This is a genomic window from Corynebacterium sp. HMSC059E07 (assembly GCF_001814395.1).
GTDB lineage: Bacteria > Actinomycetota > Actinomycetes > Mycobacteriales > Mycobacteriaceae > Corynebacterium > Corynebacterium hesseae.
The window spans coordinates 1-56,314 of sequence record NZ_KV816333.1; the positions used below are offsets into that span (position 1 = coordinate 1).

49 protein-coding genes, 1 tRNA gene and 4 pseudogenes (1 of these 54 cut by a window edge) are annotated in these 56,314 nt (G+C 60.5%); 23 read left to right on the top strand and 31 right to left on the bottom strand.

All coding sequences use genetic code 11. The features are described from left to right. Positions 1-203: pseudogene (locus tag HMPREF2967_RS10190) on the top strand (anion permease); the annotation flags it as partial. Between the two features lie 108 nt (positions 204-311). Here HMPREF2967_RS10190 and HMPREF2967_RS13470 read toward each other — a convergent pair. Next, entirely contained in the window at positions 312-635 is a 324-nt protein-coding gene (locus tag HMPREF2967_RS13470) for a GAP family protein (RefSeq protein WP_232770820.1), read from the bottom strand. Positions 636-646: 11 nt separating this feature from the next. Beyond that, positions 647-1,021: a GAP family protein gene (locus HMPREF2967_RS13565; protein WP_369816038.1), complete on the bottom strand. Its 375-nt coding sequence runs from the start codon at positions 1,019-1,021 to the stop codon at positions 647-649. A gap of 182 nt (positions 1,022-1,203) precedes the next feature. Between HMPREF2967_RS13565 and HMPREF2967_RS10200 the strand changes: the two genes are divergently transcribed. Next, positions 1,204-1,827: a TetR/AcrR family transcriptional regulator gene (locus HMPREF2967_RS10200; protein ID WP_070686335.1), complete on the top strand. Its 624-nt coding sequence runs from the start codon at positions 1,204-1,206 to the stop codon at positions 1,825-1,827. A gap of 66 nt (positions 1,828-1,893) precedes the next feature. Here HMPREF2967_RS10200 and HMPREF2967_RS10205 read toward each other — a convergent pair whose 3' ends face one another. Genes HMPREF2967_RS10205 through HMPREF2967_RS10220 form a run of 4 tightly spaced genes read right to left on the bottom strand, consistent with a single transcriptional unit; the run spans position 1,894 to position 7,445 of the window. Continuing rightward, positions 1,894-3,024 (bottom strand): pyridoxal phosphate-dependent aminotransferase, encoded by a 1,131-nt coding sequence (locus tag HMPREF2967_RS10205; RefSeq protein ID WP_070686336.1) that lies wholly within the window; start codon positions 3,022-3,024, stop codon positions 1,894-1,896. After that, positions 3,025-3,663, bottom strand: coding sequence for a DUF3239 domain-containing protein (locus HMPREF2967_RS10210; protein WP_070686338.1), 639 nt, complete (start codon positions 3,661-3,663; stop codon positions 3,025-3,027). A 4-nt stretch (positions 3,664-3,667) separates the two neighbouring features. Continuing rightward, a complete protein-coding gene (locus tag HMPREF2967_RS10215) occupies positions 3,668-5,305 on the bottom strand; it encodes a DNA repair helicase XPB (protein WP_070686340.1) in 1,638 nt (545 codons plus the stop codon). Positions 5,306-5,342: 37 nt separating this feature from the next. Next, the gene (locus HMPREF2967_RS10220; RefSeq protein ID WP_070686430.1) at positions 5,343-7,445 is read right to left on the bottom strand and encodes a helicase-associated domain-containing protein; all 2,103 of its coding nucleotides are present in this window, start codon (positions 7,443-7,445) and stop codon (positions 5,343-5,345) included. A 93-nt stretch (positions 7,446-7,538) separates the two neighbouring features. Here HMPREF2967_RS10220 and HMPREF2967_RS10225 point away from each other — a divergent pair, with 93 nt between their 5' ends. Then, on the top strand, positions 7,539-7,724 hold the full coding sequence (locus HMPREF2967_RS10225; RefSeq protein ID WP_070523044.1) for a hypothetical protein: 186 nt from the start codon (positions 7,539-7,541) through the stop codon (positions 7,722-7,724). A gap of 141 nt (positions 7,725-7,865) precedes the next feature. Here the strand turns inward: HMPREF2967_RS10225 and HMPREF2967_RS10230 are convergent, their stop codons facing one another. Then, positions 7,866-8,468: a TetR/AcrR family transcriptional regulator gene (locus HMPREF2967_RS10230; protein ID WP_232770821.1), complete on the bottom strand. Its 603-nt coding sequence runs from the start codon at positions 8,466-8,468 to the stop codon at positions 7,866-7,868. Positions 8,469-8,580: 112 nt separating this feature from the next. Between HMPREF2967_RS10230 and HMPREF2967_RS10235 the strand changes: the two genes are divergently transcribed. Next, a complete protein-coding gene (locus HMPREF2967_RS10235) occupies positions 8,581-9,537 on the top strand; it encodes an ABC transporter permease (RefSeq protein ID WP_232748464.1) in 957 nt (318 codons plus the stop codon). Between the two features lie 101 nt (positions 9,538-9,638). Here HMPREF2967_RS10235 and HMPREF2967_RS10240 read toward each other — a convergent pair whose 3' ends face one another. Next, positions 9,639-10,289 carry a resuscitation-promoting factor Rpf1 domain-containing protein gene (locus tag HMPREF2967_RS10240; RefSeq protein ID WP_070523053.1) on the bottom strand — a complete coding sequence of 217 codons (651 nt, stop codon included), beginning with the start codon at positions 10,287-10,289 and terminating at the stop codon, positions 9,639-9,641. 524 nt (positions 10,290-10,813) lie between these two features. On the opposite strand from HMPREF2967_RS10240, the gene HMPREF2967_RS10245 reads away from it, so the two are divergent. After that, positions 10,814-11,194, top strand: a complete 381-nt coding sequence (locus HMPREF2967_RS10245) for a cold-shock protein (protein ID WP_070686343.1) — start codon at positions 10,814-10,816, stop codon at positions 11,192-11,194. Between the two features lie 129 nt (positions 11,195-11,323). Here HMPREF2967_RS10245 and HMPREF2967_RS10250 read toward each other — a convergent pair whose 3' ends face one another. Further along, a complete protein-coding gene (locus HMPREF2967_RS10250; RefSeq protein WP_070686345.1) occupies positions 11,324-11,905 on the bottom strand; it encodes a DUF2771 domain-containing protein in 582 nt (193 codons plus the stop codon). Positions 11,906-11,916: 11 nt separating this feature from the next. Beyond that, a complete protein-coding gene (locus HMPREF2967_RS10255; protein ID WP_101736171.1) occupies positions 11,917-12,822 on the bottom strand; it encodes a glutaminyl-peptide cyclotransferase in 906 nt (301 codons plus the stop codon). A gap of 56 nt (positions 12,823-12,878) precedes the next feature. Between HMPREF2967_RS10255 and HMPREF2967_RS10260 the strand changes: the two genes are divergently transcribed. From HMPREF2967_RS10260 to HMPREF2967_RS10270, 3 genes are all read left to right on the top strand, one after another. Then, on the top strand, positions 12,879-13,508 hold the full coding sequence (locus tag HMPREF2967_RS10260) for a DUF3027 domain-containing protein (protein ID WP_319803319.1): 630 nt from the start codon (positions 12,879-12,881) through the stop codon (positions 13,506-13,508). A 126-nt stretch (positions 13,509-13,634) separates the two neighbouring features. Beyond that, positions 13,635-15,038: an NCS2 family permease gene (locus HMPREF2967_RS10265; RefSeq protein WP_070523067.1), complete on the top strand. Its 1,404-nt coding sequence runs from the start codon at positions 13,635-13,637 to the stop codon at positions 15,036-15,038. Positions 15,039-15,082: 44 nt separating this feature from the next. Next, the gene (locus HMPREF2967_RS10270; RefSeq protein WP_070523069.1) at positions 15,083-15,904 is read left to right on the top strand and encodes a TrmH family RNA methyltransferase; all 822 of its coding nucleotides are present in this window, start codon (positions 15,083-15,085) and stop codon (positions 15,902-15,904) included. Here the strand turns inward: HMPREF2967_RS10270 and HMPREF2967_RS10275 are convergent. The 3 genes from HMPREF2967_RS10275 to serC all read right to left on the bottom strand — a co-directional run bounded on the left by HMPREF2967_RS10275 (position 15,856) and on the right by serC (position 19,160). Next, a complete protein-coding gene (locus HMPREF2967_RS10275) occupies positions 15,856-16,686 on the bottom strand; it encodes a DUF6928 family protein (protein ID WP_070686347.1) in 831 nt (276 codons plus the stop codon). The two genes, HMPREF2967_RS10270 and HMPREF2967_RS10275, sit on opposite strands and share 49 nt — an antisense overlap. 13 nt (positions 16,687-16,699) lie before the next feature. After that, entirely contained in the window at positions 16,700-17,875 is a 1,176-nt protein-coding gene (sepH, locus tag HMPREF2967_RS10280) for a septation protein SepH (protein ID WP_070683890.1), read from the bottom strand. Positions 17,876-18,029: 154 nt separating this feature from the next. Continuing rightward, positions 18,030-19,160, bottom strand: coding sequence for a phosphoserine transaminase (serC, locus tag HMPREF2967_RS10285; protein ID WP_070565690.1), 1,131 nt, complete (start codon positions 19,158-19,160; stop codon positions 18,030-18,032). Positions 19,161-19,311: 151 nt separating this feature from the next. Between serC and HMPREF2967_RS10290 the strand changes: the two genes are divergently transcribed. The 6 genes from HMPREF2967_RS10290 (at position 19,312) to HMPREF2967_RS10315 (ending at position 25,656) form a co-directional block, all read left to right on the top strand. Then, positions 19,312-20,604, top strand: a complete 1,293-nt coding sequence (locus HMPREF2967_RS10290; protein WP_083299257.1) for a citrate synthase — start codon at positions 19,312-19,314, stop codon at positions 20,602-20,604. Positions 20,605-20,776: 172 nt separating this feature from the next. After that, positions 20,777-21,133: an FKBP-type peptidyl-prolyl cis-trans isomerase gene (locus tag HMPREF2967_RS10295; protein WP_010187736.1), complete on the top strand. Its 357-nt coding sequence runs from the start codon at positions 20,777-20,779 to the stop codon at positions 21,131-21,133. A 164-nt stretch (positions 21,134-21,297) separates the two neighbouring features. Then, positions 21,298-22,155, top strand: a complete 858-nt coding sequence (locus HMPREF2967_RS10300; protein ID WP_070523088.1) for an aldo/keto reductase — start codon at positions 21,298-21,300, stop codon at positions 22,153-22,155. 434 nt (positions 22,156-22,589) lie between these two features. Beyond that, a complete protein-coding gene (locus tag HMPREF2967_RS10305; RefSeq protein ID WP_070523091.1) occupies positions 22,590-22,934 on the top strand; it encodes a DUF485 domain-containing protein in 345 nt (114 codons plus the stop codon). A 3-nt stretch (positions 22,935-22,937) separates the two neighbouring features. Next, positions 22,938-24,584, top strand: coding sequence for a solute symporter family protein (locus HMPREF2967_RS10310; RefSeq protein WP_070531594.1), 1,647 nt, complete (start codon positions 22,938-22,940; stop codon positions 24,582-24,584). Positions 24,585-24,633: 49 nt separating this feature from the next. Then, positions 24,634-25,656 carry a hypothetical protein gene (locus HMPREF2967_RS10315; protein ID WP_070686349.1) on the top strand — a complete coding sequence of 341 codons (1,023 nt, stop codon included), beginning with the start codon at positions 24,634-24,636 and terminating at the stop codon, positions 25,654-25,656. Between the two features lie 23 nt (positions 25,657-25,679). Here HMPREF2967_RS10315 and HMPREF2967_RS10320 read toward each other — a convergent pair whose 3' ends face one another. Beyond that, on the bottom strand, positions 25,680-26,606 hold the full coding sequence (locus HMPREF2967_RS10320; RefSeq protein WP_070563298.1) for a DUF1906 domain-containing protein: 927 nt from the start codon (positions 26,604-26,606) through the stop codon (positions 25,680-25,682). Between the two features lie 196 nt (positions 26,607-26,802). On the opposite strand from HMPREF2967_RS10320, the gene HMPREF2967_RS10325 reads away from it, so the two are divergent. Further along, a complete protein-coding gene (locus HMPREF2967_RS10325) occupies positions 26,803-27,786 on the top strand; it encodes a hypothetical protein (protein WP_232748466.1) in 984 nt (327 codons plus the stop codon). A gap of 32 nt (positions 27,787-27,818) precedes the next feature. On the opposite strand, the gene HMPREF2967_RS10330 is transcribed toward HMPREF2967_RS10325, so the two are convergent. Beyond that, positions 27,819-28,247, bottom strand: coding sequence for an OsmC family protein (locus tag HMPREF2967_RS10330; RefSeq protein ID WP_070531604.1), 429 nt, complete (start codon positions 28,245-28,247; stop codon positions 27,819-27,821). Positions 28,248-28,373: 126 nt separating this feature from the next. Between HMPREF2967_RS10330 and HMPREF2967_RS10335 the strand changes: the two genes are divergently transcribed. Next, positions 28,374-30,596: a LamG-like jellyroll fold domain-containing protein gene (locus HMPREF2967_RS10335; RefSeq protein WP_070686351.1), complete on the top strand. Its 2,223-nt coding sequence runs from the start codon at positions 28,374-28,376 to the stop codon at positions 30,594-30,596. A 123-nt stretch (positions 30,597-30,719) separates the two neighbouring features. On the opposite strand, the pseudogene HMPREF2967_RS10340 reads toward HMPREF2967_RS10335, so the two are convergent. The 7 genes and pseudogenes from HMPREF2967_RS10340 to HMPREF2967_RS10370 all read right to left on the bottom strand — a co-directional run. After that, a pseudogene (locus HMPREF2967_RS10340) lies at positions 30,720-31,259 on the bottom strand (IS256 family transposase); the annotation flags it as partial. A gap of 2 nt (positions 31,260-31,261) precedes the next feature. Further along, a pseudogene (locus tag HMPREF2967_RS10345) lies at positions 31,262-31,384 on the bottom strand (transposase); the annotation flags it as partial. Positions 31,385-31,759: 375 nt separating this feature from the next. After that, positions 31,760-33,532, bottom strand: coding sequence for an ABC transporter ATP-binding protein (locus HMPREF2967_RS10350; protein WP_029158873.1), 1,773 nt, complete (start codon positions 33,530-33,532; stop codon positions 31,760-31,762). After that, positions 33,525-35,273: an ABC transporter ATP-binding protein gene (locus tag HMPREF2967_RS10355; protein WP_070529421.1), complete on the bottom strand. Its 1,749-nt coding sequence runs from the start codon at positions 35,271-35,273 to the stop codon at positions 33,525-33,527. The genes HMPREF2967_RS10350 and HMPREF2967_RS10355 overlap by 8 nt, the downstream gene beginning before the upstream one ends. 7 nt (positions 35,274-35,280) lie before the next feature. Then, complete coding sequence (locus tag HMPREF2967_RS10360) at positions 35,281-36,750, bottom strand: ABC transporter ATP-binding protein (RefSeq protein WP_012714930.1); 1,470 nt, start codon at positions 36,748-36,750, stop codon at positions 35,281-35,283. Beyond that, complete coding sequence (locus HMPREF2967_RS10365; RefSeq protein ID WP_070529419.1) at positions 36,747-37,472, bottom strand: energy-coupling factor transporter transmembrane component T family protein; 726 nt, start codon at positions 37,470-37,472, stop codon at positions 36,747-36,749. The genes HMPREF2967_RS10360 and HMPREF2967_RS10365 overlap by 4 nt, the downstream gene beginning before the upstream one ends. Beyond that, positions 37,469-38,104 carry an MptD family putative ECF transporter S component gene (locus tag HMPREF2967_RS10370; RefSeq protein WP_012714931.1) on the bottom strand — a complete coding sequence of 212 codons (636 nt, stop codon included), beginning with the start codon at positions 38,102-38,104 and terminating at the stop codon, positions 37,469-37,471. The genes HMPREF2967_RS10365 and HMPREF2967_RS10370 overlap by 4 nt, the downstream gene beginning before the upstream one ends. Positions 38,105-38,244: 140 nt before the next feature. Here HMPREF2967_RS10370 and HMPREF2967_RS12885 point away from each other — a divergent pair. Further along, positions 38,245-38,522, top strand: a pseudogene (locus HMPREF2967_RS12885) (IS481 family transposase); the annotation flags it as partial. A gap of 21 nt (positions 38,523-38,543) precedes the next feature. Here HMPREF2967_RS12885 and HMPREF2967_RS10380 read toward each other — a convergent pair. The 5 genes from HMPREF2967_RS10380 to HMPREF2967_RS10400 form a co-directional block, all read right to left on the bottom strand. Continuing rightward, positions 38,544-38,616: transfer RNA gene (locus tag HMPREF2967_RS10380), tRNA-Arg, on the bottom strand. A gap of 71 nt (positions 38,617-38,687) precedes the next feature. Then, positions 38,688-38,981 carry a mycoredoxin gene (locus HMPREF2967_RS10385; protein WP_010187687.1) on the bottom strand — a complete coding sequence of 98 codons (294 nt, stop codon included), beginning with the start codon at positions 38,979-38,981 and terminating at the stop codon, positions 38,688-38,690. Continuing rightward, positions 38,981-39,526 (bottom strand): dihydrofolate reductase, encoded by a 546-nt coding sequence (locus tag HMPREF2967_RS10390; RefSeq protein ID WP_070520619.1) that lies wholly within the window; start codon positions 39,524-39,526, stop codon positions 38,981-38,983. Before HMPREF2967_RS10390 ends, HMPREF2967_RS10385 begins: the two co-directional genes overlap by 1 nt. Beyond that, positions 39,526-40,332 (bottom strand): thymidylate synthase, encoded by an 807-nt coding sequence (locus HMPREF2967_RS10395; RefSeq protein ID WP_070597462.1) that lies wholly within the window; start codon positions 40,330-40,332, stop codon positions 39,526-39,528. Before HMPREF2967_RS10395 ends, HMPREF2967_RS10390 begins: the two co-directional genes overlap by 1 nt. A gap of 35 nt (positions 40,333-40,367) precedes the next feature. Beyond that, positions 40,368-41,126 carry a 3'(2'),5'-bisphosphate nucleotidase CysQ gene (locus HMPREF2967_RS10400; protein ID WP_198530301.1) on the bottom strand — a complete coding sequence of 253 codons (759 nt, stop codon included), beginning with the start codon at positions 41,124-41,126 and terminating at the stop codon, positions 40,368-40,370. Positions 41,127-41,160: 34 nt separating this feature from the next. Between HMPREF2967_RS10400 and HMPREF2967_RS10405 the strand changes: the two genes are divergently transcribed. The 5 genes from HMPREF2967_RS10405 to HMPREF2967_RS10425 all read left to right on the top strand — a co-directional run bounded on the left by HMPREF2967_RS10405 (position 41,161) and on the right by HMPREF2967_RS10425 (position 49,853). Then, entirely contained in the window at positions 41,161-46,104 is a 4,944-nt protein-coding gene (locus HMPREF2967_RS10405; protein WP_070597463.1) for an Lhr family ATP-dependent helicase, read from the top strand. A gap of 87 nt (positions 46,105-46,191) precedes the next feature. After that, positions 46,192-47,460 carry an alpha-hydroxy acid oxidase gene (locus HMPREF2967_RS10410; protein ID WP_070597464.1) on the top strand — a complete coding sequence of 423 codons (1,269 nt, stop codon included), beginning with the start codon at positions 46,192-46,194 and terminating at the stop codon, positions 47,458-47,460. A 27-nt stretch (positions 47,461-47,487) separates the two neighbouring features. After that, positions 47,488-48,309 (top strand): DNA-formamidopyrimidine glycosylase family protein, encoded by an 822-nt coding sequence (locus HMPREF2967_RS10415; protein WP_070686353.1) that lies wholly within the window; start codon positions 47,488-47,490, stop codon positions 48,307-48,309. Between the two features lie 10 nt (positions 48,310-48,319). Next, positions 48,320-48,733 (top strand): YccF domain-containing protein, encoded by a 414-nt coding sequence (locus tag HMPREF2967_RS10420; RefSeq protein ID WP_070686355.1) that lies wholly within the window; start codon positions 48,320-48,322, stop codon positions 48,731-48,733. Positions 48,734-48,785: 52 nt separating this feature from the next. Further along, positions 48,786-49,853 (top strand): HNH endonuclease signature motif containing protein, encoded by a 1,068-nt coding sequence (locus tag HMPREF2967_RS10425; RefSeq protein WP_070686357.1) that lies wholly within the window; start codon positions 48,786-48,788, stop codon positions 49,851-49,853. A 135-nt stretch (positions 49,854-49,988) separates the two neighbouring features. Here the strand turns inward: HMPREF2967_RS10425 and pgi are convergent, their stop codons facing one another. The 3 genes from pgi to HMPREF2967_RS10440 all read right to left on the bottom strand — a co-directional run bounded on the left by pgi (position 49,989) and on the right by HMPREF2967_RS10440 (position 53,058). Next, entirely contained in the window at positions 49,989-51,623 is a 1,635-nt protein-coding gene (pgi, locus tag HMPREF2967_RS10430; RefSeq protein WP_070686359.1) for a glucose-6-phosphate isomerase, read from the bottom strand. A gap of 101 nt (positions 51,624-51,724) precedes the next feature. Then, positions 51,725-52,627, bottom strand: a complete 903-nt coding sequence (locus tag HMPREF2967_RS10435) for a chymotrypsin family serine protease (protein WP_070686361.1) — start codon at positions 52,625-52,627, stop codon at positions 51,725-51,727. Between the two features lie 68 nt (positions 52,628-52,695). Then, complete coding sequence (locus tag HMPREF2967_RS10440) at positions 52,696-53,058, bottom strand: chorismate mutase (protein WP_070686363.1); 363 nt, start codon at positions 53,056-53,058, stop codon at positions 52,696-52,698. 121 nt (positions 53,059-53,179) lie between these two features. Here HMPREF2967_RS10440 and pcrA point away from each other — a divergent pair, with 121 nt between their 5' ends. Continuing rightward, positions 53,180-55,705, top strand: a complete 2,526-nt coding sequence (pcrA, locus tag HMPREF2967_RS10445; protein ID WP_070686365.1) for a DNA helicase PcrA — start codon at positions 53,180-53,182, stop codon at positions 55,703-55,705. Positions 55,706-55,709: 4 nt separating this feature from the next. Here pcrA and HMPREF2967_RS10450 read toward each other — a convergent pair whose 3' ends face one another. Further along, positions 55,710-56,314, bottom strand: the 3' portion of a protein-coding gene (locus HMPREF2967_RS10450; RefSeq protein ID WP_070520656.1) for a M23 family metallopeptidase. Its footprint extends 151 nt past the window's final position; 605 of the gene's 756 nt are visible here — the last part of the coding sequence; its start codon lies off the right edge, out of view; it ends in the stop codon at positions 55,710-55,712.

The following is a 56,314-nucleotide window of genomic DNA, read 5'->3' on the forward strand; positions in this document are numbered from 1 at the left end:
CACCCCGCTACGCACCCCGAAACCGGAAGAGCCCCTTTGGCTTTATGCTTCCAATTTCCACGCGGCAAAATGCCATCGTTTACGGCTCCGGCTGCGTTTCCATCGCGCGTATGATCCGCACAGGCGTCAGCTTCGACATAATCGGCGGCGCGCTGATTTTCTTCTTTCTCCCAACTGTTGCCGCCTTGGTAGGCATCGGATAGGGGATGAAGAAGACGTAGCTCTCGGCCGCCGTTATGACGGGCCGGGGGGCTAGCTCTGCAGGAAGGGGCTCTTCAATCGGCGCTATCGCTCAACGTTCAGCCCGGCACTCAACCGATCAATCCGAGCCCTTGTGCACTCGATGCCGCCATGTAGACTCCCACAATTGCCGCGATCCACAGCAACGTCACTTTCGCTTCATACTCCAGCCGACGGATGGCGCGCTCCAGACGAGGAAAGATAGCCGGCCCCGCTGCGCCTGCAATGGCAGCCATAAGAGTTGCCGGTAGGACCATGATGATGCAGTACCCCGCAATAAGCGCGACCTTGCCGCTAAACCCGAAAGACATAGACTGGATAATTCCCATTGCGCCCAGGTAAGGCAACATCGTCGCAGCCTCGACGACGGCAGCACCTAGCGCAAGCCCCACCATGCCGGTCGCACTCAGTGACGCGCCCCGTGCAAGGCGAGAAGCCCGACTCTTTGGTACTTCTGGGCCGGCGGTCTGCGCGGCTGCGGGCTTTTTGGGTTTGGTGAGAACGCACCGAAGATGAAAAGCCCCGCGCCCAGTACAAGAGTCACCCACCGGAACCAATCAGTCTCGCTTACGCCAGAAAGTCTCGATACTGCTGCATCGAACCCTAATAGAAGCGCAATACCAAGGCCGCAGTAGGCCGTGGCGATCGTAGCGAGATAGGTGCCCAATAGGCCTAAACGTACTCGTCGCCAGATAACAATCAGTGCAATAGGAATGACAAGGGTTCCTGCACTCAAACTATCTACGAGTGCAAGGCCAGCAAGGGGAAGGAAGTCTGACATGGAATTCTCCAGTAGTCGGGTGTTTGCGGGGAGTTTGACCTTAGATTCGCAAGAGGCCTCAATCCAGCGTCGTACGTTCGTATTAATCGCGGGCTTGGTACGATTGTATGAGGCGCAATGCGCGAGTGCAACTACACTTATGAATGGCTCATCGCATCTGAGCTACGCAAGATTGGAGCTCCATGTCCGTTGATCGCAACACACCCATCACCGGCACCGCCGCAATGATCGCTGATGCTGCTATTCGAGTGATGGTCAGCCAGGGCCTCGATGCCCTGAGCGTGCGCAATGTCGCCACTGAAGCTGGCGTCGCGCCTGGGACTGTCCAGTACCAGATGGGTAAACGGGACGACATCATCGCGAAAGCTTTTGTCAGGTCGTTGCAGCGCCAGGAGTCGCGGGCTCTTACTCAATCCGATGCGACGGATTTTCATGCGGCCTTCCACGGTCGCCTTGCTGAACTTTTGCCAATTGGACCTGTCCAGCGCGAGGATTCCGCTGTGTGGGTCATAGTGGGAGCTGCTGCCTCGACGCGCGAATGGCTGGCTGACTTATACGACGCCGAGGTGACGAAGTTTCGAGCGCGAGTGTCTGAAGGTCTCGAATCAGCGCAACGTTTCGGAAAATTGGCCCGAGGGCTGTCGCCTGAGCAAGGTGCTCGTCTTGTCACTGCACTGGTCAACGGGCTGACGATCGACTACCTCAATGCTCCTGTGGACTCGTCGAAGCAGTTGCTGGCAGACCTTGCTTCGGGACTCGCGCTGATTGTAGAACCCGGTTCTCCTAAAGGCCAGAACGGAATGTAGGGGGCTGAAAGCCGTTAAAGACAAGAATGCGCAGGACAGAAGGGGCAAGCTTAGGAGCCTGAATTCTTAGGACTCTGCAGTTAGACGCCGCACGGCTTCGCGAATGACCTCGGGACGCTTGCAGAAGGCAAAGCGAACCTTATGCTGCCACGGTTCCGGGTTGTCCGTGAAGGCGGCCAGTGGGATGGCGGCTACGCCCTTTGTTTCGGGCAGCTGCATGCAGAAATCGATGCCGTTTAAACCGGTAGAGGAGATATCGGCAACCACGTAGTAGGTGCCGCCGGTGTCGTGGACGTGGAAGCCAAGCTGCTTGAGGCCTTCCACTAGGATGCTGCGGCACTCTGCAAGCTCAGACACCATGCCGTCCAGCCATTCTTGTTCATAGCGCAGGGCATGCGCCACGGCCGGCTGGAAGGGCGTGGTGGAGACGAAGGTGGTGAATTGCTTGGCTTTGATGACGCCGTCGAGAAGCTTAGGCTCCGCAATGGCCCAGCCGGTCTTCCAGCCGGTGCAGCTGAAGGACTTGGCGGCAGAAGACACCGTGACGGTGCGCTCGGCCATCCCCGGCAGGGAGGCGATGCTGACGTGCTCGGCGGTGCCGAAGGTGAGGTTTTCGTAGACTTCATCGGCCAACACGCGGAGGTCCTTCTCCACGCAGAGCTCGGCAAGCTCGGTGAGTGCCTCGCGGGAGAAGACCGAGCCGGTCGGGTTGTGCGGGGTATTGATGATGACCATGGCGGTCTTATCGGTCACGGCCGCACGTACCGCAGCAACGTCGATATCCCAGCTGTTGCCGGATTCCTTCAAGGGGACGGGGATGCGGGTGGCGTCGGCAAGCGCGATGGCCGCGGCATAGGCGTCGTAATAAGGCTCAAGGACGATGACCTCCTGGCCTGGTTCTACTAGGCCGAGCACCGTGGCGGTGATGGCTTCGGTAGCACCGGCGGTGACCACGACGTGATCCTGCGGCACAGAGTAGGTCTCGGCGATGGCGTCGACCAGTTCTGGGACCCCGCGCAGGGGAGCGTACTGGTTATTGCCGCCGGCGATATTCTCCTGGGCAATCTCCAGCATGCGCTGCGGGCCGTCGCTGTCGGGGAAACCCTGGCCCAGGTTCACCGCATCATTCTTCACGGCAAGCGCGGTCATGGTGGCGAAGATGGTTTCGCCAAACTCTCGTAGTCTCTCAACAGTCATTTAGAGCACCAACAAATCGTATTTCGTAGCCTTCACATCGGTCAGACGCTTGCGGGCGCGCTCGAGGCGCTGCCACTGATCCTCCGGAATGGATTTGCGCGCAATCGTCACGGTCTCCGCATCCGGGGTTCCCCAAGCAATCGGCATGGGGGTGATCTGCTGCCAATGCTCTTTGTCACCGCTGCTGCGCTGGCCGGAGACCGCGGCCACCGGAACCTTGGTTCCTACGGTGCGCTTAATACCCGGGATACTGGTGACGGTGCGCAGGCACGCGCCCCACCGCGGCGGCGCCTTCGGGTCAACGTTGGTATTTACCAGCGCCATGAGGACCATGTCGCGCTCGTTGACCTCCGCGACGACGGCGGGGGCTAGCGGATAAGAGTCGTAGAGCTCCTGTGCCGAGCCAACCTTGCTTGAGGCCATAACACCGATAATTGCGCAAAAGATGCCAAAGAGCGCCATGCCGACTGCCAGCGTGATGCGCCAGACGGCATCCATACCGAAGTAAACCGCAACGGCACCGAGGATAAGAACCAGGCCCATGATAAGACCGGAATTGCGCAGGCGCGAGGAATCCCGCAGGAGCTCGTTGTTCTTCTTGGCAAAGTCTTCGTTGACGTCAAACTTGAAAATCTTCATCAGCTCACAAGTCTACTTCGTCCACCAGCCGGTAGGCGTAACCTTGCTCGGCCAAAAACCGCTGTCGGTGCATAGCATATTCCGCGTCGATCGATTCGCGCGCCACCAACGTGTAGAAGGTTGCTTCCTGACCATCCTTCTTAGGACGCAGCAGGCGGCCCAAACGCTGGGCCTCCTCCTGACGGGAGCCGAAGGTGCCGGAAACCTGGATGGCCAGGGCGGCTTCGGGGAGATCGATGGAGAAGTTCGCGACTTTGGAGACCACCAGGGTAGGAAGCTCGCCTTCGCGGAATTGCTGGAAGAGCTTTTCGCGTTTGGCGGTGGAGGTCTTGCCGTCGATGACGGGCGCGCCTAGGTGCTCACCGAGCTCCTCCAGCTGGTCCACGTAGGCGCCGATGATGAGTGCTTGCTGACCTTCGTGCTTCTTTAGCAGCTTGTCGACGGCCCGCAGCTTAGCGCTTGCCGACGCCGCAATCCTATACCTCTCCCGCGCCTGTGCCGTGGCATAGAGCAGGCGCTCCTCCTGCGTCATATCCACGCGCACCTCGATGCAGTCCGCGGTGGCGATGTAGCCGGCGGATTCCAGTTCCTTCCACGGCGCGTCATAGCGCTTGGGACCGATGAGCGAAAAGACATCGCCTTCGCGGCCGTCCTCGCGGATGAGTGTGGCGGTCAGTCCTAAGCGGCGGCGCGATTGCAGGTCGGAGGTCATTCGGAAAACTGGGGCCGGCAGGAGGTGCACTTCGTCGTAGATGATGAGGCCCCAGTCATGGGAATCGAAGAGCTCGAGCGCCCGGTATTCACCTTTGGTCTTGCGGGTAACCACTTGGTAAGTGGCGATGGTAATCGGCTTGATTTCCTTCTTCTCGCCAGAGTATTCACCAATTTCCTCCGGCGTGAGGCTGGTGCGGCGCAGTAGTTCATCGCGCCATTGGCGCCCGGCCACGGTGTTGGTCACCAGGATGAGCGTGGTGGCCTGGGCTTTGGCCATGGCGGCAGCACCCACGATGGTCTTGCCTGCGCCACAGGGCAGGACCACGATGCCGGAGCCACCGGACCAGAAGGAATCGGCGGCATACTGCTGATAATCGCGAAGCTGCCAGTCCACTTCCTCGGTGCTCAGCGCGATGGGATGGGATTCGCCGTCGACATAGCCGGCGCGGTCATCGGCGGGCCAGCTGGCTTTGAGCAGCTCTTGTTTGAGCCGCCCGCGCGCGGAGGGTGGGACGGCGATGGTGTTGTCATCGATGCGCGGGCCCAGAAGTTCGCTGACTTTCTTGGTGCGCGTGAGCTCTTCTAGGATGACGGGCTCGTCCGATTCGAGGATGAGACCGTGGGCTGGGTGGGCCAACAGGCGCACGCGGCCGTAGCGCGACATGGTCTCGGCGACGTCGATCAGCAGCGCCTGCGGCACCGGGAAGCGGGAGTAGTTCTCTAAGACGTCGACGACTTGCTCAGCATCGTGCCCGGCGGCGCGTGCATTCCATAGGGCCAGTGGGGTGATGCGATAGGTGTGGATGTGCTCGGGCGCGCGCTCTAGCTCGGCAAAAGGAGCGAGCGCCGCGCGGGCTGCGTCGGCCTGCGGGTGATCCACCTCGAGGAGGACGGTCTTGTCCGATTGGACGATGAGCGGTCCGGGCATGTCTGGGGCCTTTCTACTCTGTGGGGCAGGGAAGGGCTTAATCCCTGTCGGCGAAGCGGACGGAGGAAATGCGGTGAACCGGGAAACGCACGGGCTTTCCCGCGGCGCCTAGGGCATCAATGTAGCCGCCTTCGACCGAAAGTGGCTTCACGGTCACGGCGCGGAGATCTCCGCTTTTATCGGCATAGGAAATCACGATATCGGCGTGGAAGCGCGCGGCGGCGCGGGCCAGGGTGAGCGGATCTGGCTCCTCCTCCTGGTGTTGGCTCGGGTCCTGCGCTGACTTCTGCAAAGCCTGAAGCGCCTGCTCCACCGAGGCGGGCTCGCGCTTGCGCGGCTTCGTGCGGGGCGTGGGCAAAAGGTAGGGCTCGGGGGCGACGGTAAGGGAAGCGCCGGATTCATCCTCCGGGGTGGGGGATAGGCCCTTCGCTCGCAGCTTCTCCAGCAACTCGCCCACGCGCAGTTGCGATACCGCGACGGTGGGCGCGAGCAGGCGCAGATCGGGAACGGATGCGACGGCGAGCTCCAAGAGCGCGGGGTCCTCGCTGCGCAGGTATGAGAGCGCCGGCCCGCTGCGGAGGGTGCCATGGCGCTTGGCGACGTCCCCGATGACAAACCCCAACGCCTGCGGCACGCCCGTCGGGCAATGCTTTTCCAAAAAGTCGGTCATTTCTTGGGCGGTCAGACCCTGGTCCATGCCACGGCGAATGGTGGACTCGCTGATGCGGTACACGCTGGCCAAGCCTGGGGATTCGAGGTCCGCCAGGGAGGCGAGGGTACGGTGCGTGTCTGGTTCAAGGGGGCCGGGCACGAGGACAGTGAGGTCTTGTTGGATGATGAATTCGCTGACGGTATCGGGGACGAGGCTGGCGGCCGCGGCGGAATCAGCCAGCACGCGGGTGGCTTTGCCCAGTGCAATGGCACCGATCCATTCGGCTTCGGCGCGCAGATTCTCAATGGTCAGCGTGCGCGTGTGGCTGGCAAAGAGTGGGGAGCGAAAGCGCAGATCCTCCCAGAACTCTTCGGTGTTCAGCGCGACTGCGGAGTGAGCGTAGACACCCAGGACGAAGCTACGGAAGCGGGGCAGACGGCGCACTGCGCTGTCGTCTGCGAGCACCCGAGTATCGCTCCATGTGGCCCAGGGGGAGGTACGCCAGGCGTCGAGAAGAATGCGCCACTTCTCCCCGAGATCGGCCTCGAGCCATTCCTGGGAGCCGGTAGTGGGGGCGAGGAAGTGGCCCTCTAAGCCATCCGGCTCGCCGCGGTGGAGAAGCCGGGCGTGGTGTCCTAGAGCAATAAGCCGCCCGACTTCTTCTTTATCCAAGGCGAGGTCCTTCGCCAACTGGTTGAGCGGGCGAACGCCCACCGAAGAATCCTTGAGCAGCGCGATCGGGTGGCTACCGAGCAACTCGATGAGCCTCTCCATGCCACGCACGGCCTCGAGGCCCGCCGCGGCACCGGCGTCGTCTGCTTTTGAATCCGGTTCCGGGGTGCCGGCGCGGCCCGAAGGAGCGGTGGGGATGGGCGGGGTGGCGTCCCCAACCAGTGCACGGGCAAGTGCGCGCGGCAGGCGTACCGAGTGGGCATTGATGCGCTCCAGGAAACCTTTGGCCAGCAGGCGCTTGGCGGGGTCGTCAGAGTTGATATCCGGCTCGGTGTCAGTGGTGTATCCCACGCCATCGCCCTTGGCCAATGCGTCGAGGATATGGCGCTCTTCTGGAGTGAGCGCTTCGATGTCTTGTGCGTCAAACTCGACTTGATTGCGCAGCGACCAGCCGGTGGGAAGCGAGCCCATGACGGCGGTGACGATGCGCACCTGCGAGGCGTTGCCGAAGACGAGGCCGCGCTCCTTGAGCTGTTTCGTGATTGTGGGGTTGGGGTCTTCCACCATGTCGACTTCACCGCCGCGTTGTGCGATGTCCTCCAAGGCAGCGAGCTGCTCGGCGTTGCTTGCCGCCAAGGCATCCGCGACATGCATCGGAAGTGTCAGGCGCGAGGCCAGCGCGTCGAAGTCCTTCGGTGCGGGGGAGAGAACATCGCTGCGGTTGCTCAACAGGGCGCGTAAGTCTTCAGCGGGTAGTTGGCTGAGCCATTCGCGGTAGCTCTCGGTGACGTGGGCGCGGTTTGAGGGGGAGGTCATGATGGCCATCAAGTTTAGTAGGCGGGGGAGGGATGGGGCCCTCGTTGGGTGATTAAGTTACTTTTCGGCGCAGGGTTTGGAATAATAAGGAGCATGTCGAATGAGAACAAAGGCTTCGTATCCCCGGCTTGGCCGAAGAACAGCCCCCGCGAGCACGTCATTACTGAGATCACTGCACCGTTTGCTGGCGCATCCAGCCCGTATGGTGACGATCTGATTCTGCCGATGCCGGCAGAGAAGCTGAACTACGTACACCCGTACACCCGCATCAACCGCTAAGTTGGCGCGCAGAAATCTGCGCTTCACTTAGCGAATGTGCTGAGCCTGACTGGCCTGCTTTCAGCCCCTCCGAGAATGTTCTCCTCGGTGGGGCTATACGTGTTTGTAATGTACTTGCGCCTCAACTAGTCGGCACGGGAACTAGTCGGCACGGGCTTGGGCTTTAAAGCCGTCGAGCAGCGTATCGATGAGCTGGGCTTGTATACCTGATAGATAGTCGGTGCTCACTGGCGTTCTGGGCAGCGGGCGGGTGATGAGACCGATGCCGATGTGAAGTTCGAGTGGGGTGAGGGACTCGGGGCAGAGGCCTGCTTGCCGCGCGAGTTCGATCATCGGTTGGTAGATCGATTTCAGTTCTGCTGTGCGATGGGCAGCGATCTTCTGCGCGTCATCGTCTGAGAACGCAGCAGTGTTCATTTCGGCTGCCGCAGCTTGAACAACGGCGGCGAAGTTAAGGCCGGCGATGCGATGAATGATATCGCGCCAGGTGCCTTCGGGGTCCTCGTCGAAGCCTTGCAGGTGGCTGTCCACCTCTTCCTTGATGTTCGCTACCTCCGCGCTGGTGATGGCAACGATGAGGGAGAGCCGCTCGGGGAAGTGGCGTGAGACCGTGGCGACGCTCACGCCAGCTTTCTTGGCGATTGAGCGCATGGATACGCCCGGTCCCTCGGTGATGAGCAGCTGCCTGGCTGCTGCGACGATGGCTTGCTTGTTTTCTGCTGCATCTTGTCTCACGGCTTGCATCATATCAAACGGAACACTATGCTCCACTTTGTAAGTGAAACATCCTGTTCCGTTTGGAGGCTATGTAATGTCAGCGGTGAAAAGTCGGGAAAGAAAGCAGCCATCGGTTGCTGTGAAATCGATAGCTGCCATCGTGGGGATCCCCATCGTTATCGGTCTCATGCTGTGGGCATTCTTGGCGCCCACCTTTGCATCCGGGCCAGCCGGAGTGCCGATTGCGGTCTCTGTACCGGAGCCCATGCTCGATGGCATCTCGCAGAAGATTGAGAGCGCGGCTGGGGATGAGGCCCCGGAGATCGTCGTGAAGCACGGCGAGGCGGAGGTGCGAGACGCGGTGCTACAGCGTGAGGCTGTTGGCGGCCTCGCTATCTCTCCTCAGGGCGCGAATGCTTTCACGGCCGCGGGAAATGGTGCTCCCTACGTTGCGATGGTTGACGGTCTTGCGAGCCAGCTCGAGGCTCAGGGGATGACCGTGGAGAAGCGGGAGCTGGCACCGACGACGAAGGAGGACCCGCAGGCAAGCGGCATTGCATTGCTTGGCCTTCCGCTAGCTTTTGGTGGCATTATTTCCGCTGTCATTGCCACCTTTGCATTCCGTGGTAAGAAGTGGATCAAGATGGGAGTGCTCGTTGGTATCGCGCTGGTGGGTGCGCTTATTGCTACGTGGATGCTGCACTCGGTTTATGGAACCCTCGGTGGCAGCTTCGCTGCCGAGTGGATGGCCATCGCAGCGGGTATCCTTGCGACTTCTGCGGTAACCGCCGGCCTCGCGGGAGTGATGGGGGCCGCGGGCATCGGAATCGGTGCTGTGGCGACCATCTTCCTGGCGAACCCGCTGTCGGGTCTGGCGACGGGACCATGGCTGCTTCCTGCCGGGTGGTCGACGCTGGGGCAGTGGATGCCCATCGGCGCGACGGGCCACTTGGTCCGTTCACTGTCCTTCTTTGATGGCAATGGTGCCGTCCATGCGTGGTGGGCACTGGGGCTGTGGATCGTTGTCGGTCTAGTGTTGCTGGCCTTCGATAGGTCGCGCGCTAAGGAAGACGTTGCCGTTGAGGAAAAGGTTTAAGCAAAACCAAAAGAGACTGGATGGAGGACACCATCCAGTCTCTTTTTATGTAGTTAGAGTTTTGCCTCGATGTGCCGTGCTTGCACGGCGCTGCGCGCTGCTTAGCGTGCAGCCAGAACCTGTGCCAGCGGGTCGATGACGTGGCGGTTGGCGGAGTAGAAGGCGTTGAAGTCGTGGCGGTTTGCCTTGTACTGCTCGGTGAAGGATGCCGGGATCGTCAGGCCGTACTGGGTGGCGGTGTCCTGGATGAGGGAGTAGAGGGCGTCGGAAGCCAGCTCATCGGTGGGCTCCTCAGCGGCCTCCTGAACGGCCTGCGGGGCGTCAGCCGGAGCCTCCGGAGCGGTCTTCTCCTCGGCCGGGGCTGCGGCTGCGCTTGCATCACGCGGGGTCGGGGCGGAGTTCAGGCCCAGGCTTGCGGAGCAAGCCGGCCATGCGCCCCAACCCTGCTGTGCCAGGGTGCGCTCAGCAACAACGATCTGCTGCTCGCGGGTTGCCAGGTTAGCGGTCGGAGCGAACTCGCCGCCGCCGTAGGCCTGCCAGGTCTGAGCGTTGAACTGCAGGCCGCCGTGGTAACCGTTGCCGGTGTTGATGGCCCAGTTGCCGCCGGACTCGCACTGCGCGAGGCGGTCCCAATCGGAATCCGGTGCAGCGGCAGCGTTCGGTGCCATGATGGCTGCGGCGGCGCCCACGGCAACGGTGGAGGCGGCAAACTTGGTGGCGATGGACTTGTTCTTAGCGGAGTGGCGTCCCATTAAAGTATTCCTTCTCTAGGTTGTTCTTGCTTTCTCGCGCCCAGATGATGCCCAGTCCGGCATAGTGTCTTGCAGTTGATGTTCATAGTCATGCACATCATGTGCGGCCGCCTAGTGGAAGCCCGGACTGTGTCTGGGGCGAGACTTCCACGGCCGGTGGCCGAAGTGCCTGTGGGAAAGAGTAGCGGTTTATAACGAAACAGTCACGTTAAATGCTCCAAAACGGTAACAATCATGGCAATTTATCTATGTTTCCCCTGTTCGCGGCGGCAATGTTAGCTACATCACGCATGTTATGGGTGTGGTTGATGGGGTGAACCCTGGGGCAAGTTTCTCTGGCGGAGCGTGGGGAGGTTAAGATGTATCTCTTTATAAGTTCCACGGATAGTTCCTCCGCGCGGCCGCTTCAGTATTAATTACGCCGCGCCTCCTCGTCCCGGAATGCTTGCGGCCTATAGGCCTGGCGCATGGCAGCGCCTAAGCTTTCATAAGAGGAGAGACGGAAAGAAAGTGAGTGAAGAACCATGCCTATCGGCAAAGTGAAGTGGTATGACGCGGACAAGGGCTTCGGCTTTGTCAGCAACCCCGGCGATGAAGACGTCTACGTTGGCCGCAACGTGCTGCCCAAGGGTGTTGATGAGCTGTATCAAGGCCAGCGAATCGAGTTCGACTTCGCTGCTGGCCGTCGCGGCCCGCAGGCGCTGCGCGTGAAGGTCCTTGATTCCCCGCGCCGCCGTACCCCGGCCCGCAAGCCGGAGGAGCTGTCGAGCATGCTTTCCGACGTCATGACGTTGCTCGAAACCCAAGTACAGCCCGTGTTGAGCCAGGGCCGCTACCCAGAGCGCAAGACCGGCCGTCAGGTGGCTGAGATTCTGCGCGCTATTGCCAGGGACTTGGATAGCTAAGGGGCGGCCTACATTCGTAGGCCGATGACTGAAAAGTGCCCGAGTTGCCAAAAGCTAGGCTGATTTTTCAATGATCAGCCCTAAGTTTGGCAGCTAGGGCACTTTGTCGATCGGTGGGGGCAGGGGGCGCTACTTCTCAGCTGGTGCTTCGCCCGTGGCCTTGGACTCCTTGAGTTCTTTATCTGTCATGGTGGACAGGGACCACACCGTCTGCATCGGGGTCTCCTCGCCATTGGCATCGTGGCCAATCATGAGCGTAGAAATCTCCACCACCATCAGCTTGGGGCGCTCACCGGTGGAGGCCTCAATCGGCGGCACAGAGCCGGGGATGTCCAGCGAGGTGGTCTCGTTGGCGCCGTGAGAGGTGCTGTCATTGGCGGCCGGGTCATCATAGATGGACAGCACGGACCACTCGTGGTTGGAGATGGCCTCGGGGATCTCCAACTTCAGGGTGTCATCGGGGCCCACCGTGAGGTTGGGAACCTCGCCCTCCTTGCAGTCGGTGCCAGGCTCGCAGACGCTATAGGGTGCAACGTCAAGGGTGTCGGAGTCCACCGTGGCCGTGATGGTGACGTCCTGTGGCTCGGGGCCCGGGCGGTCATTCCTCCACTTTTGGAACAGCACCACCGCCACGACGATGACCGCCACGGCGATGATGAGTGCCAGAAACTGCAGCAGCGACTTCTTCCTTGCTTGCTTCACGGTAGCCATGGCTGAGAATCCTACTCGAAGCGCACCCGGTACAGCTCATCCCAGAGCTTGCCGGTGATCCAAAACTCGTCGGTGCCCGGGATTCGGGCAATGCCGTTGAGGACGGCGTTGGGATCCGTAGAAGGGGAATGGTTGAGGTTTGCGGTATCGATCACGGCGGTGACAGCGCCGGATTCCGGGTCAATGCGCAGGATATCCTCGCTCATCCAGACGTTGGCATAGACCGCACCATCGACGCACTCAAGCTCGTTGAGGTTATCCACGGGGGAGCCGTCGAGGGTGACTTCGGTGCGCGGGCCGAGCTCTGCGAAGGTCTTCGGATCCAGGTGACGCAGCTTGGCGGAGCCGTCGGACAGGATGAGTTCGGATCCCGCGTTGCACAGGCCCCAGCCCTCGCCGTCATAGCTAGCGCGGTCCAGTTCCTCGAAGGTGGCGGAATCCCGCAGGAAAGCTGTCCCGGATTTCCAGGTCAGCTGCCAGATGCCGGCGTCGGTCTGCGTGATTCCCTCGCCGAAGAATGAGCTTTCAAGCGAGGTTTCCTCTTGCGGGGCCTCTGCACCCGGGCTGAGGCGCAGCAGGCGGGACTTGCCGTTGAGCCCGGTGCCGATCAGCAGGTTGCCATCGGGGTCAACCTCCAGGCCCTGGGTAAAGGTATCGGGCGGCAGGGGTACGGTGTCCAGGACGGTAACGCCCAAGCGCTCTGGGGAGCGTGCGCTTGGCGACGTCCCACCGTCCCCCTTCGACGAGGAAGACGACGTCGAAGAGGCAGACGACACCGAAGAGGCAGGCGACACCGCGCGATCGCCTGCGGGTTGGGAGGAACACGACGTGAGCGGTGCGAGGAGAGCGCCGGCGGAGAGAGCTGCAGCGAGTGCGCGAGATGCGAGAGTGAGGTGCGGGAGGGCCATGACTGTCATTGTGCACTATGCCTTGGTGCGTGATTAATAATGGGAGGGTGACTCGCAAGAAAAAGATGCATTCCCCGCTTCTCGACTCGACCGCCGTCGACTTGGCGCGCCGGGCTGTGGAAGAGGTAGGTGAGGGGGACGTCGGCAAGCACCGCGGCGTTGCCGGAGTAGGCCGCAACGTGGCCACTCACCGTTTCGACGCCCACGTGCCGGGCTATCCGGGGTGGGAGTGGCATGCTGTCGTCGCCTGCGCGGAGGGCTCGCGCACACCGACCGTTAACGAGGTCGCGCTCGTTCCCGGCGGCCAGGCCCTCCAAGCACCCGAGTGGGTGCCCTATTCCGAGCGCCTGCGCCCAGGGGACCTTGGCCCGGGCGACCTCATGCCGCCCGCGCCCGATGACGAAAGGCTTGATGAAGGGAAGCTTTCCGAGGCAGGCCTCAAGGAAGCCAAAGAGCGCTGGCGCAAGAAGTATGGGCCTAATTCGGAGATGGCGGCGCAGGCGCAGCTGCAGTGCAAAACCTGTGCTTTCTATCTCGAGCTGATGCCTAATTATGGTGTCTGTGCCAATGAATACTCGGCGGATGGGAAAGTGGTGCACGCCACCTATGGCTGTGGTGCGCATTCCGGCACGACCATCCGTGAGGAGGGATCGGAGCAGGAGCGTCCCTTTGATGATGAGAAGCCGATCTTTTAAGAGGCTCGCCTTGCTCCCCGCACGCAGCAACGACGCAGCGTGCGGGGTTTGCGTTTTAGTACCTGGATGGAGCACCCTTAGCAGGTAAAACTTCATTTCTCTAGATAGAAGGGGCGCTCTCTCACGATGAACGCAGCTATCGATCGCTATTTCAAGATTTCCGAACGCGGATCCACCGTGGGAACCGAGGTCCGCGCCGGCGTGGTCTCGTTCTTCGCGATGGCCTACATCATCCTCCTCAACCCTCTCATCCTGGGCACGTCCGCTGACGCTGCCGGTACCACCCTGGGCATCCCGCAGGTCGCCGCCGCCACAGCACTGGTGGCCGGCGTCATGACCATCGCCTTCGGCATGATCGCCCGTTACCCATTCGCCATGGCTGCGGGCCTGGGTATGAACACCTTCGTCGCCGTGACGATGGTTTCCCTCAACGGCCTGGAATGGCGCGAGGCGATGGGCCTCGTCGTCATCGAAGGCATCATCATCGTCCTGCTGGCCATCTCTGGCTTCCGCCAGGCCGTTTTCGATGCCATCCCGGCCTCCATGAAGGCGGCGATGGGCGTGGGTATTGGTATGTTCATCGCGCTCATCGGTTTCGTGGATGGTCACTTTGTCACCCGCGTCCCGGATGCCGCGATGACCACAGTTCCGGTGAGCCTGGGCGTTAACGGTTCGATCGCTACGTGGCCGGCCTTCGTCTTCGTCGTGGGCCTGATTCTCTCCGCCTTCTTCGTCATCCGTCAGGTCCGCGGCGGACTGTTCATCGGCATCGTCATTACCACCATCATCGCCATGATCATTCAGGCGCTGACCGGTTCCGAGGACTGGGGCATGGCCACTCCGGAGGTGCCCAGTTCCTTGGGTGGTCTGCCGGATCTCTCGATTGTGGGCCAGGTCGATCCGATCAGCGCCTTTACCAAACTCGGCGTGGTCTCCACGGTCTTGCTGATCTTCACCCTGCTGCTCACCAACTTCTTCGACGCCATGGGCACCATGAACGGCCTGGGCAAGCAAGCCAACCTCGTGGACGAGAAAGGCAACCTTCCGGAGATGAAGACCGCCCTGGTGGTTGAGGGCTTTGGCGCCGTTGCCGGTGGCGCCGGTTCGGTCTCCTCCAACACGGTGTTTGCGGATTCGGCGGCCGGCATCGGTGACGGTGCCCGCACCGGCCTGGCCAACGTAGTGACCGGTGTGATCTTCCTGCTGGCCATGTTCCTCACCCCGCTCTACGAGATCGTGCCCATTGAGGCAGCGGCCCCCGTCCTCGTCGTCGTGGGCGTGATGATGGCGGCACAGCTCAAGGACATCGAGTGGAACCGCATGGAGGAGGCCATCCCGGCCTTCCTGACCATCGTGGTCATGCCCTTTACCTACTCCATTGCTAACGGTATTGGTGTGGGCTTCATCGCTTATGCCCTGATGGCTACCTTTGCCGGCAAAGCCAAGAAGGTGCACTGGATCATGTGGCTCGTGGCCGCCCTCTTCGTGGTCTACTTCGCCATGGAGCCCATCAGCTCGCTGCTGGCTTAGCCCGCCTGGGGTGAGCACGCGGCCCTGTGCCTAAACTAGGGGCCATGCGTTTTGTCATCGATGACCCCACAGACCCTCGCCTGGACGATATCCGCGATCTCAAGCACGCGGACAAGTCCGGCGAGGGTTTCGTCTTTGGTGAGGGCCCACTGTGCGTGGAGCGCCTGCTCGCCTCACGATTCCCGGTGCGCTGCATCATCGGCTTTGAAGGAAAGCTCGACACTTTCCTAGCGAACCACGATGTTGGCGATATTCCCGTCTATCAGGTCACTCGAGCAACGTTGGGGGAGGTCACAGGTTTCGACATGCACCGCGGGCTGGTTGCCGCAGCCGACCGCGCAGAGGCCTGGACCGTGGATGAAGTCATTGAGGGCGCTCGCACCCTGGCCATCATGGAAGGTGTGGGTGATCATGAGAACATCGGCTCGCTCTTCCGCAACGCCGCGGGCATGGATGTTGATGGCATCCTCTTAGGCTCGGGAGCTGCGGATCCGCTCTACCGGCGCTCGGTGCGTGTTTCCATGGGGCACGTGCTGCGTTTGCCCTGGGCTCGGTTCGATGGCGGCTTTACCACCTGGCAGCGCGGGCTGGAGAAGCTGCGCGACCAAGGCTTCAGGCTGGTGTCGCTGACCCCGCATCCGGAGGCCGTGCATATCGCCGACGCCCTGGAGGGGGCGGAGAAGGTGGCGCTGCTGGTTGGCGCGGAGGGCCCAGGCCTGACCGAGCATGCCATGCGCGCCACCGATGTGAGGGCGCGTATCCCCATGGCGGAGGGCACGGATTCCCTCAACGTGGCGACGTCGGCGGCAATTGCCTTCTACGAGCGCCAGCGTTCCCAGAGGCTCCGTGACGTCGACACTGCATAGCGGCGCACGAGCCCGCCGAGGTGCTTGGCGGTGCGGACGATCTCTTCGCCGGTGGATTCCGGCTCGAGGTCGTGCTCTTCGTAGTCGTCATAATCATTGAGCCCCAGCTTCGCCACTGAGGTTGTGGCCACCTCAGCCACGGTGCGGCGCGGTGGGGGAGTATCGACCTTGGGCTCGGGGCGGCCGTCGGTGGCATAGCCCACGACGTCCACGTCTGGGCCGTCCTCGCCCACTTCGATGCCCAGCCAGAATTCCTGGGCCGCCTGGGTGATAGTGAGCGGCTCAAAGGGCAGGGCAATCCCACCTGCGGGCTCGTCCATCTCCCCGGCCCAGTAGGGGGCCTCAAAGGTTTCGGGCAGCCCATGATCCTCGTAGAGGTTAAAGCGCGTTCCACACAGGGAGCGGCGCAGGCGGCTGCGCGTCCAGTGCGCAAAGCCGGCATAGCCAGTCTCGGGGTTAGAGGTGAAGGCGTAAATCTCCTCTGCCGGCACGGCCTCGCGCAGGGTGCGGGAGAGCTGCGAGAGGATCAGCTGGTCATCATGAATGATGGTCTGCACGACGGCCACACCGGGGTAGCCGCCGATGTAGAACTCGCTCGCGCCGGGTTCGGCGGAACGGTTAAGGGGGAACTGCCCGATAGGCGTTACCGGTAGGGAGGGGTTGAGTTGAGCGAGAAACTTGCGGCCGAAACCGCGGTCAGCCTTGGGCTCGCCGCGGAGAACCTCGGAGGGATCGGCGGCGGTGACGTACCAGAGAGTGAGAACAGCGCTTTGGGTATCCACGGCAGGCTACTCGTTAATCGCGGGGGCGCTTGGTAGAGGAACGAACGCCGAGCAGCACATCTTCCCAGTGCGGGGTGACGGCCTTACGGCGGCGCTTGGCAGGCTTGGGTTCCGGATCTGGGTTCTGGAGGAAGTCCTCGTCTACGCCCGTTTCCTTCTCCTCCGGCTGTGCCGCCGCGCCCTCGTCGCGGGCATCTGCGTTTTCATCGGCGCCGGTTTCGGCGGGGTGCTCCCCACCGCGCGGGGAGGGAAGCACGGAAGGCTCGGCAGTGACGTCGGCCTCCGCCTCAGTGTTCTCATTTGCGTTGCCGGTGTAGGAAGACAGTTCCGTTACGCCGGGGGCTCCAGCGCGCGCGTCCTCGTTGACCTCTCGGCCCTCGGCGTAGTCACGCCCATCGATGGCTTCGTCATAGCGCTCGCCACGGCCCACGGAGGTCAGCGAACGCACCGGCTGCACGAAGTCCGGGTCCGTCAGGTCTGCGGCCACGGAATTGCGTGCCTCCACCGTGGCCGGGGAGGACATCGTCTGCTTGAAGGTCCACTCCGCTTCGTTGGCGGAAAGCCCCGTCTTCCACGTGATGCGCAGGATCCACGGTTCACCTTGATGGCGGTAGGCGTCCCATGTTGCCTCCGACAGCGAGTGCCCACGTGCGGCGAATGCGGTGGCCAGGATCTCCCACAGGGTGAGCTTGGCCGGGCCATCCTCGCGGATGGGGTGCGCCTGCTTGGCGACGTCCGCAATGCGCGCCCGCTCCAAAAGCACCGGGTGCGCAAAAGGCTCGATGCGGGATTCCGGAACGTCGAGCTCCTCGGCGATCTCAGCGGCGCTGGCACCGGCGCGGATGCGGGCTTGAATCTCATTGGGGCGCAGGCGGATTTCTTGCGCCTGCTGCGTGTGCTGAGTCTGCGGAGAGGAAGGGGAGCCACCAGAAGATGGCATCACGGTGTGCAAACCAGCAGAGCGCGAAGCCTGTGCAGAAGTGGGGGAGGAATCGTCGGTGGCGTTCCCGGCCTCGTGCGTGGTGTGGTCGGATGCCTCTTTCGCGGAGTCGGAGTCGGCGGAGTCGGCGGGAGCGAAAAGCTCGCGAAGCTCGTCGGTGACCTCGAGGAAGAACTCCTCACCATCCTCGGCCCGGAGGACGAGCGAGGTGTCAGTTGAGTCGCTGGGTGCGAGGAAAATCTCGCGCATGATGGCGCTCCTTAGCCTGGTAGCGGACATGTGATGAAATCCACTTTACCCAGAACATGCCCCGAACTCTGGCAAGAGCGCGGGGCATGTTGTATGACTCAACAAATAGGTGCAAACAAAGTTGTTGCGTGGTGCAAGGAGTGGCGGGCGAAGGCTATCGGTTGTCCAAAACGTAATCGATAGCCTTGGTGAGCTTGGTGACGTCCGCGGAGTCGATCGCCGGGAACAAGCCCACTCGCAGCTGGTTGCGGCCCAGCTTGCGGTAAGGCTCGACGTCGAGAATGCCGTTGGCGCGCAGCGTCGCGGCAACCGCAGCTGCGTCGACGGAGTCCTCGAAGTCGATGGTGCCCACCACGAGGGAACGTGCGGCAGGCTCGGCCACGAAGGGGGTGGTCTCCGGGCGGGACTCTGCCCAGTTGTACAGGATGGAGGAGTTCTCCGTGGTGCGCTTGACCATGCCGTCGAGGCCGCCGTTGGCGTTCATCCACTGCACCTGATTCTCCAGCATGAGCAGCGTGGCCACAGCTGGGGTGTTGTAGGTCTGGTTCTTGCGGGAGTTGTCCACGGCGGTCTGCAGGTTGAGGAAGGGTGGGATGAAGCGATCGGAGGAGTTAATCTTCTCGATGCGCTCGAGGGCTGCCGGGGACATGGCCGCCAGCCACAGGCCGCCGTCGGAAGCGAAGCACTTCTGCGGGGAGAAGTAGTAGACGTCGGCATCCGACATATTCACGGGCAGGCCGCCGGCGCCGGACGTGGCGTCGACGACGACGAGCTGCTCCGCGTTTTCGGGGTTGGGGCGGGTCACCGGAACCATGGCTCCAGTCGAAGTTTCGTTGTGGGCCCACGCGATGATGTCGGCGCCTTCGGCATCAGCTGCCTTCGGATCAGGTGCGGTGCCGACCTCGGCTTCGGTGACGAGCGGGGCGTCGAGCCAGGGGGCGGCGGCTGCGGCTTTAGCAAACTTAGAGGAGAATTCGCCGAAGCTGAGGTGGGCGGATTTCTTCTCAATCAGGCCGAAGGTCGCCGCGTCCCAAAACGCGGTGGCACCGCCAAGGGAGAGGACAATTTCATAGCCTTCTGGCAGGGAAAACAACTCGGAAAGCCCTTCGCGGATGGAACCGACGAGGTTCTTGACGGCTGGCTTGCGGTGCGAGGTGCCAATGATGGTGCTGGCACCCGCGGTGATTGCCTCAATTTGGGAGGGGCGGACCTTCGAGGGCCCGCAGCCAAAGCGGCCGTCGGTGGGGAGGAGATCTGCTGGCAGGACGAGTTCTGAGTTGCTCATGTGGGCAGTGTAGCCTAATTTCGTTCGCGCATTAGATACTTTGCCAGGATTGCCAATGTTGGCAGAGTCACAGGTTTTGCTAGAGTGTGAAGAGGTTTAGATCTGTCGCGCCGGCTGCGGTCGGCGTTGAACATTGAGGAAAGGAATATACGTGGCTTCTGAAAAGAACAAGGTTGTACTGCAGTACCCCGGCGGCGAGTACGAGATGGACATTAAGCAGTCCACGGAGGGTGACTCCGGCTTCGATATTGGCAAGCTCCGTAACGAGACCGGCCTAGTCACCTTTGACCCGGGCTATGCGTCTACCGGCTCTACCGAATCCAAGATCACCTTTATTAATGGTGAGGAAGGCATCCTCCGCCACCGCGGCTACGACATCGCGGACTTGGCTGAGAACGCCACCTTCAACGAGGTGTCTTACCTGTTGATCAAGGGCCACCTGCCCACCGAGGATGAGCTGTCCAAGTTCAACAACGAGATCCGTCACCACACCCTGTTGGATGAGGACTTCAAGGCAGCCTTCAACATCTTCCCGCGCAACGCGCACCCGATGGCTGTTCTAGCCTCCTCCCTCAACATTCTTTCCGCCTACTACCAGGACCAGCTCAACCCGCTGGATGAGGAGCAGCTGGATAAGGCAACCGTCCGCCTGCTGGCTAAGGTGCCGATGTTGGCCGCTTATGCTTACCGCGCATCGCAGGGTAAGCCCTACATGTACCCGGATAACAAGCTCAACGCGCGCGAGAACTTCCTGCGCATGATGTTTGGTTACCCGACTGAAGATTATGAGGTCGACCCGATCGTGGCCAAGGCTCTGGATAAGCTCCTTATCCTGCACGCTGACCACGAGCAGAACTGCTCCACCTCCACCGTCCGCATGATCGGCTCCGCTCAGGCCAACCTGTTCGTTGCTATCGCCGGTGGTATCAACGCCCTGTCCGGCCCGCTGCACGGTGGTGCTAACCAGGCTGTTCTGGAGATGCTCGAGGATATCCAGAACAACCACGGTGGTGACGCAACCGACTTCATGAACCGCGTGAAGAACAAGGAAAAGGGCGTTCGCCTCATGGGCTTCGGCCACCGCGTGTACAAGAACTACGACCCGCGCGCGGCCATCGTCAAGGACACCGCTCACGAGATCATCGATCACCTCGGTGGCGATCCGATGCTGGACCTGGCTATGAAGCTTGAGGAGATTGCGCTGAACGACGACTACTTCGTCTCCCGCAAGCTCTACCCGAACGTCGACTTCTACACCGGCCTGATCTACCGCGCCATGGGCTTCCCGACGGACTTCTTCACCGTCCTCTTTGCCATCGGCCGCCTGCCGGGCTGGATTGCTCAGTACCGCGAGCAGCTTGAGCTCAACACCAAGATCAACCGTCCGCGCCAGATCTACACCGGCGAGACCCTGCGTAAGGTCACCCCGCGTAGCGAGCGCTAAACGGTAGCCTGAACGGTGGTCTTTAACAGGCCGCCGTGGCTTGACGTATAGCCCATACGCTGGGTTTCTAGGGCCGAGCCTCTCATCTCCGCTTATACTGGGGAACGTTGTGGCTCGGCCCACGCGTATGCGGCCAGCAAAGAAGAAAGTAATCCAAGGAGGATAATCCCCAATGGAAAAGCCCGTAATTGAGCCGGCAACGGAGCCTGCTCCCCAGGACCTTGTCATCGAAGACATCGTGGTGGGTGACGGTGCCGAAGCCCAGCCGGGCGGCTTCGTTGAGGTCCACTACGTTGGTGTTGACTACGAGACGAACCAGGAGTTCGACTCTTCATGGGGTCGTGGCCAGTCCATCGAGTTCCCGCTGACTGGCCTCATCGCCGGCTGGCAGGAAGGAATCCCGGGTATGAAGGTGGGCGGCCGCCGCAAGCTGGTCATCCCGCCGGAGAAGGCCTACGGCCCGGCCGGTGGCGCACACCCGCTGTCGGGTCGCACGCTGACCTTCGTCATCGATCTCATTCGCGCCTAAAGGAAAGGGCAAGGAAAGGGCTTAGCCCTTTCTGTTTCCCTCAGTGACGCCCTGCCCGGCCGTGCGCTACTGCACGGCCGAGCAGGGCGTTTCGCGTGCGTAGGTTCGGATTAAAGCGCTGAGGAGCTATGCTTCGCCCCCACAGGGAGTTAAAGTGCGGCACAATGGGGGACATGAGTGTCCCACAAACCACGTTCAATGATGACCGCGAGATGCCGCTGATGGGTCTCGGAACCTACAAGCTGCGCGGAGAGGATCTCATCCGCTCCGTGCGTGAAGCCATCGATCTGGGCTACCGCCACTTCGATACTGCGACTCTGTACGAGAATGAAGAAGAACTTGGGCAGGCACTGAATGAGGCCATGAAGGCCGGTGACGTAACCCGGGATGAGCTGTTTATCACCAGCAAGGTCTGGCACGACCATCACGGTAAGGACAAGGTAGGCCAAGCCTTCCGTGAATCCTTGGACAAACTGCAGCTGGACTACCTTGACCTCTACCTCATCCACTGGCCGTGGCCGCAGGGTGGGCTCTATGTGGAGACGTTCGAGGAGATTGCCCGCATGCAGGGCATGGGTCAGATTGCGTCGATTGGCGTGGCCAACTTCTATGAGGAAACCTTGCAAACCCTGATTGATGAGACCGGTATCGTCCCGGTTCTCAACCAGGTGGAGCTGCACCCGGGCTTCACTCAGCCGGAGCTGCGCGAATTCCATGCCAAGCACGGCATCGTGACGGAGGCTTGGTCGCCGTTGGCGCGCGGCGTTGTGCTCAACAACCCGGTGGTTGAGTCCGTCGCCGAAAAGCATGGCATCACTGCCGGACAGGCGGTGTTGGCGTACCTGCTGAGCAAGGGGATTTCTGTTATCCCGAAGTCCAGCCGCCGGGAGCGCCTTGCAGAAAACTTCGCTGCCGCAGAGGTTGAGCTTACTTCCGAAGACGTAGCGGCTCTTGATGCGCTTGATGGCCAGGAAGGCTTTGGCCGTATGTTCAAGGACCCGCGAGAGTTCCCTGGCGCCTAAGCCGAAACACGTGGGGCGTAACCAAACGCCCGCGAGCGGTGGAGCCCGCCTTCAGCGCCTTGCTCTTTCTTTCTACATCGTTAGGGGAGAGGGGAGGACGCTGAAGGCGGGCTTTGTTGCGTACCCAGGGAAGTGGGAATCGTGAGGGGTGGGGGAGTGAAGATCTGTGAAAGACTCTGTGAAGTTTCGGTTTGCTAAATTAGATTCTTCCTTTGGAATCTCCTGTGGGGGTGCTAGCAGCGAGATAGAAATCCCTTGTAGTTGCAAGGGTAGGGGGTAGCGAAAGTGTATGTTATTAACTTTTCTTGGCAGGATTTACAACCTTGCAAGAGCGGTTAGGTAACTTACTGTGCAAGGCAAAACGTGATTGAAGACACTACCTCTTGTCTCTCACCGCGGTTTGTGGAGAAAAGACCCCTTGTAAGGAGAGCGACATGACTGACGCACCTGCTTCGATTAACTCGCGCCGCGAACCTACGCCGCAAGAGTTCATCGAGATGCGTGACAGCCCGCAGTTTGCCAAGCTGCGCAGCGCGTACCGCAAATTCACCTTCCCCATGACTGTGGCGTTCTTTGTGTGGTACGTCCTCTATGTGCTGGCTGCGGTCTTTGCGCCCAGCTTCATGGCGATAGAACTTGGTGGCGGTTGGAACATTGGCCTTGTCTTCGGCCTAGCCCAGTTCCTGACAACCTTCATCATCACGTACATCTACGTCAACTACGCCAACAAGAACATCGAGCCGCAGGCAGCGGCCATTCGCCAGGAACTGGAGGGCTAAACAATGCAGACCATAACCTTGGCCGCAGCGGAATCCTCCGCCGGCAACCCGATTCTGAATATCTCAGTCTTCGCGGCCTTCCTCGTTGTCACCATGTACGTGGTGCTTCGCGCCGGCAAGTCCACGAAGGAAGCCTCTGACTTTTACACCGGTGGCGGTAGTTTCTCCGGCCGGCAAAACGGCCTTGCTATCTCTGGTGACTACCTGTCCGCCGCGTCCTTCCTGGGCATCGTCGGCGCCGTTGCGCTCAACGGCTATGACGGCTTCCTCTACTCGGTCGGCTTTTTCGTCGCCTGGCTCGTTGCACTGATGCTCGTCGCGGAGCCGATGCGCAACGTTGGCCGCTTCACCATGGCGGACGTGTTGTCCTTCCGCCTTAAGCAGCGCCCGGTGCGCGTGGCAGCGGCTATCTCGACCCTGTTCGTGTCGCTGTTCTACCTCATCGCGCAGATGGCCGGCGCAGGTTCCCTTGTGGCCGTGCTCTTGAATATTCACGACTTCAAGTGGCAGGCCGTCGTCGTTGGCATCGTGGGCATCCTCATGATCGTTTACGTTCTTGTTGGCGGCATGAAGGGCACGACCTACGTGCAGATGATCAAGGCCGTGCTCTTGGTGACCGGCGTGGTCATCATGTGCATCCTCACCTTTGTCTTGTTGAAAGGTGGCTTCAGCGCACTCTTTACCCAGGCGATTGATATGCACGCTAATTCCGAAGCCATCAAGGAGGGCGGCTACGAAGCCTCCCAGATCATGGAGCCGGGCCTGAAGTACGGCAAGAACCTCACCACCAAGCTTGATTTCATCTCCCTGGGTATTGCCCTCGTTCTCGGCGTTGGCGGCCTGCCGCACGTTCTCATGCGTTTCTACACGGTGCCGACCGCGACCGAGGCTCGCCGCTCCGTTACCTGGGCCATCGTCATCATCGGTGCCTTCTACCTCATGACCCTGGTCCTGGGCTACGGCGCTGCCGCCCTGGTGGGCCCGGACCGCATCCTCGCCGCACCGGGTGGTGCAAACTCCGCGGCACCGCTGCTGGCCCTGGAAATCGGTGGCTCCATCTTTATGGCGGTCATTTCTGCGGTGGCCTTCGCTACCGTTCTGGCTGTCGTCGCCGGCCTCGCCATTACTGCATCGGCCTCCATCGCGCACGACATCTACCACTCCGTTATCCGCAACGGCGAGTCCACCGAGGCTGAGCAGGTCCGCGTCTCCCAGATCACCGTGGTTGTCTTGGGTATTGTCGCCATCATTCTGGGCATTCTGGCCATGACCCAAAACGTTGCCTTCCTGGTGTCCCTGGCCTTCGCGGTTGCGGCATCCGCGAACCTGCCGACCATCCTGTACTCCCTGTATTGGCGCCGTTTCAACACCGCGGGCGCTGTGGCATCGATGTACACCGGTGTTATCTCCTGCTTGGTACTCATCTTCCTGTCCCCGGCGGTATCCGGTTCCCCGACCTCGATGTTCCCGAATGCCGACTGGTCCATCTTCCCGCTGTCCTCCCCGGGCCTGGTCACTATCCCGCTGGCATTCTTCGCGGGCTGGATTGTCTCCATCATGACCCCGCCGGACAACCTGGAAGAGCTGTCCGCAGAGATGGAGGTTCGTTCCCTGACTGGTGTGGGTGTTGAGGCTCCGGTGGATCACTAAAACGCCTCAATCACACCGTTTCAGGCGGTAGAGAGTAGAATCAAACATCGTGTTTTACTCTCAGCCTTCTCACAGGGCGGCGTCAGTGCGAGCTGGCGCCGCCCTTCTGGCGTGCGTACTCGGTGCAGCCTCTCTCGTTGCGTGCTCGCCAGCGCACGAAGAAGACTCCATGGCCGGCGGTTCAGCGCAGACCAGCGCACGCAAACCTGGCCCCATCACACATCGGAAAGGCCAGCTGCAGCTGGCTGCTGTCCCGGACTCAGTAGGTCAGTTCCTCAAGGGCGATGAGTCCAAGGCCATCACGTATTACCGCATTGAGACGGGCATGCACATGGGCTCGACCACTGAACACCAGCCGCGCTATGCGCTGAGCTTGATTAAGCTCTACATCGCAACCTACGTGCTGGAACGCGGGTCTTTCGAGGACAAGTACCTAGCGTTGGATATGGTTGCTGATTCCTCTGACGAGAGTGCCGCACAGCTCTTTGAGAAATATCCGCGATCCATCGATGCCATTGCTAAGGAATATGGCTTGGAGTCCACGTCCGCGGGGGAGGACTGGGGGCATTCCATGACCTCTACGTACGACGTTGTGAGGTTCATTGTTCAGCTCATGGAGGATGATCCGACCCATCCTGTGCTGGTAGCTATGTCCCACGCCGATGCTGTATCTGCCGACGGATATCAACAGAACTATGGCACCGCGAAGCTGAGCGACGTCGTGGGCTCTAAGTGGGGATGGTCGGACAGCAAGGATCGTCATTCCTCGGTGTCTTTTGGAGAGAACTTTGTCGTGGCTGCATCCATCGAAGGAAGCGCTCAGGAACTCACGTCTTATGTACGCAAGGAGATCACCGGTAAGAACCTGGTGAAGGGCAACAACCTGAACAAGGAGGCGCTGGCTAATCCTGGTGCTGTTGCCACGCGCTTGACGACGTCCAGCGCTGCGCCCACTGCGACCTCCACGACAGCGACGCCGGCTGCCGCGACATCTTCGGAGCCGTCTTCTTCTGCGCCGTCCTCTCAACCAACGTCTAGAACGTCGGCCTCGAAGACCTCTGCGGCACGGTAGGGGACTGCGCCGCAGCAGGGCATTTAGCCCATGGACTTGCGCACGGTGTTGAGGATATCCACCGCGCCGCGGACTTGGTCATTGCTGATGGAAGAACCAGCAATGGTGATGCCATCGCTGCTCACACTGGAGCCGCGACCAGTGGGATCCGGCAGGGTGATGTTGGGCAGCGGGATGTTGTCCGGCACGCTCGGGATGTCCTTGACCTTGGGCGGTGTCACCGCGCCTTGGCCCGGGGTCCACTGACCCCAGTCATTGGCGTAGACGGTGTTAATATCGCAGGTCACGCCGTCGATGGTGGCCTGGTTCTTGGCTTTTTGGTGGATGGTGGTGCGCGGGTGAATCTTGCCGCCCGAGCCCCAATCGTGCATCCAGTAGAACTGGCCAATGTGGTCGTTGACGCACCAGTCGATGACGTTGTAATTGCCGTACACGCCGGTTTGGTAGCCGGCCGCGCTCAGCGCCGTCGAGAAGGCCTTGAGGTAGGGGCGGATTTGGTTCTCATACTGGGCGCGGGTGGGGTTGTCATCGATCGCGATGTAGATTGGGCGGCCCGTCGGCCCGCCAGCGGCCTTGTGAATAGCGATGGCCTGCGGGGCGTGGACGGCGGCACCCGCCGCACCGTTGAGCCAGTCGGCGGTCTCGGCGCGGCCGAACTGGTAAATGGAGGCGGTCTTCAGGCCGACAGCGGCATTGGCCTTCGTTTCCGCCAGCGTGACGGGTTTGCCCTGCATCCAGTTAGCGCCGGGGCGGCGCTGGGAAACATAGCGAATGGCGCCGAGGTGGCCGGCGGCCTTGATGGCGCGCGCAGAAGGGACACCGGCGGAGAAGTCAATGATGGTGCCCACAGCTGGACCCACGGCGAGCGCAGCGGGTGCTTGGCTGCCGATGGCACCGGCGGTCAGCGCGAGGGCACTGGCTTTGATAAGGGAACGGCGGGACAAAGACATGATGGAGTTCTCCTAGCGAGGGTCAAGTGGGCTGACAAAGATGGGGCCGAAGAAAGTATCTGAAGTCACTTTAGCCACGATGGTCTAAAATTGCACCACAATTAGTATGGGTGGGTGCACAGGTGCGCCTCGCAGAGCCATAAACGTGCACGGAGCCCCATAAGACGGAGGAATAAGTATGGCTGAAGAGCTGAGAATGCGTTTCATTCAGGGCGACAGCGTGTTCCGGCTGAACCACCAGCAGTTCAGCGATGCTGAGGTGCAAGCGGTGCTTCAGGGTTACATCGAGAACTGCCGTCGGAACTCTCAGTGGATCCTCGATACCCGTGAAGAAGGAAACACCCTCGTGGTGGAGCATCTTTTCCCCGCGGAAGAATTCATCGAGGCGAATAATGGCCGCCTGCATATCGATGAGGCTTTCGTCGAATCACTGCCCCTGACGTACCCGATCGTGTTTGAGATCCGCTCGGGCTACCTGCGCATCCACAAGCCGCTAGCCAATAAGTACGGCGCTCTCCTGTCTGACTTCATTCGTGGCTTGTGGGAAGTGTTGCTGCAAGGTCAGATGCACTACCTGTGGGATCACGGCTTTGCGCAGTGTGGTGGTGTGGGAACGATACAACTCAACGCCTATGGGCTGCTGGAGCCGGACGAGCCGCTCATTGGGTTTTACCGGGTAGACGTCGATATGCAGCACGAGGCCTGGGTGTACATCACCCCGCAAGGGCTCATCCTGGTTTTCGACGATGACGACGTCCTTGCCTTCGACAAGGTGGACATGCGCAATCCCTCGATTCCTTCAGGAGTCTTTTCTTTTAGCATGCTCAAGGCTGAGGTGGTTGGAACCGGCGGCGGCAAGACTATTAAAACCTCAATGAGTCCAAAGGATCTTGGGGAACTGGACCAGGCTCGGACGGATATCCGCACCATGTTGTCCTCGCCACACCAAGGGCAGCCGCGCCGTATGGTGGATCCGAACCCGCTTCCCTGGATCGTGGTGGACGGCGAAGAGCTGGGCTATATGGCACAGGCGGATCTGGAGCGCTACCGCCGCCAGCGCTCCGATGCCGGGCACAACCCATTCGGGGATGGCTCCCACACTATGCAGCAAGCCATGGACAACCCCTTCGTTGAATCGTGGGAGGAGAACCCTTCGCGCGACGATAACCCTTTCGCTTAAAGCGCTCTAAAGGCGCTTAAAGCGGAGTGGGCTTAGGGCTGGGTCGTGCGGAACGTGACGTTGGTGGGGTTTTCTACCGTGCGGGAGACGGTGCAGTCCTTCTCGTGGGAGATGCGCACGAGGCGCTCCACCATGGACTGGGCCTGACGGCCGGCATCGGTATCGGGGAAGCGGAGGGAGAATTCCACGTTGACGTCGCTAAGCCTTGAGGCGCCGTCCTCGTTGACGCGGGTGCCTTCTACGTGGACGTCGAAAAGCTCCGGCTCCGTGCGCCGGGAGGTGACCACGTCGACGTCCACGGCCGAGCAGCCCGCCACGGCAGCGAGCAACAGCTCGACCGGACTTAGCAGTCCGTCGCCCGTGCCGAATTCGAGGGTCGCGCCCGCAGTGTTCGTGGCGCGGTAGCGACCGGTATCAACGCGGGTGACGTCGACGTTGTATTTCTTAGTGATATTGCTCATGAGCGTTCATCCTAGCGGCGGGTAATCATTTAAACGTGCGTTCATGCGGTCGTTACGTGAGGGAAAGCTATGGAGAATACATTTCTTATGTCTCTTTTGGCTTTATTCACTGTGATTGGAAGAACTATGGCTTCTCGCCGCCTGCTCGGCACCGTGGTCACCGCCTCGGTGGCCGGTACGTTCCTTATTGTCCCTGCTTCTGCCGATGAGTCGGTGGAAGGCCTAGGTTCGCGCTTCAGCATCGGTGTGCTGCCGGATACTCAGTTCTATTCCCGTTACTCCACCCCGGAAACCGGCAACCTGGCGCAAGCGCGCTACGGTAGCGAGCCTTTTAAGGCGCAGACCGAGTGGCTGGTGAAGAACCAGCAGGCGCTCAACATGGACTTCGCTACCCACCTCGGTGACGTGGTGGACCAGGCGGACGTCGAGGGGGAGTGGAAGGTTGCTGATGAGGCGATGAAGGTCCTCGATGATTCCGACCTGAACTACTCCATCTTGCCGGGCAACCACGACATGATTGAGGATAAGTCAGCGCACCCGTACGACGTCTACTTCAGTGCCGAGCGCGCCAAGACCGCCAACCCGGAAACCTTCCAAGAGCGCCACACCGCGGTCAACAATGACTCCGAGTACCACATTTTTGAGGCCGAGGGCCAGAAGTACCTGGTCCTGGCGCTGGGCTGGCGCGCGGATGATGCGGCTCTGGAGTGGGCGCAAGGCGTTCTCGATGCGCACCCGGACCTGCCGGTCATCCTCACCAGCCACGAGGTGCTCAACCTCGATGGTGCTGGCGAGGTTTTCTACTCCGATGACTATGGCCAGGGCCTGTGGGACAAGTTCATTAAGAAGAACGACCAGATCTTCTTGACCATGGGCGGCCACCACCACGGCGCGGGCTACCGCGTGGACAAGAACGATGCAGGCCACGACGTCATCGGCATCCTGCAGGACTACCAGATGGCTTACCAGGGCGGTAACGGTCTGCTCGGCGTGCTCGAGTTCGACCTGAGCGGCAATGAGCTGGAGATGACCGCCCTGTCCCCGTGGGTCGCGCAGAAACCAGCGAAGGAGCTCACGCAGTTCGACAAGCTCATCCTCGACGGCACAGGCGATAGCTATCACGTGCCGCTCAACTTCAAGGAGCGTTTCGCTGACTTCGCCCCGGACTGGACCATTGGCGATGAAAACGACCCGGACCTCGGTCAGAAGGCCCGCGACATCGCTGAGGAAGGCTACACCCCGTACACCATCCCGAAGGACCAGCTGCCGGAGGGCCCGAATGACTTCGTGAAGTCCGACAAGACCGTCTTCCACTGGCGCCCGGGGCAGACCAAGAACACGGACGGCAAGCAGCTTGCCGACGGCGACGTGGCCACCGAAGGCGCAGTCATTCCGGATGTCTTCGGTGCTGATGGTGCCGGTGACCTCGTTCGCGAGGGTGGTCCTTCCAACACGGGTGAGCGCATCACTTACACCAAGGATCACCACCCGCTGTCCTCTGATTCCGGCTCCCTCTACTGGTCCGACCCAGCCGGCAAGGCTGCGATGGCGGAGTTCCGATCCAAGGAAGGCGCTGAGATCAACAAGGTCGATACCTCCGCGGGCTACACCTTCGAGTCCTTCGTGAAGATCCCGAAGGATTTCAACGGCTCTGAACACGGCTGGGGGAGTGCGCTTTCCCGTGACTCCAGCATCGCTGAGCTTGTCGACGGATCCGAGGACACCGACCCCACCGTCATGTTCGGCATTTCTAACCTCCGTGAGCTGCGCTGGTGGGCGGAACCGAAGGAAGGCGAAGGTTCGACTGTCTGGTCCCACGAGGTTCCCACCGAGGAGTGGATGCACATCGCCGTAGTCAACAAGCCGGATTCCGACACCGTAGAGATGTTCATCAACGGTGCACCCATCCTGCGCAACGCCAAGGGTGCTGAAGGCCTCCTCCCGCGCGACCTGCAGTGGGTTATGGGCGCTGGCTTTGATAGCCGCAAGCCGCAGGACCCGTGGTACGGCTGGATTGGTGAGACCCGCCTGACCCAGGGCGTTCTGGACTCCGACGAGTGGCTCACCGCGCGCCCGGCCGTGAAGGAGGAAGAGCCGTCGAGCTCCACTACGACGCCTACCGAGCCGACCAAGCCTTCTAAGCCGACCAACACGAAGGAGCCTTCTGCCGACGATATGGCTGCGGCCTTCTTCGCAGGCTCCAGCCGTGGCGCGAAGGTTATCCTCCCCATCATCGCCGTCATTGCAGTCGTCGGCGGTGCCGCCTACGGCCTCATCCCGACCATCAACCGCATCTTCGGTCTTAACATCCCGCAGCCGAAGCTGCCGCAGATCCCGGGTCTGAACTAGTTACCGTTCACCCTCCGTCCCCCGACTCACATTGAGGCGGGGGGTTTTCTATTGTGATGGCCCTGGGCGGATTTTAGCGGGTTAAGGGTCAAAATGTGTGTCTGGCTCGGCGTGTCGCTGGGGTTAGATTTGGCCTTTTTGGATGCCGATTGAGTGGGTGTACTCGGTGTCGATACCGTTGTCGTAGAGGGCTGGTCGTCCTGTTTCGTGGTCGGCTTGGTTCTCGGTGTGGGTCAGGATGGATACTTTGGCGAGTTGGTCCTGGCCCCAGTGGGACTGTCTGGCGATGCGTAGTGGATCGTCGGGCAGTTCTGTTTTTAGGTACAGCCACCAGTCCAGCATTTTGCGCTGGTGTTCATTTGTTCTGCCCCGGTGAGCACGCGCAATCTCTTTCAGGCGAGCGTTAATCCCGCCTTCAAGACTGTTGGTCGTAGATTTGATGCGGGCAGGTTCTAAGACGCCTTTAGGTTGATTGATGTAGACAAAGAGCATGCCTTGGCGCCATAGATGGTTCAGACTGTTGTAGGCCTTTCGCACGTTGGAATGTGTCCATACCCATGTCCAATTTCCTGTATCAGGGTCTTTAACCCTGGTCCTCTCGTCCATCCACCTGCGGTAGACAGTGTTGAAGTTATGGAGCAATACACCCCAGTCAGCTACCTCACGCGCAGGGATTTTTCGTTTTGGTTGATGCGCTTAGATAGCACCTGGGTGCCGTCGATATCTAAGACGCAAGCGTGGTGAAAGTATTTACCGACGTCCATGCCGATGACATAGTCGTAGGTCATGCCAGACCTCCTAGCGAATTGAATGAGTATGGGACTTATTTCATCGCTGGTGGTCGGACATACTTCACGCTGGCATCCACATTACTTTGAGACCTCGCACATTCTGTGCGGGTCAGGTTCCTATTAGCAGTCTGGAGTATGCCACTGCCTTCGGCGGCATCACCCCCCGGATCATTTTCAGACAGGGACGAAAACAAGCCATACCGAAGCCAGCGACTAGTTCCACTGCCCCAAGGCAGAAGGAACGCAGACAAACATAACCTGCCCCAGCATGGGGCTAGGAGTACGAATCCTGAGTTCCTTCAAGCGGAACTGCCAACAACGTAATGGGGGAGAAGGGTGCCCCCGCAAACAACGCCGATCTCGGTGCCCGCGTTAATCGCGTCCCGAACTGATTTTCCACCCGCGTGCTGCTTTGCGTTGCTGCCAGAAGTGACGGTAGATACCGGGGACATCGGAAAGCTCAGAATGCGTGCCCAGCTGGCTGACTTGCCCGTGTTCATCCAAGACTACGATTTGATCAGCAGATTTGATTGTATCCAGCTTATGGGCGATGACAATAAAAGTAGATTGCTCCCGTAGCTCGTCCATCGCAGCAAGAATGTTTGCCTCATTTTCTGCATCGAGCGCGGAGGTAGCCTCATCAAAGAGTACAATCGGCGCTTGCTTGAGAAGCGCGCGAGCTACAGATACGCGCTGGCGTTCACCACCGGATAGAAGCCGACCGCCTTCACCAACAGGAGTATGCCACCCTAGGCGGTTGGCAATAGAAGTCACGCCTGAAAGATCAGCTGCGCGGAAGACTTCCTCATCGGAGGCGTCGGGACGACCAACGCGGATATTAGCGATTAACGAGTCGTCGAAGAGGTAGACATCCTGAAAAACCATGGACAGTCTGGACATTAACTGTTCGGTTCCAAGCTCGCGGATATCTACGCCGTCAACCATCACCGCCCCGGAATCTACATCCCAGAATCGCGAAATAAGGCGCGCAATTGTGGTCTTTCCGGAGCCAGAAGGACCGACAATGGCGGTAACGGTGCCTGGTCGAGCATGGAAAGCGATATCTACCAATACTGGTTTATCGCCGTATCCAAACGTGACATTACGCAGCTCTACACTTCCCGAACCATCGCCTGGGCGCGGAGTAGTGGGTTCCGGTAGGGAAGGGGCATCGGTGATGAGCTCAGTTTCTGTGAGCGCGATACGGCCGGCATCTAAACCGACGAAAGAAGAACCCAGCTGCTCAAGCGTGCGGGTAAACCTCAAGCTGATTCCGATGATCGCAATTGTTTCTAGTGGCGATAGGGCGCCTTCAACGGCAAGATCCGCGGAGACCATAATGAGAGCCACAATGAAGATCTGCACTACTATGCCGTTGAGTAGCAAAGCTAATGTGGATACCCATAGCTCGCGTATTCGTGCTTTATGGTCGATTTCTAGCGCTTGCTCTAGTGGCGCAAAAACTTGTGATTGTCCTGCCGCGCGCAGGGCTGGTTGACGGTTAGCAAATTCTACGATGCGCTGGGAGAGCTCTTTACTCGGCCCCAGTGCGCGGTTCGATGCTTTCTCACGAATCCATGCAGCCAACTGCATCACCACGAGCGCCAATGGTGCGATGATAAGAAGGACCAAGCCCAGCTTCGGGTTCCAGAAACACGCTCCTACTAACAAGGTGACAAGTGCCGCGCTATCGCGGTATATCGTTCCTTGAATATGCGCAATGGTCTCGGCCGCCACCATAAAGCGATCTGAAACGAGGCGAGATAGGCCGCCGGTATTAGCCGGTACGAACCAGCCGAGCGGTAGCGTTGCTAATTTATCGCCCACAGTCGTGTGCGCGGCTCGGATGAAATCCAAGGCCGTGTGGTAAGAGGCCATGGTTGCGAAAAATCGTAGCGCAAAAGCTACGAGCGCAATTGCCAAAAGCGTCCACATCCATGGTGCGATCGTCGTATCCCCATCGAGTGCCTTTGTAAGTGGCACGAGCGTGAGAACGGCGAGGCCATCAAGCACGCCAACGATAAGCGATAGACAAGCATACCTTTTATTGAGCTTATGGCCTACAGGACTTTGCAGCTTTTTGACACTGCGAGTGAGTAGCGGATCACGAAGACGCGAACTAACAGGCGTAGTGGCATTAGACATGAGAATTATCCTTCATAGGCTTGAGGCAGATTATTTGGTCTGCTCCTTGGATGGACTCCGGCTTGTGGGCGATGACTAAGACGGTCTTGCCTCTGACGAGTGTGGCTAGAGCTGCTTGAATTTCTGCTTCGCAGTCAGGATCAGTTGCCGCAGTAGCTTCATCCAGGATCAAGATTGGGGCATTGGTAATGATTGCCCGGGCAATAGAAATGCGTTGCTGTTGTCCACCGGATAAAGAGGTGTCCTCACCAACAACGGTGTCGAGCCCAGCCGGTAAAGCGCGAATATCAGCAGCTATGTGCGCAGCCTCTGCGGCTTGCCAGATCTCTTCATCGCGGGCTTCTGGGCGTGCAAGGCGAATGTTTTCCCGAATACTCATACGCAGTAAGTGAGGATCTTGTAAGACGAAAGCCACAGTGCGGTACAAACTGTCGAAAGTGAGATCACGGATATCCACGTTGTTGATAGTGATTGTGCCCGAATCTGGATCCTGGAAACGCGCCAACATCGTTGCTGCTGTGGATTTGCCAGACCCGGAGGGGCCAATCAATGCCGTGACAGTGCCTGCATTTAGTTGCGCAGAAAAGTCTTGGAGGACTGGTGTGTCTGGGGCGTAGCTAAAGCTGACCTTATGGAACTCCACCTCCATGTCTTGACTATTGGCGTCGAGGCTCTTTTGGCCTTCTTTCACATGGGAAATTGTCATGACTTCATCAAGGCGCAACGCCGCATTGCCAGCGAGCTGGTAAGACCACATCATTTGGCCGACGGTTTGAATCGTGCCCGGGAGCACCAGCGCAATTAACGTTGTTGCGATGACTTCAGCGACCGTGACATAGCCACCAGCTATCAGCAGGGAACCGACTCCTAGATTGATAAGGATGAGGACAGGAACCGCCACCACAGACTCTGAGATTGCGGAAACACGCAGAAGCGGACGTACCCACTCGTAATAGAATTCCGCGAATTTTTGGGCAGCTTCGCGATATCGAGCGTGGGCTTTGCCAACGGTGCCGAAAGCCTTGACGACGGAAATACCTTCGGAGAACTCCACCGCAGTCGCAGAGACCTCACCCAGATAATTATCCATTTCCGCAGTTTTTGTGCCCATATCTTTCATTGAATATGCTTGGATTGCTAGGAAAATGGGCACAGTGGCAATAGAAAGTAGACCAAGGCGCCAATCCAAGATAAAGGCATAAACCAGAAGCGCGAGGGGCGTAAAGATCGCGGCGACCTTCTCTACAGGAGCATGGGCTGTCAGGGTGTGCAGAGTTAACGTATCGTCCTCGACGGCTTTGCGGACTTTGCCGGAATTAGTCTGGCTAAACCACGAGAGTGGTGCTTTCGCAATAGCGGTAATAATTCGGCGCCGGTTAATCCCCACCAACTTTGCATCAGCGAAGTGGGTGATTGCAAGGGCAAGGAAATAGAAGAATAGCTGGCCCAAAAATGCAGCAAGTAGCCATTTCACAATGGACGCGACGTCATCAGTATTGCCGTCGATTAGAGCATTTCCCAGTGCCACCAACGCGACGTAGGGTGCTACGGCGAGTACCGAGGATATAAGCGCGAGAAACTGTGCGAAGTAGATGGTTGTTTGCACTGGGGCCAGTAGTTTTTTTAGAGCGACCTGGCCGGCTTTTAGTTTTGCGCGAGCCTCTTCTTCCGGTGACGCACCGTGTGATTCTGGTGCGTGGGTTCTGCTTGATTCTGTGGAACTTTGTTTTAGTTCAGACATTTCTTTCTCAATTCTTGTTGATGTCAGTCATATCGATGATTCTGGTGACTGATTCTTGGATGAATTCGTGGTCATGGGTGATGACGATGACCACTGCTCCGCTTGCTGCAAGAGATCGAAGTAGCGCAGAGATGGATTGCAGTTGGCGCCAGCCCACGCCAGAGGTAGGTTCATCGAAGATGTAGATCGCTGCTTGCTCGGCTTGGGCTGAAGCTATGGCTAAGCGTTGCCGTTGCCCACCGGACAGAGACTGCGGATGCCGTTGGGCCATTCCTGCCAGATCGAGGCGATGGAGAATCTCATTGACATCGATGTGGTCCCGCTTCTTCTTTGCCAGTCCGAGCGTGACTTCTTCTTCGGTGGTGGCTGCGAATAATTGGCGGCCAACATCTTGCATCACCATGTACGCGGCACGTCTGCGGGCAGCCGCTCCTACTCGTTTGCTGTTCAAACGGAGACTACCGCCGCGTTTGGGAGAAGCAAGACCACAAATGATCCTGGCGAGGGTGGTTTTTCCAGCGCCGTTGGGCCCGATTAAGGCGGTGACTTCGCCGCTGGGGAAAAATGCGTGGTCAATGTTTAATACCTCATGTGCGCCATAAGAAAAACAGATGTTGCTTAGCTCGAGTCCGCTCCGCTGGGGATCGGCGTTTTCGAGCGTGGGTGGTACCGGCACGCTCGCGGGCAGGGGAACATGGTGTAAGCTGCGTAGCCCCAATTGTTTGCGTTCGGGTTCGTCTAAGGCATAAAACTCCTGAGCGCGGAAACTCCGCGTTATTTTTCCCTGAGTCAAGTAAATAACTTGGTCAGCGATATCTTTTAAGAAAAAGAGACGGTGATCAGCGATAATGATCGTTGTGCCTAATTCCTTCAAGCGGTGTAGCACGCGTGCAAGAATATCGATGCTTTCCATAGAGAGATTGGACGTGGGTTCATCGAGAAGCACGAGACTGCCCGGGGACACAAGCGCGCATGCGCATGCCACGGTTTGTAACTGCCCACCGGATAATTCTTTGAATCGCCGGCCCCGAAGATCGTTAATGCCTAGTAGCTCGACCGCTGATTGAATCCTCGACTCAATTTCTTTGGGATCTACACCAAGGTTTTCTAGCCCGAAGGCCAATTCTGCATTGACGCTTTCAGTGAAAAATTGTGTCCTTGGATTCTGGAATACTGAGGCGCTGAACTCGATGGCTCGGGACAGCGGTTCTTCCGCAGGGGTAAAAGCCTGGTCATCCTTTATAATAGTGATGGTGCCTAGTAGCTCTCCTGGATTGAAATGGGGGATGAGTCCGTTGATCAACTTGAGTACCGTGGACTTTCCCGATCCGGAATCACCGGTAATCAGTAGACACTGTCCTGGAGAGACAGAAAAAGACACATCAGATACACCTTGAATACCTGGCCGAGCTCCCAATGGATATGTAAAAGAAACGTTGTGGGCGTCTACACTGGTTGCGATACTGCGTTCGTTCATAAGTGGACCTCCGTGGGAAGCCAGACAGAGGCAACAACGAGGCCCAACCCAGCTAGTGCAGTTGCATCGACAAGCTTGAAGGAAAGATCGGCGGTGGTGGTTGGGCGTGCGGGTCCTCCCAATCCCCGGACAAGAGCAGAGGCAGCGAGCTCATCACCAGCGCGGACGACGGCACCTAATAAGGGGATGATCAACATCGCGGACGATTGTGTGGGCTGTGTGATCCAGCTTTTTACTCCAGGCTGGAGACCCCGAAGGACCATGGCATCGCGGATGGCTTTGGCTTCTGCCACGATGATCGGCAAAACGCGCAGGAATACCGCCGGTGGAATGGTGGCCCAGCCTGGTAAACGCAGGTCCCGCAGTGCTGAGGTCAACGTGGATGGTGTGAGAGTGAGCAAGCCGAATGTGCCGATGGACATGCTGATGACAAAACGGCTTAGCCACGAAAAAATTGCCGCTGAAAAAGCGAAAAATGTGGAGCCAGGAAGCTGTAATAGGCCCCAGTACCCTAGATAGGATAATGCAAAAGCGAACAGGCAAATAAGACCATAGTGTGGCTTTACTGTAGCTAGTGCGATGGAGCTGAAAGCGATAGAAATCAGCAGTGTCGGTAGGTGGCCGTGGCTGAGAGCTACCGCATTGATTACTAGAACAGAAAGCAGCACGGTCCGTGGATCGATCGAAGATCGATGAAGCACGCCCTGTTTTGGCAGGCTCACAGGAGACCAGCGCTTTCAAAGTGTTTGCGGCTGACGCGAACTCCGACCTTTCCTCCGATAAAGCCGACGATGAGCGCACAAATGGCCAGTACTCCAATGGTCCATGGCTGGAAGATATCCGACATGGCATCGGCATATTCTTGACCCATTTGGTCTGCGATATCGACGTAGTAGGAGTCCGTATCCAGAATTAGCGGGATAAAAGGCATAGAAATCCAGACACAGAAGACGCTGTAGGCAATAGGGAAGGATTTGGCAATACTGAGGTGGCTTTTTGTAATAATCAAATCCGCGATAAACCCTAGAATTATGCTTCCCAGCAGGGTCCAGAAGTAGTGTCCGGTGAGCATGAATGCTAGTCCGTTAATACCACCGACGAGGGTGAAAGCACCCATTTTGGGCGTGCGGGCGGCATAAAGCGCTAGCACGATTCCGTTTGCGATTGCCGCGATGAACCATCCAATAAACATGAATTGTGGTCCTGCGAATCCAATCATTCCGCTTACAAAGGTGATTACAAAGTAAAGTGCAGCAAAGATGCCAGCGTTGATGAGATCTCTGGTGTTTAAACGTGCCGTCGACCCACTGGATGAGCTTGCACTCCGTGCGGGCGTAGAGGACTGTTGGGTCATAGTAAACCTCGATTTATGAACAGCAGGAAAGGTAAGGCTTACCTAAGTTAGGTAATACTGTTTATAAAACATTTCAAGTTTTGATCTGAAGATTCACCCTTAATGGGGGTGAATGCAGATAAGTAGACATCAAACCAGACCACGACTACCGACTAAGTACCGACAAAATCGGCACCAACGGCAAGACAACCCTGCGATGGGGAGGCAAACTACGCCGCCTCTACATCGGACGCAGATGGGGCGGGGAACCAATCACCATGGTCTGCATCGACAACCACGTCGACGTCAAAATAGCCATCACTGGGGCACAAATCGCCGCCTACACACTCACCGAAGAAAAGATCTACTACAACTAGAAAGACAACGAACTCAACCCCAGTCGGGGCAACTAAAAAATCTCGAGACACCGACCGGAACGATGTCTCGAGACTTCACAGCGTGCCCCAGAGAAGATTCGAACTTCCGACACCGGCTTTAGGAGAGCCGTGCTCTATCCCCTGAGCTACTGGGGCGGGGGTGCGTTGCGCACCTAGGTAAGACTAGCAGCCCCGCGTGGGGCGGCGTTAAATGCGTCGCCTTTCGTTTATTCGCCGGCCAGCTCCGCGTACTTGGCGCGGACCTCGCTGGCGGAAGGGTTGGTGGCGTGGGTGCCGTCGGAGTAGAGGACGGTGGGCACGATGCGGTTGCCGTCGTTGACGGACTCGATCCAGGCGTTGATGTCGGCGGTGTCGGGGGAATCCGCTTCGACGTTGACGAGCTCGTATGGGGTTTCGGTGCGGTCCAGGTTTTTGATCAGCTTGGCACAGAACGGGCACCAATCGGCGAAGAAGATGGTGACGTGCTCAGTGGTTTCGGGAGTGGCAACGTTGGTGCTCATTAAGCAGCAGCCTTTCTGTCGTAGGTGAGGAAACGGTATTTCATCGGCAGCTCGCTGGGCGGCTGGCCGGGAATGGTGAGGTGGCCTGATTCGGAGGTCAGCCAGTCACTATCGGCAGATAGGCTGAATTCCTCCGGAACGCTCGGGGCCAGGACGGCATCTGCGCCGTAGGCATCGCCGACTTGTACACCCATGAGGGTGAGCTCGATTGTATCCACGCGGTCGAGGGCGGAGCTGTAGAGCTGGCCGCCGCCGATGATCCAGGCGTCGTCAAGCGTGGCGTCAAGTGCGGCGTCGAGGTTGTCCACCACGGTGGCACCCGCGGACCATTCGCCCGGCTGACGGCTGGACAGCACAATGTTCTCCCGGCCTGGCAACGGGCGGAACTTGGGGTTGAGGGACTCCCACGTCTTGCGGCCCATGATGACAGGCGCGCCCATGGTGACCTCTTTGAAGTGCTTGAGGTCCTCCGGCACGTGCCAGGGCATGACCACGCCGTCACCAATGACCCCGTCGAGGGATTGAGCCCAGATTGCGCCCAGCATTAAACGGACACCTGCGCCTTGATGGTGGGGTGGGGGTCGTAGCCGATGACCTCAAAATCATCGAAGTCATAGTCAAAGAGGCTTTCGGCCTTGTGGAGCTTGAGCTGCGGGTACTCGCGGGGCTCGCGGGAGAGCTGTTCCTTAACCTGCTCGATGTGGTCGTTGTAGATGTGGCAATCCCCACCGGTCCAGATGAGCTCGCCTACCTCTAAACCTGCTTGCTGCGCAAACATGTGAGTCAGCGCCGCGTAGGAGGCCAAGTTGAAGGGGACACCGAGGAACATGTCCGCCGAGCGTTGGTAGACCTGCATGGAGAGTTTGCCGTCGGCGACGTAGAGCTGGAAAAGCAAGTGACAGGGCATGAGCGCCATCTTGTCCAGCTCAGACACATTCCACGCGGAGACCAAGTTGCGGCGCGAATCCGGGTTGTTTTTCAGGGTATCGAGCGCGACCTGAATCTGATCGATGTGCTGGCCATCCGGCGTGGGCCAGGAGCGCCATTGCACGCCGTAGACGGGGCCCAGCTCACCGTCCTCATCGGCCCACTCGTTCCAGATACGGACCTTGTTTTCCTGGAGCCACTTCACGTTGGAGTCACCGCGCAGGAACCACAGCAGCTCACCAATCACGCCGTGGAAGTAGACCTTCTTGGTGGTCAGCAGGGGAAAAGACTCCGCCAGGTTATAGCGAAGCTGGGCACCGAACAGGGAGAGGGTGCCGGTGCCAGTGCGGTCGCCTTTGGGAGCGCCTTCTTCCAGGACGCGGCGCAGGAGGTCCTCGTACGGAGTCTCAATCATGGTCGCCATGATAGCGCTCTTGCGCCCGTGCCACGCGCGTGGGGTTAGTACCCGCCGTTGGCCTCCGCGTAGGCGGCGGCGTGTTCCAGAATCTCCTCTGCCAGCTCCGGGCGGCAGATCAAAAGATCCGGGATGAAGGTGTCCTCATTGTTGAATTTGATCGGGGAGCCATCCAGGCGCGAGCAGTGCAGGCCCGCGGCCAAAGCCACGCCCACCGGGGCGGCCTGGTCCCACTCGTACTGGCCGCCGGCATGGATGTAGCCGTCATAGTCGCCCAAGAGCACGTGGATCGCCTTCGCACCTGCGGAGCCCACGCCGACGGTCTCAAAGCCCATCTTCTCCGCGACGTAATCCGCAACCTTCGGCGGACGGTTGCGGGAAACCACAAACTTCTTCGACAGCGGGCCGGTCACCGCGCGCACGTCGGAGGACTTAAAGGTCACGCCCATGTCCGGCATGCCGACGGCCGCGTGGATGGGGGTGCCGTTTTCCACCAGCGCGATGTGGACGGCCCAGTCCTGGCGGCCGGTAGCGAATTCCTTGGTGCCGTCGAGCGGGTCGATGATCCACACGCGTTCCTTCTTTAGACGGCTCAAGTCATCGGCAGCCTCTTCCGACAGGACGCCGTCCTTGGGACGGTGCTGCTCAAGGACGCGGGAGATCCACTCCTGAGCGGCCTCATCGCCGGCATCACCCAGCGCCAAGCCGCGCAGCAGGCCACCGTTGCGCACGCCTTTGAGGATTTCGCCGCAGCCATCGGCGAGGGAGTTGGTTAGACGGGAATCAGAAATCTCAACGGTCATAGTGACCAGATTAGCGCGCGCGATACAGTAGGGCATGTCTAAAAACGTTCTGGCGAAGTTTCGCCCACAGGTGGCCGGGTGGTTCCAGGACGTTTTCGCCGCCCCCACCCCCGTCCAAGAGCAGGCATGGGAGGCGATTTCCGGTGGTGCGAATGCGCTGGTTGTGGCACCGACCGGCTCTGGTAAGACGCTCGCGGCATTTCTGTGGGCGCTGAATTCTTTGGTGGAGCGCGAAGGCCAGACCGCGCTGCCGCTGAGCAATGAACCCTCCCGCGAGGGAGCTCATGATGGCGTGAGAGTGCTGTATATCTCACCGCTCAAGGCTTTGGGCGTGGACGTTGAGAATAATCTGCGTGCCCCGCTCAACGGCATTGCCCGCACCGCCGAGCGGCTGGGCCTGGAGGTGCCGGATATTACCGTCGGCGTGCGCTCGGGGGATACCTCGCAGGCAGAGCGGGCTCGCCAGGTGCGCAAGCCCCCGGACATCCTCATCACCACGCCGGAGTCGGCCTACCTCATGCTCACATCCAAAGCGGCGGGGATTCTGAAGACCGTGGATACCGTCATCATCGATGAGATCCACGCGCTGGCCGGCACCAAGCGCGGCGTGCACCTGGCGCTGACTTTGGAGCGCCTCGGGCTCATCGCCGGGGAGTTCCAGCGCATCGGGCTCTCCGCCACGGTGCGGCCGCTGAGTGCTGTCGCGAACTTCTTGGGCGGCGACCGTCCCGTGGACATCATCGCCCCGCCCGCGAAGAAGCGCTGGCAGCTCGACGTCCACGTGCCGGTCGAAGACATGTCGGACCTGCCCACCCCGGAGCAAGGCTCGCCCATCGGGGAGGCGACTGTCGACGACCCCCTGGGCATCACCCAAGGCCCCCAAGACGCGTTGCGCGTAAACGCGCAACGCAAGGAAGAGAGCGGGGTAGGAGACTCCGCCCTGCCCACGGCGAAGTCCATCTGGCCCTTCATCGAAGAAGAGCTCTACGCCGAAATTATGGAGCAGCGCTCCACGCTCGTCTTTGTTAATTCCCGTCGCACCGCCGAGCGGCTTACTAGCCGGTTCAACGAGCTTTATGCCCAGGAGCACGATCCGGAATCCTTGAGCCCAGCGACCCGGCGCGACCCAGCCCAGCTGATGAAACAGGTGGACGTTGCCGGGAAGGCACCTGCCGTTATTGCCCGCGCGCACCACGGTTCGGTGTCCAAGGATGAGCGCGCGCTGACGGAGACGATGCTCAAGGAAGGCACGCTCAAAGCCGTTGTGGCCACGAGCTCCCTGGAGCTGGGCATCGACATGGGCGCGGTGGAGCTGGTGGTGCAGGTGGAATCCCCACCCTCGGTGGCTTCTGGTCTGCAGCGCGTGGGCCGCGCCGGGCACTCCGTCGGCGCGGTCTCCCATGGTTCCTTCTATCCCAAGCACCGCGCGGACCTCGTGCAATCAGCACTCACAGTCGCCCGCATGGAGGAGGGCCTCATCGAGGAGATGCACACCCCGCGCAACCCGTTGGATGTCTTGGCACAGCAGACGGTAGCGGCGGTGGTGGCGTCGGCAAGCGCGGGCACGAGCGAGGGACTCGAGGCCGACAGTTGGTACGACACCGTGCGCCGCGCCTGGCCCTATAAGGATTTGGCGCGCGAGGTTTTTGACTCCGTTCTGGACCTGATCAGCGGCGTGTACCCGTCGACGGATTTTGCAGAGCTCAAACCCCGTGTGGTCTATGACCGCGTGACAGGCATCCTCACCCCGCGCCCCGGCGCGCAGCGCGTGGCGGTGACCAACGGCGGCACCATCCCGAACCGCGGCATGTTCGGCGTCTTCCTGGTGGGTACTGGTGAGGCCGGTTCCGCGCCGCGCCGCGTGGGTGAGCTCGATGAGGAAATGGTCTATGAAACCCGGGTGGGAGATATTTTCACCCTCGGCGCGACGAGCTGGCGCGTGGAGGAGATCACGCGCGACCAAGTGCTCGTTAGCCCTGCGCCGGGGCACACCGGGCGTTTGCCTTTCTGGAACGGTGACCAAGCTGGGCGGCCCTATGAGCTGGGCAAGGCGCTGGGCGCATTTCGGCGGGAGGCACACGCGGACCCGTCGGTGGTGCGGTATGCGGATGAGAACGCGCGGCGCAATATCGCCGCCTACCTGCAGGAACAGAACGAGGCCACCGGGCTCATCCCGGATGAGAAGACACTTCTGCTGGAGCGCTTCACGGACGAGCTGGGGGATTGGCGCGTGCTGTTGCACACCCCGTTTGGCCGGCCGGTGAATGCGGCGTGGGCGCTGGCGGTGGGACAGCGTGTGGCGGAGCGTACCGGGATGGATGCACAGGCCGTGGCGGGCGATGACGGCATCGTGCTGCGCTTGCCGCAGGGCGAGGCGGATCCGGATGCCGCGCTCTTTCTTTTCGACGCCGATGAGATCGCGGACACCGTCACCGAGCAGGTGGGCAACTCCGCGCTTTTTGCCTCCCGGTTTAGGGAATGCGCGGCGCGAGCTCTCCTGCTGCCGCGGCGCAACCCGGGCAAGCGCGCGCCCTTGTGGCAGCAGCGCCAGCGCGCGGAGCAGCTTCTCGACGTCGCCCGCAACTACCCCTCTTTCCCCATCATCCTGGAGACTGTGCGCGAGTGCGTGCAGGATGTCTATGACCTGCCGGCGTTGACGGAGGTCATGCGGGAGCTGGCGCACCGCCGCATTCGCATCGCGGAGGTCACCACGGAGCAGCCCTCACCTTTCGCGTCCTCGCTGCTGTTTAACTACACCGGCGCGTTCATGTACGAGGGGGACTCGCCCCTGGCGGAAAAGCGCGCGGCGGCCTTGGCCCTAGACCCCGCGCTGTTGGCGAAGCTTCTGGGCACGGTGGAGCTGCGCGAGCTTCTCTCCGCTGAAGTTATTGCTGAAGTCCACGCCCAGCTGCAGCGCACCACTGTAGAACGCCAGGCGCGGACCACCGAGGAGGTCGCGGACCTGCTGCGCGTGCTGGGCCCCATCCCGGTCGAGGAGTTCGGCGCGCACGCCACGGTGCCATTGAGTGCACTCGATGCGCTCGGTGCGCGGATCATGCGGGTGCGCATCAACGGCCGCGAGCACGTGGCCCAGGCGCTTGATGCGCCGCTGCTTCGCGACGGCCTGGGCATCCCCGTCCCGCCCGGCATCCCCGCCCAGCAGGCCACGATTACCGACGCCCTGGATCAGTTAGTCAGCCGCTGGGCGCGCACGCGCGGGCCCTTTGTGGCGCGCGATGTGCAGGAGGCCTTTGGCCTGTCGGCCGCGGTGACGCATTCCACGCTCAATGGGCTGGACTCCATCCTGGCTGGGCACTACCGGCAGGGCGTGGAGGAGCAGGAGTACTGCGCGGCGGAGGTGCTCAAGGTCATCCGATCGCGCTCGCTGGCGGCCGCGCGGGCGGCCACGCAGCCGGTTTCGCCTGCGGCCTTTGGGCGTTTCCTCCCTGACTGGCAGCAGGTGGCGGCGGTGGGCCGGCGCCCGGTGCTGCGCGGGGTGGACGGCGTCTTTGCGGTCATCGAGCAGCTGGCCGGGGTGCGCCTGCCAGCCTCTGCCTGGGAGAGCCTCATCTTGCCTGCGCGTGTAGGGGACTATTCGCCGACGATGCTCGATGAGCTGACCACCGGCGGCGAGGTCCTTATCGTGGGCGCGGGCAAGGCTGGCTCGAACGACCCCTGGATCATGCTGCTACCGGCGGACTATGCCGCACAGCTCGCCCCGCAGGTTTCTGCAGAGGAGGTGGGCTTGTCCATGCTGCAAACCCAGCTGCTCGAGGCCTTACAGGGCGGCGGCAGCTATCTTATCTCCGATATTCAACCGCAGCTGAGCGGTACGCCCGAGGAGGTTCGCGAGGCCCTCTGGGGACTGGTGGAGGCTGGCCTAGTCAGCCCCGATTCCTTCGCTCCTATCCGGGCCCACCTTGCCGCAGGCGGTCCCGCTGGGCGTGCGGCGCATCGCGCGCGGCGCAGACCATCGCGTTCGCGACTGCGCATGGGGCGCACTTCCTTTGCGCAATCGCTCAATGTGTCTGGTGCGCAGGCCGCACCAGACGTGGTGGGGCGGTGGTCGCTGTCCGTGCCCGCCGCCACGGATGCGACGTCGCGTTCCATCGCGCACGGCGAGGCCTGGCTGGACCGCTACGGCGTGCTCACCCGCGGATCCGTGGTGGCCGAGGACGTCCTGGGAGGTTTCGCTCTGGCTTATAAGGTGCTCTCCGGTTTTGAGGAATCCGGCAAGGCCATGCGCGGCTACGTCATTGAAGGCTTGGGGGCCGCGCAGTTCTCCACGCCCGCGGTCATTGATCGCCTGCGTGGGGTGGATGATTCCCCCGACGTCACGGGCTGGCCCTCCGGCACCCGCGAGCCGCAGGCCTATGTCCTTGCCGCGACCGACCCGGCCAACCCCTATGGCGCGGCGCTGTCGTGGCCCACTACCGACGCCGGCGAATCCGCAGCCCGCCCGACCCGCGCCGCGGGTGCCTTGGTGGTGCTCATGGATGGCTTGCCGGTGGCGCACCTGACCCGCGGGGGAAAGACGCTGACCACGTTCTTCAACGCTCTGCCCGAGGGCATCGAGCGCACCGAGGTACTAGCCGCAGTGCTTGCAGGCCTCAACGAGCTGGTTGCCGCCGGGCGCTTGAACAAGGTGGTTATTGAAAAGGCGAATGGGCGGCCCATCTTCGATTCAAAGCTCGGCGGCGAGCTGCGCGCACTGGGCGCAGCACTAACTCCAAAGGGCGTGCGGATTACGGGGGCTGCCCACACCGCCTCTTCCGGCCGTGCAGGACAGCACGGCCAATCTGGAGAAGCCGCGCGCTCCGCCGAGTCTTACCGTCCCGCACGTCGCGGTGGGCGCCGTGCTGTCGAGGCGATGGAGGAGCTCACCTTCGATGATCCGGAGGATTCCACTGAGTCTGGTGGCCCATCGACTGCACCGGGCAGCCTAGGTGGTTTCCGCCCGCGCCGTCGACGCCGCTGAATGATATTCACCTTCATTTAGCCCACGGGCTTTTCATGGGTCTAACCTCAAAAGCTGATAGCCCAATAGAAAAGGAGTCTTGTTTTCATGCGGCTGAAGCGCCAACTGCCCAACGTGTCCGAGCTCAAGAACCTCATGCGGTTCGAAGCACCCAACCTCGACCGCCGGGCAGCACGCCTGGCAGAGGCCGCTGATGTGTGGGATCTGCGCAAGATTGCCAAGCGCCGCACCCCGAAGGCGGCCTTTGACTACGTCGATGGTGCAGCCCGCGATGAGGTCAGCTACCGCGAATCCCGCGATTTCTTCCGCGACGTTCGCCTCATGCCCAACGTGCTCAATGGCGCGCACGACATCTCCTTAAACACCGAGATCGCCGGCGAGCCGGCAGCATTGCCCTTCGGCATCGCGCCGACCGGCTTTACCCGCTTCATGCATGCCGAAGGCGAGGACGCTGGTTCCCAAGCCGCCCGCGACGCAGGCATCCCGTTCACGCTCTCCACGATGGGTACGCGCTCGGTGGAGGAGGTCGCGGCGTCCCAAGGCAATAGCGGGCGTCGTTGGTTCCAGCTCTACCTGTGGAAGGACCACTCTGCCTGCCAAGAACTCATCGAGCGTGCTGCCGCCAACGGTTATGACACCCTCGTGGTTACCGTGGACACGCCCGTGGCGGGCCAGCGCCTGCGCGATACCCGCAACGGCATGCGCATCCCGCCGCACCTGACCGCCGGCACGGTCTTCGATGCCGCGTGGCGCCCCGAGTGGTGGTTCAACTTCCTCACCACGGACCCGGTCACCTTCGCGTCGTTGACCTCGACCACGGGCACCCTGGGCGAGCTGGTCAACACCATGTTTGATCCAGGCCTCAACTTCGAGGACCTGGCGTGGATTCGCAAGCAGTGGACGGGCAAGCTCTTCGTCAAGGGAATCGTCAACCCAGAAGATGCACGCAAGGTCATCGATCTTGGCGCCGATGGCATCGTGGTCTCCTCCCACGGCGGGCGCCAGCTCGACCGCGTGGTCAATACCCTCCAGGCCCTTGAGGCCGTGCGCGCAGAGGTGGGACCCGACGTGGAAATCATCTACGACTCCGGTGTGATGTCCGGCGTCGACATCGCCATTGCGCTGGCTCTGGGGGCGGACTTCGTCCTTATCGGCCGTGCCTACCTCTACGGGTTGATGGCCGGCGGCAAGGAAGGCGTGGACCGCGTCATTGAGCTGTTGGCGGAAGAGTTCAAGAACACCCTCCAGCTGCTCGGCGTGAAGAGGATCGAAGACCTGTCTCGCCATCACGTGGTCACCCCGTGGGAGCCGGGTGCGCTGGCATTCGGTGCGGGAAAGGATACGCCGGTAGAGTAGGCACCCGTTTGGTGAGGAGGTTCTGCTGTGCCTGAGGGTGATTCCATACTGCAGCTGTCGAACCGGCTGCAGTTCATGGAAGGCCGGCGCGTGACCTCCTCCTCCCTGCGCGTGCCGCGCTATGCCACCGTGCGCTTCGACGGGCTGGTGTGCGAGGAGGTCTGGCCCTATGGCAAGCACCTCTTCATGGATTTCGGCGGCGAGCTCATCCTGCATACCCACCTCAAGATGGAGGGCACGTGGGCCATCCACTATGCCGGGGACCGCTGGCGCAAGCCCGGTCACAGCGCACGCGTGGTGCTGCAGATGGAGAACACCCCGCGTGATTTTGAGTTGGTAGGGCATTGGCTAGGGCTGGTCGAGGTCTTTCCAGCCCGCGAGTTTGAGCAGCGCATGGCGTACCTAGGCCCCGACATCCTCGCGCCAGAATGGGAAGAAGGCGGATTCGAGGAGGCCGTTCGCCGCATCGAGTCGCGCCCCCAACGCAGCATCGGCGCCGCACTCTTGGACCAGCGCAACGTGGCGGGCTTGGGCAACGAATACCGCGCCGAGATCTGCTTCCTGGCCGGCGTTCATCCAGCAACACCTGTAGCGCTTGTCGACGTCCCCCAGATCCTCACCATCTCCCGTCGCCTCATCTGGGCCAACCGCGATTCCCCGGTACGGGTGACCACCGGCGTGAAAAGGGCAGGGGAGACCACCTATGTCTTCGGGCGCAACCGTCAACGCTGCCGGCGCTGCGGAATGCTCATTGAGAAGTCCACGCTGGGTGGAGTGGACGCCGGCGGCGACGAAGGAGAGTTGGAGCGCGTCATCTGGTGGTGCCCACACTGCCAGCCGCGTCGCTAGGCTGGGATGCATGAAGATCATTTTGAACATCATCTGGTTGGCAACTGGTGGCCTTGTCCTCGCACTGGGCTACTTTCTCCTAGGCATCCTGGCCTGCATCCCCGTCGTGACGATTCCTGCCGGTGTGGCCTCGATGCGTATGGCGAATTTCGCGCTGTGGCCTTTCGGGCGCTCCGTCATTCAACCGGTCAAAGGTACCGGTGGCATGTCTCGGTTCTCTAACGTTGTCTGGTTCCTTGTCGCTGGCCTGTGGTTGGCTATTGGCCACGTCACCACTGCAGCGGCGCAGGCCGTGACCATTGTGGGCATCCCGGTGGCTCTGGCCAACCTGAAGATGATCCCGGTGACGTGCTTCCCGTTCGGCCGCAAGATCGTGGACTCTGACCGCATCCCCTTTGGCTGGGAATCGATGATTAAGCTCTAGCGTTTCTGTCTCCGGTTGCGGGGTAGCTCAGGGTGGTTTAGTGTGCTGAGTCATGGGGGATTTAGAAACCTATTTCTCCTACCGCAACTCGGGGATCACACTGGTGAAGCAAGCGGTAGGAGGCGAGAAGCGATTACGCGCACTCGGCGCTTCATCAGCCGACGCCGCCGAAATGGCGCGCTTAAACTACATCTACTTCGGAGCCACCAAGTTCACGGGTAAGCAACGCACGGCCCGCAGCCGAGCCGCCGAACAAGGCCATGACCTGGCCACGCTGAGCCTCATCGAGGCCTACACGAAGAAGCTGAAGAACCAGCTGCATGCCTGGAACCTACGGGTCAAGCTGGCCGGCACACCGGCGCCGAACATCCCAGCCGTGGCGGCAAAACGCTTAAAGGAGCTCAAGCCTAAACGTATTCCTACGCCTGGGGTGCGCATGACCTACCGTGCTGATGGGCCGCACTCGCTGACCATTACTGATGACCCTCTGACCGTCACTGAGATGCGCGGCGTGCTGGAATCCATCAACCAGAGCAATCTGCTGGAAGCAGCCAACCACGTCTTCTTCAATAAATCCCACGGCGGAACCAAACCGGCGGTGCTCACCAGCGTGGTCGTCACCTTGGACAAGCTCGACAAGATTGTGAACGGCGACGGCGATGACATCGTGCTCGAACTAACCAATGGCGGCCGGATGACCGGCGCGGAGTTTCTGAACTACAAGTTCGCCGAGATCGGCTACGTAACCCTCATCCACCCCACGATCGGGCCGGTGTGGCTGCACCGGATGAAGCGTTTAGCCGGGTTTGAGCAGCGCATGATGGCCAGCGCCGAGCATCCCACCTGTGCCAGGAAGGGCTGTAATAAGCCTGCTGATTATGCCCAGGTGCATCACCTAGTGCCGTGGAAAGCAGGAGGTACCACCGATCCACCGAATCTGACAATGTTGTGTGCCTATCACAACGGCGTCAATGATGACGACCCAGAGAAACCAACAGGTGCTGGCTACGTGTTTAGGATTCGCGGCGGTGTGGACTACATCCCGCCCTGGGGAGAACCAATCACCGCTCAAGTGGCATATCAAGCCGCGCAACGCGGACTCGGACCGCCCGGCGGGTAAACCGACACGAAATACAAAGGACACGCGGACGCCCACAGGGCATCCGCGGCCTTGGCGATCCCGCACGTCGATTGCCCGCTAAAAACGGGTGAACCCCCGACCGTTCGGCCGGGGGGGGACGTCGCCAAGCAGTGCTTAGCGGTGGTTGCGGTACCAACCGATCAGAGCATCGGTGGAGCCGTCGCCGGATGCGGCCTCCTCCTTACCGGAGACTGCCGGTGCCAGGTCATTGGCCTGCTGCTTGCCCAGCTCCACACCCCACTGGTCGAAGGAGTTGATGTCCCAGATGATGCCCTGGGTGAAGACGATGTGCTCGTATAGTGCGATGAGTGCGCCGAGGGCCTGCGGGGTGAGCTCCTCCGCCAGGATCGTGGTGGATGGGCGGTTGCCCGGCATTACCTTGTGCGGGACCACAGCCGGGTCCACTCCCTCGGCGGCAATCTCTTCCGCCGTCTTACCAAAAGCCAGCACCTTGGTCTGTGCGAAGAAGTTACCCATGAGCAGGTCATGCATCGAACCGGTGCCGTCCGCGGTGGGGAAGTCCTCCTTCGGGCGAGCAAAGCCGATGAAGTCCGCCGGGATGAGGCGGGTGCCTTGGTGCATGAGCTGGAAGAAGGCGTGCTGGCCATTGGTGCCCGGCTCGCCCCAGTAAATCTCACCGGTGCCGGTGGTGACAGCGGTGCCGTCGCGGCGCACGGACTTGCCGTTGGACTCCATAGTCAGCTGCTGCAGGTAGGCCGGGAAGCGTCCGAGGTCCTCGGAGTAAGGCAGCACCGCGTGGGTCTGCGCGCCAAAGAAGTTGGAGTACCAAACGCCGAGCAGGCCCATGAGCACCGGCACGTTCTGCTCCAGAGGCGCAGTGCGGAAGTGCTCGTCCATGGCGTGGAAGCCCTCGAGGAAACGCATGAAGTCCAGTGGGCCGATGGTGCACATGAGCGACAGGCCAATAGCGGAATCAACGGAGTAGCGGCCGCCCACCCAGTTCCAGAAGCCAAACATGTTCTGGGGGTCGATGCCGAACTCCGCGACCTTCTCCGCGTTGGTGGAAACGGCAACGAAGTGCTTGGCGACGGCCGACTCATCACCATCAAACTGCTCAATCAGCCAGCGGCGTGCGGCGTGAGCGTTGGCCAGGGTTTCCTGGGTGGTGAAGGTCTTGGAGGCCACGATGAAGAGGGTGGAGCCGGCGTCGAGACCGTCGAGAGTAGCGGCGAGATCCGCCGGGTCGACGTTAGAAACGAACTCCGCGCTGATACCCGCTACCTCGTAGGAACGCAGCGCCTTGGCAGCCATCGCGGGGCCCAAGTCGGAACCGCCGATGCCGATGTTGACGACCTTCTTGATGGTGTGGCCCGTATGCCCCAGCCACGCACCGGAGCGCAGCGCAGTGGCGAAGTCACGCATGCGGCCCAGAACCTCGTGGACGTCGGCGGCGATGTCTTGGCCGTCGACGCTCAAGTCCTTCTCCACAGGCAGGCGCAGCGCGGTGTGCAGCACAGCACGGTCCTCGGTGTTGTTGAGGTGCTCGCCGGTGAACATGGCGTCGCGGCGGCCCTCGACGTCCGCGGCGCGGGCAAGATCCACCAAAGCGGTGACGACTTTCTCATCGATGAGGTTCTTCGACAGGTCCACGTGCAGGCCCGCAGCATCGAAAGAAAAGTCTGCGGCGCGGGAAGCGGAGTTGGCAAAAAGCTCACGCAGGTTGAGGTCCTTCTTGCTCTCAAAAAGCGAGGTGAGCGCGGCCCACTGCGGCTGAGCGGTGATGTCCATTGCAAAAGCCTTTCTGGCAGGTAGCAGACATGAAACTTACTGTGTCCACCGTAGTCCAGAAATCTCTTCGGTGCCGAGACAGAAGGCTGCGCTGGGTTGAGCTAGGCGTAAAGCTTGAGGCCGAATTGCTTCATTGTGTTTGCGATCTCCATGGCGCCCGTCTCGGAGCCGGAGTAATCGTGATAGTCGCCAAAGGACACGACCCCTGCTGCATATAGTTTGCCGTCGATGGAGGCGTAGACAGGACCACCGCTATCACCGGTATCGCTGTAGCTGCCGAAGATGAAAAGCCCTTGATCACCGAATCGGTCGATGAAAGGGTCGCAGGCAATGCCTGCTGTGGAACCGGCAAAGCACAACGTGGGCTTCTTTCGCGTGATTTCTTCCAGGCTCATCCATCCGGCTAAAGGCGCATTGAGCGCCGGTGAGGTAGATACTTCGGCGTCGGGGTTGGACACTTCGATCAGCGCAATGTCGGCCGAGCTGATGCTATCTGTGTTGGTGTTGCTGGCCTTCATTACCATCTGGCCTATCTCTACCTCGCTGCCGGAGCGATCTTCATAGTAGAAGCTGTCGCCCTTGTCCCCGCAGTGTCCGGCGGTAAGGATAAAGAGGCGCTGCCCATCGCCGGCGAAATGACCGGTAGAGCACCGGCCATCATTCGTGCGGTTATAGATAGCCGCACCCAGCGTCAATACTCCCACGTCCATGTAGTAGTCGGCTTTTAGTGCGTTGTACAAGTTATTGCGGGGCTCAAGCAACTCTGCATGGGGGATTTCAGTGGAGTTATCCCAGATCGCATCGCCGTCGAGGACCTCCTCGAAGCCTTGCGTTGTTCCGGATGCTCCGGAACCTTGTCTGCGTTCGGAGTCGCTGACGGAGGGATGGTCGAGTGGAGTAGCGGAATTTGAGGTCTCAGGTGAAGAAAAGCTGCCGCAGGCGGTCAAAACTAAGGCAGTGACAGCTGCGGTGAGAACAACAGCGGGGCGAGAGGACACATGCATGCTGAGAGCTTAAAACACCGCTAGTTCAGGTGCGCGTGCGTTGGGGATTAGTCCGAGTTGGTGCTAGATTAGCCGAGCTTGCCGCGCCCCAACCGCAGCAGGGCAGAGGCAATCGCGGGGCCCTCCTCGCCAAGCTCGTCGCGGAACTCATTGAGGATGGCAATTTCGCGGGTGTGTACCAAACGGGTACCGCCCGAGCTCATGCGCGTCTTACCAATCGTGCGGGAAATATCGGTGCGGCGCTTAATAGCGTCGAGGATCACGCGGTCGAGGCGGTTGATCTCCTCGCGGTAGCGCTGAATCTCAGCATCGCTGAGCGGGTCATCCGTGCCCGAGGGCATGCGAATGTCGAGGCCGTTGTCCACGACGTTGGGGTCTTGGTGCTCGGGGTTTAAGCCCGAATCTGCGGTGTCAGGATGTGAAGCGCTCATGAGTGAAGATTGTGCCACCACGCTAAGACAAACGGGAATCGCGTGCCGTGACGTCGGTATTCGTCGATAAGAAGCGGCGTGGACGGCAATGTCCGGTGGTGCTAGTAGGTTGGAGAGCATTATGAACAACACTTCTCCGTTTAGGCCTCGTTCTTCGTCTGATCCTTCCGCCGACACCTCCGCCGGTGGCCTGTTTCCCGCGCCCGGGCACAACGCGGATGCCCCTTCCAGCCAAGGAAATGATCCTCTGCTGGAAGGTTTAAACCCGCAACAGGAAGAGGCCGTGACGCATTCAGGTTCGCCGTTGCTCATCGTGGCCGGCGCGGGCTCGGGTAAGACCGCGGTGCTGACCCGACGCATTGCGTACCTTATGCGCGAGCGCGGGGTCGCTCCGTGGCAGATCCTTGCCATCACCTTTACTAACAAGGCAGCCGCGGAGATGAAGGAGCGCGTGGGCCAGCTTGTCGGCCCCGTCGCAGAGCGAATGTGGGTGTCTACCTTCCACTCCATCTGTGTGCGTATCTTGCGCAATAACGCCCAGCTGGTGCCGGGGTTGAACACCAATTTCACCATCTATGACGGTGATGATGCGCGCCGGCTGCTCACCATGATTGCAAAAGATATGCAGCTGGACCTGAAGAAGTACTCGGCGCGTGTTTTGGCTAACCAGATCTCGAACCGCAAGAATGAGCTCATTTCCCCGGAGCAGGCCCGGGCGGAGGCGGAGCGGACGAAGAATCCTTTCGAACTTACTGTGGCGAGCGTGTACGAGGAGTATCAGCGCCGCCTGCGTGCCGCGAACGCGGTGGACTTCGATGACCTCATCGGGGAAGTGGTGCGCATCTTTAACCAGCACCCGCAGGTGGTGGAGTTTTATCGCCGCCGCTTTAAGCATGTGCTTATCGACGAATACCAGGACACCAACCACGCGCAGTACGCGCTCGTTTCGGCCTTGGTGGGCAGGGGCGAGCTGCCGCCGGATGCCCCGGAACTTTGTGTGGTGGGTGATTCTGATCAGTCGATCTATGCCTTCCGCGGAGCCACCATCAGGAATATCCAGGAGTTCGAGCGGGACTACCCGCAAGCGCACACGATTCTGCTTGAACAAAACTACCGTTCGACCCAGACCATCCTGAACGCGGCGAATGCGGTGATTGCGAAGAATGAGGGCCGCCGCGAGAAGAATCTGTGGACCGCCCACGGCGAAGGCGACAAGATCGTCGGGTATGTGGCGGATAACGAGCACGACGAGGCGCGGTATATCGCCTCAGAAATTGATTCCCTGGCGGATAAAGGCACGGCGTATTCCGATATTGCGGTGATGTACCGCACCAATAACGCCTCCCGCGCGTTGGAAGATATCTTCGTGCGCTCGGGTATCCCGTACAAGGTGGTTGGCGGCACGCGCTTCTACGAGCGCCGCGAGATCCGGGACATGGTGGCTTACCTGCGCATTATGGATAATCCGGATGACACGGTGAGCTTGCGCCGCATCATCAACGTGCCAAAACGCGCCATCGGTGACAAGGCGCAGGCGCAAATCGCTCTACATGCGGAGAACCTTGGCGTTAGTTTTGGGGCGGCTCTCCGTGATGCGGCCGAAGGAAAGGTCGCAGGCCTTGGCACGCGGGCGGTCAATGCCGTCACCAAATTCAACGAGATGATGGACGGCGTGCGCGCACAGATTCCGGGCATGGTCAATGAGGTGACGGGCCAGCCGGATTTGGGGGAGCTGCTCAACGCGCTTCTGGACGCCACCGGCTACCGCGCGGAGCTGGAAAACTCCAATGACCCGCAGGATGGGGCACGCCTAGACAACCTCAACGAGTTGGTATCGGTGGCCCGCGAGTTCAGCTCTGAAGCCGCCAATGAAATGGCCTTTATGGGCGCGGACGCAGAGGAAGCCCCGGAGCTTTCGGAAGGCGAAGCCGCGCCGGGCTCGCTTCAAGCGTTCCTCGAAAAGGTTTCGCTCGTGGCTGATGCGGACCAGATTCCAGATCATGAGTCCGGGGTAGTAACGTTGATGACCCTGCACACCGCGAAGGGCCTTGAGTTTCCCGTCGTTTTCCTCACCGGTTGGGAGGATGGCCAATTCCCGCACATGCGCTCCCTGGGAGACCCGAAGGAGCTCAGCGAGGAGCGCCGCCTTGCCTACGTGGGCATTACGCGCGCTAGGGAACAGCTCTACCTCACGCGTGCGATTCTCCGCTCGTCCTGGGGCAACCCGGTGACGAACCCGGCCAGCCGCTTCCTCGCCGAGGTCCCTGAGGACCTCATCGACTGGCGCCGTGAAGAACCGGACAGCTCGCTGTCCAGTGCGTGGGGCGGAGATGATTCCTACCAATACGGGCGAACCTTCGGCTCAGATAGCGGGTTCTTCCGTTCCCGTGGCGGCGGCTATGGCTCGCGGAGCGCTGCGTCTTCCCCTTCGCAGCGCTCGCGCAAATCAGTTTCGGCGACATCAATGCCGAAGAATAACCATCTCAATTTAGTTGTGGGGGACCGTGTCAACCACGCAAAATACGGGCTAGGCACGGTCATCGAAGCCTCCGGTACCGGCGCGCGGGCGACGGTCACCGTGGACTTCGGCTCAGCAGGCAAGGTCCGCCTCATGCTCATCGGTGGTGTGCCGATGGAAAAGCTCTAAAGCTTTAGATGTGGATGCCGCGCTCGCTGAACCACTCCACCGGGTCAACGGCTGCGCCGCCGCCCGGGTGAACCTCGAAGTGCAGGTGCGGGCCGGTGGAGTGGCCCTCGTTGCCGATGACGGAGATTTGGTCGCCGGCCTCGACGCGGTCGCCGACGTCGACCAGCAGCTGGTCGCTGGGCATGTGGCCGTAGACGGTGATGGTGCCGTCGTCGTGCTGGATGCGGATCCAGTTGCCGAAGCCCTGGGCTGCGCCGGAGGAGATGACCTCTCCATCCATGACGGCGTAGATGGGCGTACCGATTGGGTTCGCCACGTCGATGCCATTGTGGAAGGAACCCCAACGCGGTCCGAAGCCGGAGGTGAAGGTTCCGGAGGTCGGAAAGACCACGGTGTTACCGTTTGCGTCCTGGCTGCGGGTAGGGGTGAGGCCGGAGTGATCGCCTTGCGGCGCGAAGGCTTCAGCGAGTCCGGGAATGCTGGAGGGGTCGAGGACGATATCGAGGCCGTCCTGCGTGGAGTTGATCTCTGGAGTGGATGCCCCGTTGAGGGCCCCGGCCGTCGAAACGAGCAGCCCGGAGAATGCTTTGAAGAGGTCGGCCTTGGAGT

Bases quoted from the DNA above. Each gene is read 5' to 3' on its own strand.
- HMPREF2967_RS13470 (WP_232770820.1), bottom strand. From the start codon at position 635: ATGGTGGGGCTTGCGCTAGGTGCTGCCGTCGTCGAGGCTGCGACGATG.
- HMPREF2967_RS13565 (WP_369816038.1), bottom strand. From the start codon at position 1,021: ATGTCAGACTTCCTTCCCCTTGCTGGCCTTGCACTCGTAGATAGTTTG.
- HMPREF2967_RS10200 (WP_070686335.1), top strand. From the start codon at position 1,204: ATGTCCGTTGATCGCAACACACCCATCACCGGCACCGCCGCAATGATC.
- HMPREF2967_RS10205 (WP_070686336.1), bottom strand. From the start codon at position 3,024: ATGACTGTTGAGAGACTACGAGAGTTTGGCGAAACCATCTTCGCCACC.
- HMPREF2967_RS10210 (WP_070686338.1), bottom strand. From the start codon at position 3,663: ATGAAGATTTTCAAGTTTGACGTCAACGAAGACTTTGCCAAGAAGAAC.
- HMPREF2967_RS10215 (WP_070686340.1), bottom strand. From the start codon at position 5,305: ATGCCCGGACCGCTCATCGTCCAATCGGACAAGACCGTCCTCCTCGAG.
- HMPREF2967_RS10220 (WP_070686430.1), bottom strand. From the start codon at position 7,445: ATGACCTCCCCCTCAAACCGCGCCCACGTCACCGAGAGCTACCGCGAA.
- HMPREF2967_RS10225 (WP_070523044.1), top strand. From the start codon at position 7,539: ATGTCGAATGAGAACAAAGGCTTCGTATCCCCGGCTTGGCCGAAGAAC.
- HMPREF2967_RS10230 (WP_232770821.1), bottom strand. From the start codon at position 8,468: ATGCAAGCCGTGAGACAAGATGCAGCAGAAAACAAGCAAGCCATCGTC.
- HMPREF2967_RS10240 (WP_070523053.1), bottom strand. From the start codon at position 10,289: ATGGGACGCCACTCCGCTAAGAACAAGTCCATCGCCACCAAGTTTGCC.
- HMPREF2967_RS10245 (WP_070686343.1), top strand. From the start codon at position 10,814: ATGCCTATCGGCAAAGTGAAGTGGTATGACGCGGACAAGGGCTTCGGC.
- HMPREF2967_RS10250 (WP_070686345.1), bottom strand. From the start codon at position 11,905: ATGGCTACCGTGAAGCAAGCAAGGAAGAAGTCGCTGCTGCAGTTTCTG.
- HMPREF2967_RS10255 (WP_101736171.1), bottom strand. From the start codon at position 12,822: ATGACAGTCATGGCCCTCCCGCACCTCACTCTCGCATCTCGCGCACTC.
- HMPREF2967_RS10260 (WP_319803319.1), top strand. From the start codon at position 12,879: ATGCATTCCCCGCTTCTCGACTCGACCGCCGTCGACTTGGCGCGCCGG.
- HMPREF2967_RS10265 (WP_070523067.1), top strand. From the start codon at position 13,635: ATGAACGCAGCTATCGATCGCTATTTCAAGATTTCCGAACGCGGATCC.
- HMPREF2967_RS10270 (WP_070523069.1), top strand. From the start codon at position 15,083: ATGCGTTTTGTCATCGATGACCCCACAGACCCTCGCCTGGACGATATC.
- sepH (WP_070683890.1), bottom strand. From the start codon at position 17,875: ATGCGCGAGATTTTCCTCGCACCCAGCGACTCAACTGACACCTCGCTC.
- serC (WP_070565690.1), bottom strand. From the start codon at position 19,160: ATGAGCAACTCAGAACTCGTCCTGCCAGCAGATCTCCTCCCCACCGAC.
- HMPREF2967_RS10295 (WP_010187736.1), top strand. From the start codon at position 20,777: ATGGAAAAGCCCGTAATTGAGCCGGCAACGGAGCCTGCTCCCCAGGAC.
- HMPREF2967_RS10300 (WP_070523088.1), top strand. From the start codon at position 21,298: ATGGGGGACATGAGTGTCCCACAAACCACGTTCAATGATGACCGCGAG.
- HMPREF2967_RS10305 (WP_070523091.1), top strand. From the start codon at position 22,590: ATGACTGACGCACCTGCTTCGATTAACTCGCGCCGCGAACCTACGCCG.
- HMPREF2967_RS10310 (WP_070531594.1), top strand. From the start codon at position 22,938: ATGCAGACCATAACCTTGGCCGCAGCGGAATCCTCCGCCGGCAACCCG.
- HMPREF2967_RS10320 (WP_070563298.1), bottom strand. From the start codon at position 26,606: ATGTCTTTGTCCCGCCGTTCCCTTATCAAAGCCAGTGCCCTCGCGCTG.
- HMPREF2967_RS10325 (WP_232748466.1), top strand. From the start codon at position 26,803: ATGCGTTTCATTCAGGGCGACAGCGTGTTCCGGCTGAACCACCAGCAG.
- HMPREF2967_RS10330 (WP_070531604.1), bottom strand. From the start codon at position 28,247: ATGAGCAATATCACTAAGAAATACAACGTCGACGTCACCCGCGTTGAT.
- HMPREF2967_RS10335 (WP_070686351.1), top strand. From the start codon at position 28,374: ATGGCTTCTCGCCGCCTGCTCGGCACCGTGGTCACCGCCTCGGTGGCC.
- HMPREF2967_RS10350 (WP_029158873.1), bottom strand. From the start codon at position 33,532: ATGTCTAATGCCACTACGCCTGTTAGTTCGCGTCTTCGTGATCCGCTA.
- HMPREF2967_RS10355 (WP_070529421.1), bottom strand. From the start codon at position 35,273: ATGTCTGAACTAAAACAAAGTTCCACAGAATCAAGCAGAACCCACGCA.
- HMPREF2967_RS10360 (WP_012714930.1), bottom strand. From the start codon at position 36,750: ATGAACGAACGCAGTATCGCAACCAGTGTAGACGCCCACAACGTTTCT.
- HMPREF2967_RS10370 (WP_012714931.1), bottom strand. From the start codon at position 38,104: ATGACCCAACAGTCCTCTACGCCCGCACGGAGTGCAAGCTCATCCAGT.
- HMPREF2967_RS10385 (WP_010187687.1), bottom strand. From the start codon at position 38,981: ATGAGCACCAACGTTGCCACTCCCGAAACCACTGAGCACGTCACCATC.
- HMPREF2967_RS10390 (WP_070520619.1), bottom strand. From the start codon at position 39,526: ATGCTGGGCGCAATCTGGGCTCAATCCCTCGACGGGGTCATTGGTGAC.
- HMPREF2967_RS10395 (WP_070597462.1), bottom strand. From the start codon at position 40,332: ATGGCGACCATGATTGAGACTCCGTACGAGGACCTCCTGCGCCGCGTC.
- HMPREF2967_RS10400 (WP_198530301.1), bottom strand. From the start codon at position 41,126: ATGACCGTTGAGATTTCTGATTCCCGTCTAACCAACTCCCTCGCCGAT.
- HMPREF2967_RS10405 (WP_070597463.1), top strand. From the start codon at position 41,161: ATGTCTAAAAACGTTCTGGCGAAGTTTCGCCCACAGGTGGCCGGGTGG.
- HMPREF2967_RS10410 (WP_070597464.1), top strand. From the start codon at position 46,192: ATGCGGCTGAAGCGCCAACTGCCCAACGTGTCCGAGCTCAAGAACCTC.
- HMPREF2967_RS10420 (WP_070686355.1), top strand. From the start codon at position 48,320: ATGAAGATCATTTTGAACATCATCTGGTTGGCAACTGGTGGCCTTGTC.
- HMPREF2967_RS10425 (WP_070686357.1), top strand. From the start codon at position 48,786: ATGGGGGATTTAGAAACCTATTTCTCCTACCGCAACTCGGGGATCACA.
- pgi (WP_070686359.1), bottom strand. From the start codon at position 51,623: ATGGACATCACCGCTCAGCCGCAGTGGGCCGCGCTCACCTCGCTTTTT.
- HMPREF2967_RS10435 (WP_070686361.1), bottom strand. From the start codon at position 52,627: ATGCATGTGTCCTCTCGCCCCGCTGTTGTTCTCACCGCAGCTGTCACT.
- HMPREF2967_RS10440 (WP_070686363.1), bottom strand. From the start codon at position 53,058: ATGAGCGCTTCACATCCTGACACCGCAGATTCGGGCTTAAACCCCGAG.
- pcrA (WP_070686365.1), top strand. From the start codon at position 53,180: ATGAACAACACTTCTCCGTTTAGGCCTCGTTCTTCGTCTGATCCTTCC.